Source organism: Pseudoclavibacter sp. RFBI5 (genome assembly GCF_002931395.1).
Lineage (GTDB): Bacteria > Actinomycetota > Actinomycetes > Actinomycetales > Microbacteriaceae > Pseudoclavibacter.
The window spans coordinates 222,341-279,082 of record NZ_PSYA01000002.1 but is presented as its reverse complement, the minus strand read 5'-3'; the positions used below and the strand labels follow the sequence as shown (position 1 = coordinate 279,082).

Here is a 56,742-nt window from a genome sequence, read left to right as displayed (position 1 = left end):
CCGACACGACCTGCGTCGCCACGTAGCCTTCTCGCTCGGCGAGGCCGAGCGAGCCGAGCTTGCCCGTCGGGTGCGCGCGCACGTCTCCGGCCGCATCCAGCACCTTGACGCCGAGCACGGACGACTGGATCCAGCCGTTCAGGGTCGTCGAGTAGCCGTTCTGCGCGGTCATGACGGCCGAGATGGGCACCTCAGTCGCCCTGATGAGCTCCTGCAGGGCGTGCACGTAGTCGACGGGGCGGATCTCCCAGTTCTTCGCGGCTGGCGCGCCGATCGCGGTGACCGTCGCCACCCAGCTGTCCTCCGGGAGCTCGTCGATGCCCGCGAGCACCGGCCTGTTGAGCTCGGTCGCCATGCGGCCCATGAGCTCGCCGTGGTGCTTCCACCCGCCGCCGCCGCACGCGAGCACACCGCCTCCGAGCACTCCGTGGACGGCGTCTTCCTGGGTCAGTTCACGCACGGGCGTTCCCTTCGGGGTCGGTGGGGGTGGATGCCGCCGGCGCTGCGGCCTCTTCTGCGGCCGGCCCGGCGGACGCGGGGGCACCGCGCGCGGCGAGCCCGAGGGCGGCGATGGGGGCGTCGCCCGTCTCGCCGTTCCGCGCGATGGCGGACGCGGCCTCCTCGTAGCCGGCGGCGGCGTGGCGGATGACGCCGAGCCCCGTGTCGAGGTCGAGAGCCAGGCGGAGTCGTTCGAGGGTCTCCGGCTTGCCGTCGGCGACGATGGAGACGCCGGCGGACTGCATCCACCCCGTGTAGCCGCCGCCACCCGAGTGGATCGCGACGAGGTCGGCCCCGGCGGTGGAGAGCAGCATGGCGTCGAGGAGCGGCCAGTCGGTGACGCCGTCGGAGCCGTCTCGCATGCCCTCGGTGCCGATGCGCGGATGGGTCATGCCGGCGGAGTCGAGGTGGTCGCGGCTGAAGAGCACGGGAGCCGTGAGTCGGCCGTCGGCGACGAGCTCGTTCGCGGCCTGCGCGAGGCGCGAGCGTTCGCCGTGCCCGAGCCAGCAGGACCGCGCGGGGAGGCCCTGCTGCGGCACGTGGACGCCCGCGAGCGCGAGCCACTCGGCGACCTCGGGCCGGTCCGGGAAGAGCGAGGATGCGAGCGCGTCCATGGTCAGCTGGTCTTCGACGTCGCCGGACAGGCACACCCAGCGGAAGGGGCCGATGCCGCGCGCGAAGAGCGGCCGGAGGTAGGCCTCCATGAAGCCGGGGATGCGGTTGACCCGCTCGGTTTCGCCCTCGCCGAGGTGCTCGAGCGCCTTCACCCGCAGGTTGTTGCCGTTCTCGAAGGCGATGGATCCGCGTTCCTGCAGCGTGAGCATGGCCTCCACCTGCTTGGCCATGGAGGCGCGTGCGAGGGCCTCGACGCGTTCCGGCTCGGACTCACGGGCGGCGATCCACTCGTCGAGCGTGTACTCGAGGGGCACGTAGCCGTAGCGCGCATCGTGAGCGGCGGTCTGGTCGGTGACGATGTCCGGGGTGACGCCGCGCGCGGCGAGCTCCGCGAAGACGGCCGCCGCGTTGGCGCGGAGCGCGACGGCGGCGGGGATGCCCTCGGCGCGGGCCGCCTCGAGCAGCGCCAGCGCGTCGTCGAGCGAGGGTGCGAGGACGTCGACGCCGCCTACCGCGAGCGCCCGGTCGATCTTCACCTGGTCGATCTCCACGGTCAGGGACGACAGGCCGAGGATGCGCGCCGAGATGGGCTGGGCTGAGCCCATGCCGCCGAGCCCGGCCGTGAGCATCCACCGGCCCTCTGCCCGCGCGTCGTAGTGCTGGACCAGCACCTCGCGGAGGAGCTCGTACGTGCCCTGCAGCACGCCCTGCCTGCCGATGTACTGCCAGGCGGCGGCCGTCAGCCCGCCCCAGATGGTCTGCCCGGCCCGGTACCGCTCGTAGAAGCGGTCGCTGGTCGCCCAGTTGCCGACGGTGTTGTTGACGGCGGAGAGCACCATGGGCGAGTCGCGCTTCGTCGACATGATGCCGACCGCGGCGCCCGTCTGCAGGATCAGCGTCTCGGCCTCGTCCAGCTCGAGCAGCGAGTTCACGATGCGGCAGGCCTCGTCCCAGTTGCGGGCGGCCTTGCCGAGCGACGCGTAGACGATGAGCTCCGCCGCGTTCTCGCCCACCTCGAGCACGTTCTCGAACATGCGAAGCAGGCCCTCGGCCCGCCAGTTCCTCGCGCGCAGCTTCGTGCCGCGCTGCGCGGTGATCGGCTGCGTCCCACGCGCGAGGATGGGGCTCGCGAGCGGCCCGGACACGGGCGGCGCGGACTCCTCGAACGCGGGGGACGGGGCTGCGGGGTTCGCGGCGATTTCAGGCACTCTGGTCGCTCCAGACTTCGAGGTCGACGTTCGACGGCAGTTTCGCGGCGAGCTCTGCAGCTCCCTGCTTGAGGAGCGCGACGCGCTCGTCCAGTACCCCAGTCTGCCGCTCGTCACCGACAAGAGACAGGGAGCACAGCACTCGGCCGCCCGCGAAGACGGGCACCCCGATGCCGACCATGCCAGGGGTGATCTGCCCGTAGGAGACGGCGTGCCCCTCGGCGCGCACCTGCCGCAGGTACGGCTCGATCATCTCCGGGCTCATCGTCGCGGTCGTGTACGCGCGGAGGCCGCCGGAGAGCAGCTCGCGCACGACCTTCTTCGGCGCGTACGCGAGCAGGGGCAGGGCCGTCGCCCCCGCGTACAGGCTGCGCACCTTCCCGCGGCCGAAGGGGATGCGGTGCTGCGGATGCGCATACGACACCTCCAGGCACACGGCCGTGATGTGCACGCGCACGGCGAGGATCGCCGTCATGCCGGTGAGCTCCCTGAGGCGACGCAGCACCGGTGCCGCGTAGCGCACGAGGTGCGGGGAGGCGTCGTCGTTCTCCGCGAGGCGGCTCGACGGCATGAGGTAGCCGTCGATCTCGATCGCGAAGCCCGCGTCTCGAAGCACGGTCACGTAGCGGTACACGGTCGACAGCGGCATGCCGAGCTCGCTGCTGATCTCCGAGATCTTGAGCCGCCCTCGGCCCTGGATGAGCTGCAGGATCTCGAGGCCACGGTGCAGCGACTTGTACGCGGCTCCCCCGGTCCCCCCAGCCCCGCCGGAGGCGGCCGCTCCCCCCGATATGGGCCGTCCGTTCGGGTCCGCCTTCGGTCGTAGATCGCTCATGGTCAGACCAGCACCTCTCCCCGGCCCGCGCGCGCCAGGAGCCCCGCGGTGTCGGAGTAGACGAGCTCGCCGCGCGAGAAGGTGTGCGTCACACTGCCGCCGGGCGACATGCCCTCGTATGGCGTCCAGCCGGCGTTCGAGAGCATCCGGTCGAGTTCGATGGATGCGTCCCCCGGCGTGAATACGACGATGTCGGCGTCCTTGCCGACTTCGAGCGACCCCTTCCGAGCGTCGAGACCGTACCGGCGCGCTGGGCTGATCGTGAGCGCATCCACCGCCTGCGCCAGCAGCGTGCCGGACGGATCACGACGCAGCGCGCCGCCCAGCGTCGCGGCGACGAGCGTCTGCACGCCCGGCGCGCCCGAGCTGTTGTCGAGCATGACGTCGTGCTCCTTCAGCTCCCTCGACCACGGGGCGTGGTCCGAGCTGACCACGCTTACCAGGCCCCTGCCGAGGCGATCCCACAGCCCGTCGCGCGCCTCCGCGTCCCGCAACGGCGGGTTGATCTTCAGGTGCCCCCGCTGCGTCTCGAGGTCGTCCTGGGTGAAGGTCAGGTAGTGCGGGCAGGTCTCGAGCGTGACGTCGGCGCCCTGCGTCCGGTACCAGTCGACCAGGTCGACGCTGCGGGGCAGCGACAGGTGGCAGACGTGCAGCCTGGCCCCAGTGTCGGCGGCGACCTCGAGTGCCGTCAGCACACCCAGCGTCTCCGAGACGGGCGGACGAGAGCGTGAGTGCGACTGCGGGTCGGTGCTGCCCGCCGCTCGCTCCTCGCGGAGGAGCGCCTGGATGATCTCGTTGTTCTCGGCGTGCGTGCACAGCGTGCGTCCCGCGTCCCGAACCGCGGCCATGACGCTCAGCAGCTCGCGGTCATCGATGCGAGGAAAGCGCGTCTCGTGCGTGTTGAACAGTGACACCTTAAAGCCGGCAGCCCCAGCCTCGGCGAGTTCGCCGGCCGCGCGCCAGCCGCCGCCGGGCGCGAGCGTGCCGAGGAGCGCCACGTCGATGTGCGCCTCATCGTTCGCGAGGTCCTGCTTCGCCCGGAGCCTGTCGAGGCTGTTGATGGGGCCGGTTCCGTCATAGGGCATCTCGACGATCGTCGTCACGCCACCGGCCGCGGCGGCCCTCGTCGCCGCCGCGATGCCCTCGCCGCCGTGCGAGAGGGAATGCACGTGCGCATCCACCACTCCGGGCAGCACGTAGGCGTCGCCGACGTCGACGATGCGGGCGCCAGCGGGTGCCGGGGTGCGAGAGCGGCCCGTGTGCACCGCGACGATGCGCGGCCCCGCTGCCCACACCTCGCCTTGCCCCCAGACGCCGCGCGGGTCTCGGATCTTCCCACGCACGATGAGGGTCGCGACGAGGTCGTCGTCCTGCACCTGCGCTGCTGGATCCATGCACACAGAATAAGAACGTCACGGCGGTCCCGGCTACTGCGTTCTCAGATCACGGGATGAGTTGCGGGTGCCGGAGCGGGTGCCGGAGCGGGCCGGTCAGCGCTGGTCAGGGTCGGCGTCAGGTCGGCGTTGGGTCGGCGTTGAGACGAAGGGGACCTACGGGTCGGGCGCACTCCGGCTACACAGACCTCGGCCTCGCGCAGGCTTGCGCTCCGCCGCGCCTGCACATGCCCGAAGTCTGCGCGGGGTACGGCCCCGACGCTCGCAGACCTGGGGTATCTGCAGGTCGTCACCTCCGTGAATCCGCCAAGGACCGACGTCTTGCCGTGTGGCACGCAGGACGCGGCACGCACGACGCGGCAGCTCAGCGGATGCGGTGGTGGTCGAAGACGATGCTCGTTCGAGTGGAGGCGACGGCAGGGTGCGTCGACAGGTTCGCCACCACGAACTCCCTCGCGTCGTTCGAATCGCGGACGGCGACGTGCACGATGAAGTCCTCCGAGCCGCCGAGGAAGAAGATCTGCACGACCTCGGGCAGCGCACGCATCTCCTCCGCGAAGTGCGCGAGCTCCTGGCGCTGCCCCGAGCGGATGTTGACGCTGATGAGTGCCTGCAGCGCGAGGCCCAGCTGCGGCAGGCCCACATCCGCCGTGAACCTCGTGATGATGCCGCGATCGACGAGCGAGCGCACGCGCGCGATGCACGTCGACTGGGCGATACCGACCGCGGCCGCGAGCTGCGTGTTCGACTGCCGCGAGTTGGCCTGCAGCAGCTCGACGAGACGGCGGTCGACATCGTCGAGCAGCCCGGCGTCGACGGCCCGTAGTTCCTTCGGCATCTCACCCACGCGTGTGCCTCCTCAGCGAAGTTTTGCCCCGATTCTCCCTCACATGCCGATGTTTCTTCGGCATTCAACGTATTCGAAACACGTTCTGCGCATGATTGCCGGAGAGAAGCACCGAACGAGCACGAACACAAAGGGGTAATCATGCGCATCGGGGTCCCGACGGAGATCAAGAACAACGAGAACCGCGTGGCTATCACGCCCGCCGGGGTCCACGAGCTGGAGCGCCACGGCCACCAGGTCTTCATCGAGGCGGGGGCCGGCCTCGGCTCGGCAATCCCCGACACCTCCTACGAGGCGGCGGGTGCGCGCATCCTCGCGACCGCAGACGAGGTCTGGTCGACGGCCGAGCTGCTGCTCAAGGTGAAGGAGCCCATCGCCGCCGAATACCGCCACATGCGCCCCGAGCTGGTGCTCTTCACCTACCTGCACCTCGCGGCCGACCGCGCGCAGACGGAGGCGCTCGCGAACGCCGGCACGACCGCCATCGCGTACGAGACGGTGCAGCTCCCGAACCGCTCCCTGCCGCTGCTCACGCCCATGAGCGAGGTCGCCGGCCGCCTCGCCACCCAGGTCGGCGCCTACCACCTCATGAAGGCCGCTGGCGGACGCGGCCTGCTGCTCGGCGGCGTGCCAGGCACCCCGAAGGCGAAGGTCGTCGTCATCGGCGGCGGTGTCGCCGGGGAGCACGCCGCCGCGAACGCCGTCGGCATGGGCGCGGACGTCACCATCATCGACCTGAACATCCCGCGCCTCCGTGAGCTCGAGGTGCAGTTCCAGGGCAAGATCCAGACGCGGGCATCGTCGGCGTACGAGATCGCGGCGCAGCTCGCCGAGGCCGACCTGGTCGTCGGCTCCGTCCTCATCCCGGGCGCCGCCGCCCCAAAGCTCGTCACCGACGAGATGGTGGCGGGCATGAAGAAGGGTTCGGTGCTCGTCGACATCGCGATCGACCAGGGCGGATGCTTCGAGGGCTCCCACCCCACGACGCATGACGACCCGACGTTCGCCGTGCACAACTCGATCTACTACTGCGTCGCCAACATGCCGGGTGCCGTGCCGGAGACCTCGACGCGCGCCCTCACGAACGCGACGCTCCCGTACGTGACCGCCATCGCCGACAAGGGCTGGAAGCGGGCCATGCAGGAGGACCATGCCCTCGCGCTCGGCCTCAACGTGCACGGCGGGCACGTCACCAACCGAGGTGTCGCCACGGCGCTCGGCCTCGCCTACCGCCCGGTCGACGAGGTCCTCGCCGCCGAGTAGCTCGGTCCCTGGCGCCGCGCCCGCCCGTCCGGGGGCTACGCGCTCGCCGTGGCCGCGCTCGTGGATGCGGCGGTCGCGCCCGAGGAGGCGCCGGCGCGAGAACCGGCACCGGCCTCAGCCCCGGCACCCTTCGACCCGCGCTTCGTGCGGCCAGGGACGACGAGTCGCCCGAGCAGCGCGAGCAGGCCGTCGACGACCAGAGCGAGCCCCGTGACGAGGACAGCGCCGACCAGCACGCGCCCGTAGTCCGTGACGGCGAGGCCGTCGAAGATGTAGCGTCCGAGGCCGCCGAGGTTCACGTAGGCGGCGATGGTCGCCGTGGCGATGACCTGCAGCACCGCGCTGCGGAGCCCTGCGACGATGAGCGGCATCGCGTTCGGCAGCTCGACCTGCCACACGATCTGCCACTCGGTCATGCCCATGGCGCGCGCCGCATCCACCGTCGCGCGGCTCACGTTCGCGACACCCGAGTAGACGCCGGCGAGGAGCGGGGGCACGGCGAGCACGACCAGCGCGATCACCGGCGGGAACAGTCCGAGGCCCATGAGCAGCACGAGCAGCGTCATGAGACCGAGGCTGGGGAGCGCTCGCAGCACGTTGGCGGTGGCGACGATGAACGTCGTGCCCTTGCCCGTGTGGCCGATGACGAGACCGAGCGGGAACGCGATGACGGCGGCCAGCGCGACCGCCAGCAGCGAGTACCAGAGGTGCTCGCCGACCCTGGCCGGGATGCTCGAGGAGCCCGCCCAGTTGGCCGGGTCGAGGAAGTAGGACAGCATCTCGTTGAACATCAGATGTCCCCCTTCGCGATGACGGTGTCGAGCATGGCGGTCTCGGTGCGCTCGTTCGGCGTGCGCCTCGACGCCCGCTTCGCCTTCACCCGGTCGCTGCGCAGCCATGGGGTGGTCGCGACGCCGATGATCGCGATGACGCGGTCGAAGATGAACGCGAGCACGAGGATCGTGATGATGCCCGCGAAGATCTGGTCAGGGTAGTCGCGTTGGAACCCGGCGGTGAAGAGCTGGCCGAGGCCGCCGACGCCGATGACGGCGCCCACGGAGACCAGCGAGACGTTGGTGACCGCGACGACCCTGAGCCCGGCGACGAGCACGGGGATGGCGAGGGGCAGCTCGACCGCGATGACGCGCTTGATGGGCGAGTAGCCGATGGCGCTCGACGCGTCCTTCACGTCGTCCGGAACCGCGTCGAGCGACTCCAGCACGGTGCGGATGAGCAGCGCCGTCGAGTAGAGCGTCAACGCGATGATCACGTTGAGCGGGCTGATGATGGGCGTGCCCACGATCGACGGGATCACGACGAAGAGCGCAAGCGAGGGGATCGTGAAGACGATGCTCGCGACGATGATCGCGACGCCTCGTCCGCGCGGTCGCCCGACGAGGAGCATCCCGAGCGGGAGGGCGATGACGAGGCCGAGCACCGTCGGCACCACCGACAGCACGGCGTGCTGGATGATGATCGGCCAGACCGTCTCCCAGTTCGCGATGAGCCAGTTCATGATCGCTCGCCGCTCGCGTCCGCGACGCGGGCGAAGACGGCCTCGCCGCGCACCACTCCGGTGGCCACGCCGGCCTGGTCGACGACGATCGCGAGGCCGGCTGGGGAGGCGAGCACCGCATCCAGAGAGCGCCGCAGGTTGTCGTCGAGCGTCACGACCGCGCCGACCGGGACGCGCAGCGAGCTCGCACGGTGCAGCCACGCGTCTGGGCGGCCGTCCTCGTCGACCGCGAGCGACCACTCGGCCGTGTGCCCATCGAGGCCGATGATGCCGGCCACGGCGTCGGCGAGGGGCTCCGCGGTGAGCGAGGCGTCCCGGAACGTGAGGGCGCGGTAGCCGCGGTCCTTCGAGATCATGCTCGACACGAACGTGTTGGCGGGCCTCGTCATGACCTCCTCGGCTGCCGCGTACTGGTGGAGCACGCCCCCCGGCCCGAAGACGGCGATCTTGTCGCCGAGGATGAGGGCCTCGTCGATGTCGTGCGTGACGAACACGATCGTCTTCTTCAGCTCGCGCTGCAAGCGGATCATCTCCTGCTGCAGCTCGTCGCGCACGACCGGGTCGACGGCGCTGAACGGCTCGTCCATGAGCAGGATGGGCGGATCCGCCGCGAGGGCACGGGCCACGCCGACGCGCTGCTGCTGGCCGCCGGAGAGGTCGGCCGGGTAGCGGTGGACCAGCTCGGGGCGGAGGCGGACGCGCTCGATGGCATCCATGGCCTTCGCTCTGGCCTCCTTCGCGGGGACCCCCTTCAGGCGCAGCACCGTCGCGACGTTGTCGAGCACGGTGCGGTGCGGGAAGAGGCCGGCGTTCTGGATCACGTACCCGATGCCGAGGCGCAGCTGGGTGGAGGGGACGTCCGCGACGTCCTTGCCCGCCACCGTGATGCGGCCGCTGGACGCGTCGATCATCTTGTTGATCATGCGCATCGACGTGGTCTTGCCGCATCCGCTCGGACCGACGAAGGCCGTGAACGAGCCCTCCTCGATGTTGAGGCTGAGGTCGTTCACCGCCGTGGTGCCATCCGGATACGTCTTGGTGACGTTCTCGAAGGTGATCATGCTGCTCCTTGGCTGGTGACGGGTGGTCGTTGGGCGAGCGTGGAGCTCACGCGTCCTGCACGTGCTCGCTCAGCTCGGCGATGTCGGCGCGCACGCGGTCGATTCGCTGAGAGGTCATGATCGCCGGGTCGTTGAGGGCGAGGGTCTCGCGGATGCGCTTCGAGAGCTGCACCACAAGCGGAGCGCGGTCCTTCATGCTCGGGGCTGGCGCGGCGACGCCAACGCCGACGGCGAGGAGCCCCTCGATGGCGAGGAGCCGCTCGGCCGCCTCGAGGCTGTCCTCGAGGAGCCGCACGGCCAGGTAGCCCTGCGCGTTGTGGTCTTCCACGCCGTCGCCGACGACCCCGCCGAGGTGCGAGACGGGCGCCGCGAGCTGCTGCAGGCGCGCCATGAGCGACGATGCCGTGTTGGCGAGGATGACGGGCACGAACGGATGGTCGGCGTCGTCGATCGACAGCACCTGCTCGACGAGCGACCGCTCGGAGCGGAGGCGCCTGATCATGAGCGAGCAGCGCCGCTCGCTCATGATGCCGAAGTGCGCGAGCAGCAGGCGCACGGAGTCGGCCGTGATGGCCATCTGGATGGTCGAGAAGTTGCCGTTCGAGATGATGACGTCGTTGTCGATGTCGATGTACGGGTTCTCGCTGCGCGCGTTCAGCTCGACCGTGACCGACTCGCGCAGCACATCCGCCTGCTCGATGAGGGTGCCGTGCACCTGCGGCACGGTGCGCATGGAGAGCGGGTCCTGCAGGGAGCCCGCCGTGGCCGGCCCGTAGGCGCGGCTCGAGCCGAGCAGGGAGCGGAAGCGCGCGGCCGCCCTGATCTGGCCGGGGTGGGGCCTGGCCGCGACGACCTTCTCCTGGAAGCCCTTGACGCTGCCGTTCAGGGCGTCGAAGGTGTGGGCGACGACGAGGTCAGCGGATGCGGTGAACCGGTCGAGCCGCACGGAGGTGAGGGCCGCGATGCCGACGGAGGCGGCGTTCGCCCCGACGAGCGCGAGCCCGTCCTTCGCGGCGAGCTCGAGCGGCACGAGGCCGGCCGTCGCCAGCGCCTCGCGGGCGGGGACGGTCTGCGTGCCGGTCTCGTCGAGCACGCGCCCGCGGCCGACGAGCACGTTGCCGACGGCGGCGAGCATCGACAGGTCGGCGGCGCCGACGGACCCCTCGGACGGGATGGCCGGGGTGACGCCGCATTCGAGCAGGCAGCGCAGGCCCTCGAACAGCGCCGTCGTGGCGCCGGAGTTGCCCTGCGCCATGACGGCGAGGCGCGCGAGCATCACGGCTCGCGCTTCGATGGGGGTGAGGTTCTTGCCGACCGCCGCGTCGTGGGAGGCGAGCACGAACAGCTGGAACGCGTGCTGCAGCTCCTCCGGGATCTCCTGGTCGCGCAGCGGCCCGAGGCCGCGGTTGACGCCGTACGCGGGCTCGCCGCGGGCCATGACGCTCTCGATGACGCCCCGCGCCTCTGCGAGCCGGACCCTGACGTGCGGGTCGATGTCGAGGTGGCCGACCGTGACGGCGAGCCGCTCCAGGATCCGCGGCGTCATCCGGTCGCGGCCGATGACGAAGCTCGTCAGCGGCAACGACCCCTCTGCGCTGGTGCCCGCGAGCGCGTTGACTCCGGCCGAGGAGGCGTCCGTGACCGACCGCTTGCCCTGCGCTGCCCGCTTGCTGGGGCGCATCGTGGGTCGCACGTGCGGCCGTTCGGCGTCTGCGTGCTGCTGCATCCGGAACTCGCTTCTCGTAGATCTTGGAGCTGGAGGTGAGGAAAGCGGGGAGAGTCGGTCGGGAAGTCGGTGGTTCAGGGTGTTGCTGCTGAGAGGGTGGATGCGGCCGGACTCGCCCGCATCCACCCTCGCAGCGTCACCGCATGATGGGGAAGCGGAGCCTAGGCGCCGAGCAGGCCCTTCTCGGTGAGCCAGTCGGTCGCGGCCTTGGTGGGCTCGACCTTCTCGTCACCGGAGACACGCGTGTTGAGGGCGATGAGCTCGTCGGTCGTCAGCTGCGCCGAGATGGCGTCGATGACCTCAGCGACCTCGGGGGTGAGCTTCTCGGTGTTGCCGACAGGGATGACCTGCTGGGCCGGGAAGTTGTTCTTCGGGTCTTCGAGCACGACCAGGTCGTTCTCGACGATCGCGGGCGACGTCGTGAAGATGTTCGCGACCTGCACCTGTCCGCTGACCAGCGCGTCGACCGTTGCCGGTCCGCCACCATCGGCGATGGGGGTGAACGCTGCGGGCTCGACGCCGTAGTTCGCCTTCAGGCCAGGCAGACCCTGCGGGCGCTCCTGGAACTCGGCCGGGGCACCGTAGGTGATCTCGGCGTTATGGGCGGCGAGGTCGGCGATGGTCGTCAGGTTCCACTTCTCAGCGGTCTCCTTCGTGACGACAACCGCGTCCTTGTCCTCGGCGTCGGCCGGGGTGAGGCCCGTGAGCCCCTCCGTCTCGAGTGCCGCGGTGAGGTTCGTGTTGATGGTCTCCGCGTCCGTCGTCTCTGCCTCGGGGTCGAGGAAGATGAGGAGGTTGCCCGTGTAGTCGGGGATGAGGTCGATCGATCCGTCCGACAGCGCGGGGATGTAGGCCTCGCGCGAGCCGATGTTGAACTGCGTCTCGACGGTGAAGCCGGCGTCCTTCAGCGCTTCCGCGTAGAGGTTTCCGATGATCTCGGACTCTGGGAAGTTCGCCGAGGAGACGACGATCGTGTCGCCGGATGCGGCACCACCGTCGGTGCCGCCAGCGTCGGGAGCGGTCGGGTTGGAGCAGGCCGAGAGGAGGCCGATCGCTGCGAGTGCAGCGATGCCTCCGGTAATCAGACGCTTCTTCTGCATTGGGGTTCCCCTATCTTCGGCGGTAGCCAGAACATCAGTGAGTTCGGCCATCTTAGGAATGTGCCCCATGAATTCGGAGCGCGCTTCCCGGATAGCGCGAATTAACTCTGTGTTACGTGCGCAACGTCGCGGACCGGCCCGGTGTTCCCGAACCAGATGCGGCGCATCCTCAGTACATTCGCACGAATTGGGCGAAGTCAACCCTCAGCGCGCGCGGAAGCCAAACCGGGTAGAAATGACCACGTGACGACCTCATCCTCGCTCCCGCTCATCGCCGTCATCGCGACGGGCGGCACCATCGCCAGCACGACGACGGCATCGGGCGCGACGACGCCGAGCCTCGGGGCGGATGCCCTGCTCGAGGGAACCGCAGCGCACGGCGCCCAGCTGCGCGCCGTGAACCTCATGGCCGTCGACTCGTCGAGCCTCACGCTCGCCGACATGCAGTCGATCAGCGACGAGGTGCGACGCCAGGTCGAAGACGACGAGGTCAGCGCTGTCATCGTGCTGCACGGCACCGACTCGATGGAGGAGACCTCGCTGCTCACGGACCTGCAGCTCGAAAGCGACAAGACCGTCGTCTTCACCGGCTCGCAGTTCACGGCCGAGTCGGAGTCGCCGGACGGGCCGGCGAACGTCGCGGCAGCCCTCGCCGCCGCGCTCGACCCGGAGAACCGCGGCCGAGGCGTGCTCGTCGCGTTCGGCGGCAGGCTCCTCAAGGCGTGGGGGCTGACGAAGGCCTCAGCAGACCGCGCGGACGCGTTCCGCAGCGTCACCGACAAACCCGCCCGCCGCCTGCACCTTCCCGCGCCCGTCGCCGGCATGCGCGTCGACACCGTCGCGGTCAGCCCCGGCGCTGACGCGACCCACCTGCACGCGAGCCTCGAGGCCGGCGTGCAGGGCATCGTCCTCGTCGGCCTCGGCTCGGGCAACGCGAGCCAGAGCGTCGTCTCCGCGGCCTGGGAATGCCAGGCATCGGACATCCCGCTCGTCGTGTCGAGCCGCGTGCCGTTCGGCGTGCTCAAGGCCAGCTACGGCGGAGGCGGAGGCGGACACGACCTCGCGGTTGTCGGCGCCATCCACGCGGCCGTCCTGCGGGCCGGCCAGGCGCGCATCCTGCTCGCCGCCCTCATCGCCAACGAGGCGACGCCCGAGGAGATCGCGGCGGCCTTCGCCGCCGAGTAGCGGCCCGGCACGGCGCCGCCGCGCCCGCCGAGGCACCACCGGCGCGACCAACATCCGTGAGATGCAGACACCCGCAGCCCCGAAACCGGCTCAACTCACGCGTAGCTCACGCAAGTTGGTCACGGCCCCGCGGCGCCGCCCCACGCAGGCGCTGCGCCGAGACTCGCCCCAGCCGCCCCAGCCGCCGTTCCGCCGCCCGCGCGTGACGCCCAAGTCCCGCCGGCGCGTGGCCAACATCAGTGCAATATCGGCGCCCGCAGCCCCGAAACCGCCTCAGACCGCCTCTATTGCACGCAAGTTGGTCACGTCGTGGGGGGATGGCACCGCGTGTCCGCCGCGCCCTCGCCTCTCGGCGAGACGCGACGGCTCGTGTTCTGCCCTAGCTGGCGTAGCTGCCGACGAGGCGCACCGCGCCGCCATCGACGCCCTTGGCGCCCTGCTCGAAGCCGTCGAAGTCGCGCGACTCGGTCGAGATCGTGCCGGCAACCCACGACGGCAGGCCAGCGGCTTCGAGCCACTCGACGACCGCGGATGCACGCTGGGCGTCGACGACGGCGAACATCCCGATCCCGAGGTTCCAGGTGCCTTCCGTCGACTCGAGGTCGGTGCCCGCGAAGCCCGCGAGGACGCGGAAGATGTCGTTCGGCGACCACGCGCCGCGGTCGAGCTCGATCCAGGCGCCCTGCGGGAGGACCCGCGCGAGGTTGGCGGCGATGCCGCCGCCGGTGACGTGGCTGAAGGCGTGCACGGCGCCGTCGAGGGCAGGCTCGGCGAGGAGCTTGACGAGGGGGCCGGTGTAGAGGCGGGTCGGCTCGAGGAGCACTTCGCCGACGACGCCGCCGAGCTCCGCGGAGGTGTCGGTGAAGGCGAGGCCCTGGTCGGCGACGATGCGGCGCACGAGCGAGTAGCCGTTCGAGTGGAGGCCGCTCGAGGCGATCGAGATGACGACGTCGCCGTGCTGCACGCGCTCCGGTCCGAGCATCCGGTCAGCCTCGACGACGCCGACCGCGGCGCCTGCCACGTCGTAGTCGTCGGGCCCGAGGAGGCCAGGGTGCTCTGCGGTCTCGCCGCCCGTGAGCGCGGTGCCGGTCTCGGCGCACGCCTTCGCGATGCCCTCGACGATCGAGGCGATGCGCTCCGGCACGACCCGGCCGCAGGCGATGTAGTCGGTCATGAAGAGGGGCTCGGCGCCCACGACGACGATGTCGTCGACGACCATGGCCACGAGGTCCTGGCCGATCGTGTCGTGCTTGTCGATCGCCTGCGCGATCGCGACCTTCGTGCCGACGCCGTCGGTCGACGTGGCGAGGATCGGCTTCGTGAACGAGGTCAGACGCGAGGCGTCGAAGAGCCCGGCGAAACCGCCGACGCCCCCGAGCACTTCCGGTCCGTGGGTCGCCTGGACGGCGCGCTTCATGAGCTCGACGGCGGTGTCACCCGCACGGGTGTCGACGCCAGCGGCGGCGTAGAGGTCGTTGCCTGACACAGAATGCCCTTTCCTCGGGGGGATGCGCCCAACAGCCTAGTGCGCCGCGAACGTGACGCCGGAAGCGAACCCTCTCCACGCGGGTGCGCGCGGATCCGCGAGCTGTGACAAAATCGGAAAATCGTTCAGGGCGCCTCGGTGCCTCATCACACTCGTGGCCCTCGCGGGCCTCGTCAAAACTGTGGCCCTCGCGGGCCTCATCACATCAGTGGCCCTCGCGGGTCCGGTCAAATCAGTGGCCCTCGCGGGCCCGCTTACCTGTGCTTGGAGCTCCCCCAGCGTGTGCGGCATTGTTGGTCACGTCTCGACCAGTCCCGTCAACCAACAGATCTACGATTCCCTCCTGCTCCTGCAGCATCGCGGTCAGGACTCGTCCGGCATCGCGACGGCGGACGGTGACACCTTCCACATCGCGAAGGTCAAGGGCCAGGTGCGCGAGGGCTACCGCACCCGCGACATGCGGAACCTGCTCGGCAACGTCGGCCTCGGCCACGTCCGCTACGCGACGGCCGGCAGCGCGAAGAGCGACGACGAGGTGCAGCCGTTCTACGTGAACGCGCCCTACGGCATCGTCCTCGTGCACAACGGCAACCTGACGAACACGCGAGAGCTGCGCAAGGAGCTCTTCAACGTCGACCGCAGGCACCTGAACTCGTCGAGCGACACGGAGCTGCTGCTCAACGTCCTCGCGAACGAGCTGCAGCACGGCATCAACGGGGACGAGCTCACGCCGGATGACCTGTTCGATGCGATCTCCCGCCTGCACGACCGCGTCGAGGGTTCCTACGCATCCGTGGCCCTGCTCTCCGGACACGGACTGCTCGCGTTCCGCGACCCGTTCGGCATCCGCCCCCTCGTGCTCGGTCGACGCGACGACGAGCACGGCCGCGACGAGTGGGTCGTGGCGTCCGAGTCGCTGGTGCTGGAGTCCGGCGGCTACGACCTGGTCCGCGACGTGGAGCCGGGCGAGGCCATCTTCATCACGATGGGCGGCGAGCTGTACTCGCGCCAGTGCGCCGTGAACCCGCGCCTCGTGCCGTGCTCGTTCGAGTACGTGTACCTGGCCCGCCCCGACTCCGTCATGAACGGCATCTCCATCTACGAGTCGCGCCTGCGCATGGGGAAGACCCTCGCCTCGAAGGTGGAGCGCAGCATCACCGCCGGCGACATCGACGTGGTCATGCCCATCCCCGACTCGGGCAGGCCGACCGCGATGGAGATGGCGAAGACCCTCGGCATCGACTACCGCGAGGGCTTCTACAAGAACCGCTACGTGGGCCGGACATTCATCATGCCGGGGCAAAAGGTGCGCAAGAAGTCGGTGCGCCAGAAGCTCAACGCGCTCCCGACGGAGTTCCGCGGCAAGAACGTGCTGCTCGTCGACGATTCGATCGTGCGCGGCACGACGTCGAAGGAGATCGTCGAGATGGCGCGTCAGGCTGGCGCGAACTCGGTGACGTTCGCGTCCGCTGCACCGCCGGTCCGCTACCCGCACGTCTATGGCATCAACATGCCGTCGCGCGGCGAGCTCGTGGCCTCAGGCAGGTCGATCGAGGAGATCGCGTCGGTCATCAGCGCCGACCGCCTCGTGTACCAGGAGGTCGGGGACCTGTTCACGGCCATCACCGAGGGCTCCGACGTGAAGGAGCTCGACATGAGCTGCTTCGACGGCAAGTACGTGACGGGCACCGTGACTCCCGAGTACTTGGCCTGGCTCGAGCTCAACACGAAGAGCTAGCCGAGCGGGACAGACCTCCGGGAAACGCATGTTCGTCACACGACGAGCATGCGTTTTCCATAGGTTCCCGCGGGGACGCTCGGTGCGTTTCGGCCGCCGAGCGGGGTCGGTGCGCAGCTCTGCGCGCCGGTAGAGTCCCGTGCATGACCGACGCGCACCCCGCACCCCGCAATCGCACGCGCGACCTCACGCAGGTCGCCGTGTTCGCCGGCATCGTGGCCGCGCTCGGAGTGGTGCCGGCCATCACGATCCCCGGCCCCGGAGTGCCGATCACCCTGCAGACGCTCGGCGTCATGCTCGCGGGCGCCGTGCTCGGCTCGAAGCGCGGCTTCTCGGCGCTGCTGCTCTTCGACGTCCTGGTGCTCGCCGGGCTCCCGCTTCTCGCGGGCGGCCGTGGTGGGCTCGCGGTGCTCGCGAGCCCCACGGTCGGCTACTTCATCGGCTTCCCCATCGCGGCGTTCGCGGTCGGCTGGCTCGTCGAGCGCTTCGGCAACCCGTTCCGCATTCTCCCCGGCATCGTCTCGACGGCCGTCGGGGGCGTGTTCGTGCTCTACCTGCCCGGGATCATCGGCGTCGCACTCGTGGCAAAGATCGGCTTCGGGGCCGCCGCCCTGTCGGCGCTCGCCTTCCTGCCGGGCGACCTCGCGAAGGCCGTCGTCGCGGCGCTCATCGCGCGAGGTGTACACAAGGCCTACCCGGGGCTGCTCCCCGACCGGCGGCGGCGCGACCGGCCGACCTCGCCAGACCAGGCAACGGCACCGGCAGTGGATGCGTGAGGCCGGGGCCGCCGTCGCACCTCGCGGGCGCCTCCTGAGCCGGGGCCGCGCATGATCGAGTTGCGCGACGTGAGCGTGAGCTTCGGCGACGGCGCGCAGCGTCGCTCCGTGCTCGACGGCATCTCGGTGACGCTCGGCGAGCAGCGGATCGGCGTCATCGGCGCGAACGGCTCCGGGAAGTCGAGCCTCGCGAGACTCCTCAACGGGCTGCTGCTGCCCACGAGCGGAACCGTCTCGGTCGAGGGCTTCGACACGAGGCGCGCCGGCAGGGAGGTGCGGCGTCGGGTGGGGTTCTGCTTCACCGACCCCGACTCGCAGATCATCATGCCGACCGTGGGCGAGGATGTCGCCTTCGGGCTCGGTCGGCGCGGCCTGAGCAGGGCGGAGATCTCCGCGCGCACGGCTGCGGCGCTCGAGCAGGTCGGCCTCGCCGACCGCGCCGACCATCCAGCGCACCTGCTCTCCGGAGGGCAGAAGCAGCTGCTCGCCCTCGCGGCCGTGCTCGTCACCGAGCCGAGCATCCTCGTGCTCGACGAGCCGACGACGCTCCTCGATCTGCGCAACTCGCGCGCGATCGCGGCGCGTATCGCCACGCTCCCCCAGCAGGTGGTCCTCGTGACGCACGACCTCGAGATCCTGGCGGGCTTCGACCGCGTGCTCGTGGTGCACGAGGGGCGCCTCCACTTCGACGGGCCCCCGCGGGATGCGGTCGCCGCCTATCGCGCTGCTGTCTCACTCGAGGGCGGGCTGTGACTCCCCTTCCCGTGACCGCGAGGGTGGAGGCGGAGGCGTGGGCTTCGGCGGGGGCTCGTGGCTGACCGCGGAACGGCACTTGCCGTCTACGTGCCTGGCAGCTCCATCATCCATCGCCTGCCTGCCGGGCTGAAGCTGCTCGCGCTCCTGGCTGCAGGGGCGGCCGTGCTCGCGCTCGGCTCACCGCTCTCCGCCGGCATCGCCGTCGCGGTCGCGGCGCTCGGCTTCGCTGCGGCGCGCCTTGGCCCTCGATACGCGTGGCGCGGCGTGCGCCCGACCTGGATCTTCCTGCTCGGCATCTTCGCCTTCCAGTGGTGGTCCGCCGACCTGTCTCGGGCCGTCGGCGTCGTCGGCTCGATCGTCGCTCTCGTACTCGCGGCGACGCTCGTGAGCCTCACGACCCGCACCACGGACATGATCGACGCCATCGTCTGGCTGCTGGGGCCGCTGCGTCGAGTGGGCGTGAACCCCGACCGCGTCGCCCTGCAGCTCGCCCTCGGCGTGCGCGCGGTGCCGCTCGTCGCCGAGCTCGCCGAGACCGCGAGGCAGGCACAGTACGCTCGGGGCCGTCGCGGCAGCCCGCGGGCATTCGCCGTGCCGCTCGTCGTTCGTGCGCTGCGCCGCGCCGACGCCATGTCCGACGCCTTGCACGCGCGGGGCCTCGACGACTGACGATGGCCCGCCTGCTGCCGGTGCGCTAGGAGCGGTTCTCGAGCTCGTCTGCGCGGATCAAACGCGCGTCGACCGAGCGCTTCGCCGATACGCGACCCGCGATGTACCCGGCAATGCCGCCGAGCGCGAGCGTGACGGGCACCGTGAACGCGAGGAGGAACGCGAACACCTGGATGCGGGAGAACACCTCGTTGGGCGGGAAAGCGAACGTGAGGATCGTCACGAGGACGACGCCGACGATCGCACCGAGCACGAGGAAGCTGCTCATGCGAGGAACGTGGTGGACCCTCGCCGCCATCTCCCGAACGCCGTCGTCCTCGTCTTCGTCCTGCTCCTCGAACTCGGCGAGTTCAGCGTCGTAGACCTCGAACTCGCGTCCGGCGTCGACCTCGCGGCCTGCCATGGTGTCGCCGCCCTCTTCGGGGCGCGACTGAGTGGGTTCGTTCTCGCGGAGCATGCATCCATTGTCGCGCAGTTTGCGGGGAGCGCTCGCAGACTCCGCGGGGAGCGCCGCGGCGCTTCAATGAGCAGGGCGAGCAGACCGTGCAGGGCGTGGCGCGCCTGTCAGCGGCGCACGAGCGGCAGCCAGGGCGAGACGTCGGCGCGGGTTCCGGATGCGCGCACCCGGTTCGCCTCGAACGCCTCCTGCCAGGTCACGCGGCCAGTGGCGAGCTCGAGCCAGGTGTCGACGTCGAGCTCGATGACGTTCGGCGGCGTGCCGCGGGTGTGGCCTGGGCCCTCCACGCACTGCACGGCGCCGAACGGCGGCACCCGCACCTCGACGCTCGCCCCCGGGGCGCGGTCTTCGAGAGCCTGCAGGGTGTAGCGGACGGCCGTCGCGGCGTCGGCGCGGGGCGTCGGGCTGCCCGCGGCGCGGGCTTCGCTCCAGGCGGTGATGGCTCCGAGCCCTGCGGCGTCGGCGATTCGGGGTTTCGGCACGCCCCCATTGTGCGACAGGCCCGGCGGGCGCGGTGCGAATGTGGAGCCGTGTGTGGCGGCCGGGTGTCGCCGTGCGGTCATCTGCGTTCACGCGGCGGCACGAGCCGTCGTCCCCGGTTAGGCTGGTGCGGTGAGAATTCTCGTCCTCGGATCCGGTGCCCGCGAGCACGCAATTGTTGCCGCCCTCCACAGCGAGCGCGCACACTCGATCGTCACGGCCCCGGGCAACCCCGGCATCGCCGCTGAGTCTGAGGTGATCCGGCTCGACGTGAACAACCCGTCGCTTGTCACCGACTTCGCCAAGGACGAGAGCTTCGACCTCGTCGTCATCGGCCCTGAGGCCCCGCTCGTCGCTGGTGTCGCCGACGCGCTGCGCGAGGCCGGCATCCCCGTCTTCGGCCCGTCGAAGGCCGCGGCCACGATCGAGGGATCGAAGACGTTCGCGAAGGACGTCATGTCCCGCGCCGGTGTCCCCACCGGTGGCGCGCGCCTCGCGGAGACGCTCGACGAGGTCGCCGCCGCCATCGATGAGTTCGGTGCACCGTACGTCGTGAAGGCCGACGGCCTCGCCTCGGGCAAGGGCGTCATGGTGACCGAGAGCCGCGAGGACGCGCTTGTCCACGCCGAGCACTGGCTCGCTGCCGGGCCCGTGCTGGTCGAGGAGTTCCTCGACGGCCAGGAGGTCTCACAGTTCGTCTTCTCCGACGGCGTCAACGTGCGGGCGCTCCCGCCTGCCCAGGACTTCAAGCGTCTCCTCGCCGGTGACGCGGGGCCGAACACAGGCGGCATGGGCGCGTACACGCCCGTCCCGTTCCTCAACGAGCGCTTCGGCGGCGAGCGCGCCTTCTCGAAGCTCGTCGTCGATCAGGTCGCGAAGCCGGTCGTCGACGAGATGCGCGCCGCCGGCACCCCGTTCGCCGGGCTCCTCTACTGCGGGCTCATCGTCACGAGCGCGGGCATCCGCGTCATCGAGTTCAACGCCCGCTTCGGCGACCCCGAGACACAGGCCGTGCTCGAGCGTCTCGACCAGCCGCTCTCCGAGCTCCTCTACGCCTCCGCGACCGGCACCCTCGGGCACCTGCCCGAGGAGCTCGCGATCGCCGACAACGCGGCGGTCACGATCGTGCTCGCGAGCGAGGGCTACCCGGAGGACGTGCAGTCGGGCCGCACCATCGCCGGGGTTCCGGATGCGCTGGCCGAGCCGAACGTGAAGGTCCTGCAGGCGGCGACCACGCAGCGCGACGACGACACCCTCGTGACGAGCGGCGGCCGCATCCTCAACGTGGTCGGAACCGGAGCGACGATCGCCGAGGCTCGCGCGTTCGCCTACCAGGGCCTGTCTCGCATCCACATCGACGGCGCCCAGTACCGCGCGGATATCGCGGAGCTCGCCGCCCGCGAGCAGCAGTCGTGACCGACGCCGCCAGCGCTCCGGCCCTCGAGGGCTGGTCGCATGTGTCCTCCGGCAAGGTCCGTGAGGTGTACGAGACCGCCGACGACAACCGCGTGCTGCTGGTCGTCGCGAGCGACCGCGTGAGCGCGTTCGACCACATCCTCTCCCCCGGCATCCCCGGCAAGGGCGCACGCCTGACGGCGCTGAGCCGCTGGTGGTTCGATCGCATCGACGTGCCGAACCACCTCCGCGAGCCGTCCGGGTGGGGCGCCGCGTTGCCGGCCGACACCGCGGCACGCTCCATGCGTGTCGTTCGCCTCGAGATGTTCCCCGTCGAGTGCGTCGTGCGCGGCTACCTGACCGGCTCCGGACTCCTCGAGTATCGCGAGCACGGCACCGTGTGCGGCATCCAGCTGCCGCTTGGCCTCGAGGACGGCGACCGGCTGCCGACGCCGATCTTCACCCCCGCGTACAAGGCGCCCCAGGGCGAGCACGACGAGAACATCAGCTTCGAGAAGATGATCGAGCTCGTCGGCCTCGACGACGCCGTCGCGCTGCGCGACCTCTCGCTGCGCATCTTCCGCGAGGCATCGGCCATCGCCGAGGAGCGCGGAGTGATTCTGGCCGACACGAAGTTCGAGTTCGGGCGCAACCCAGCCAACGGCGAGATCACGATCGGCGATGAGGTGCTCACAAGCGACTCGTCCCGGTATTGGGATGCGACGCTCTACGCCGACGAGAGCCTGCCGCTGAAGCAGCGCCTGTCGTCGTTCGACAAGCAGATCGTTCGCGACTGGCTCTCCGCGAATTGGGACAAGCAAGGCCAGCCGCCCGAGCTTCCCGCCGAGGTCATCGAGCGCACGCAGGCCCGCTACGCGGAGCTCTTCGACCGTCTGGGCGTCCGCGCCTAGGTCCGCCTAGGTCCGTCCGACGCCCCTGGAGCGCAGCTCCGCCTTGGGTGCCTGCTCATCTCGTCGTAGAATCGCCGTCGGCGGCGCACACACTGTCGCCCTCCGCTGGGCTTGACGACCCGGACTCCCTCCTGGAATCCCGCACGCGCATCCGCGTGTGCCCTCACCGGCCGTTCCCTTCGCGCTCCTCCCTTCGAGACTGGAACTTTGCCGTGACCTCCTCCCACGCCTCCGCGCCCGCTGCAGCTTCGGCGGCCCCAGCCGCGCTCTCCCCCGAGCAGCGCCAGTCGGTGCTCCGCACCCTGCGGTCGCCGCGCCTCCTCAAGGTCGAGGTGCTCGGTGGACTGGTCGTGGCGCTCGCGCTCATCCCCGAGGCGATCGCCTTCTCGGTCATCGCGGGGGTCGACCCTCGGGTCGGCCTCTTCGCCTCCTTCACGATGGCGGTCTCCATCGCGATCCTCGGCGGCAGGCCCGCCATGATCTCCGCGGCGACGGGCGCCGTCGCCCTCGTGATCGCGCCCCTCATGGCCTCGCACGGCCTCGACTACCTCATCGCCGCCGTCCTCCTCGCGGGGGTCCTGCAGGTGCTCCTCGCAGTGCTCGGTGTGGCGAAGCTCATGCGCTACATCCCGCGCCAGGTGATGGTCGGCTTCGTCAACGCGCTCGCGATCCTCGTGTTCCTTGCGCAGGTGCCGGAGCTGCTCGGGGTGCCGTGGCTCGTGTATCCGCTCACCGCGCTCGCGCTCGTCATCGTGTTCGGTCTGCCGCGGCTGACGACCGCCGTACCGGCCCCGCTTGTCGCGATCGTCGTGCTCACGCTCATCACGGTGCTCGCGTCGGTCACCGTGCCGACCGTTGGCGACAAGGGCGAGCTGCCGAGCACGCTGCCCGGGTTCTTCATCCCGGATGTGCCCCTCACCTTCGAGACGCTCCAGCTGCTGTTCCCCTTCGCGCTCGCGATGGCGTTCGTCGGGCTGCTCGAGTCGCTCATGACGGCGAAGCTCGTCGACGACATCACCGACACCCGCTCCAGCAAGACCCGGGAGGCGTGGGGGCAGGGCGCCGCGAACATCATCACCGCCTTCTTCGGCGGGATGGGCGGCTGCGCGATGATCGGGCAGACGATGATCAACGTGAAGGCGTCCGGCGCTCGCACGCGCATCTCGACGTTCCTCGCCGGCGTCTTCCTCCTCCTGCTGGTCGTGCTGCTCGGCGACCTGGTGGCGCTCATCCCGATGGCCGCGCTCGTGGCCGTGATGATCTTCGTCTGCTGGGCGACGTTCGACTGGCACTCGATCCGCCCGTCGACGCTGCGCGGCATGCCCCTGAGCGAGACCGCCGTCATGCTCGTGACGGTCGTCGCGACCGTCACGACCCACAACCTCGCGATCGGCGTCGGCGCCGGCGTGCTGTGCGCGGTGCTGCTCTTCGCGCGCCGCGTCGCGCACGTCGTGCAGGTGCGCCGCACGCTCTCGGAAGACGGCGCCGTGGCTTCGTACGCGGTGACGGGACAGCTGTTCTTCGCCTCCTCGAACGACCTCTACGCGCAGTTCGACTACGCCGCCGACCCGGCACGCGTGGTCATCGACCTGAGCGCGGCGCACGTCTGGGACGCGTCGACGGTCGCCGCCCTCGACGCGGTGATCGAGAAGTACGAGAAGCACGGCGCCTCCGTGGAGGTCGTCGGCCTCAACGACGAGAGCGAGACCCGCCTGCAGCGGATGCGCGATGTGCTGCCGGGCGGCGGACACTAGAGCCGCTCAGGGTTCGCCGCTCGCCGCCCCCGTGCGCGATCATGGACGCATGGAGTTCTCGTTCTCGAATCCGCTGTGGCGCTGGGAGAAGCGGCGCGAGCTGTGGACGTTCGTGAGCCTCAGCGAGGACGCCTCCGACAGGATCGCCGCGGCCACGGAGCGCTTCACGCACGGCTTCGGCTCGGTGCGGGTCGAGGCGACCGTCGGCGGATCGACGTGGCGCACCTCGATCTTCCCGAGCGACGCCACCTACATCCTGCCCATCAAGAAGGCCGTGCGGGAGGCCGAGGGACTCGAACTGGATGCGCCCGTCGTCGGCAAGGTGCGGCTCGTCGACGTGGAGGACCCGCAGCGGTAGGGGGCCGCATCCAGCCACACTCTCAGTGCGCGAGTACGGGAGCTGCCCCTGCCTCCGCCGGTTCCTGGCTGAGGGATGCGCCCTGACCGCGGCGGCGGAACAGCAGCGCGGAGACCACTGCCCCGACCGCGAAGAAGCCTGCACCCCACCAGTAGGCGGCCGCGTAGCTCGCGATCATCGAGTCGCCGACCGCTGCGGGCCCGTGCTCGACGAGGTAGTCGGCGGCGGCGGTCGCGGCGAGCGTGTTCAGCAGGGCCGTGCCGATCGACCCGCCCACCTGCTGGCTCGTGTTGACCATGGCCGACGCGACGCCTGCGAACTGGCGGTCGACACCGAGCGTCGCCGTCTGCATCGACGCCGGCATGATCGTGCCCATCGCGAACCCGATGAGCATGAGCGGCGGCATGACGTGCCCCGCGTACGTGCTCGACGCATCCAGGAACGTGAGCCACACCATGCCGCTCGCGCCGAGCGTCATGCCGATCGGGACGAGCACCTTCGGACCGAAGCGCGGCACCAGCAGGTTCGTGCCGAGCTGAGCCGCGAGCACGAGCATCCCGATCATGGGCAGGAACGCGAGACCGGTCTGGATCGGCGAGTACCCGAGCGTGAGCTGCAGGTAGTACGTGACGAAGAGGAAGATCCCGAACATGCCGGCACCGGCGATCATGACCGACAGGTAGGCGGCACCGCGGTTGCGGTCGCGGACGATGAAGAGCGGCAGCAGCGGATGCCCGGCACGCGCCTGCCAGAGCACGAACGCAACGAGGAGCACCGCGGCACCCGCGAGCATGCCCCACGTGAGCGGGGAGTCCCAGCCGTCGGTCTCGGCGTTCGAGAAGCCGTAGACGAGGCCGAACAGGCCGCCGGAGACGAGGAGGGTGCCCGGGATGTCGAGCTTCGGGCGCGGGCCGGAGCGCGAGATGGAGGGAACGTAGATGACGGCGCCGACCAGGGCGACGGCCGCGATGGCGACGTTGATGTAGAGATTCCAGCGCCAGTCGAACGCCTCGGTGAGCACGCCGCCGAGGAGCAGGCCGACAGCTCCGCCTGCGCCGGCGATCGCGCCGAACACGCCGAAGGCGCGGGCGCGCTCCTTCGGGATCGTGAAGGTCGTGGTGAGCACGGCGAGGGCGGTGGGGGCGAGCATCGCGCCGAAGACTCCCTGGAGTGCTCGGGCTGCGACGAGCAGCTCGAACGAGGGCGCGGCACCGCCCAGTGCTGAGGCGATCGCGAAGCCGATGAGGCCGATGACAAACGTGCGCTTGCGGCCCATGAGGTCGGAGAGGCGACCTCCGAGCAGCAGCAGGCTTCCGAAGGCGAGCGAGTACGCGGTGACGATCCACTGACGCTGGCCGTCGGAGAAGTCGAGGTCGGCCTGCGCAGACGGCAGGGCGATGTTGACGACCGTCGCGTCGAGGACCACCATCAGCTGGGCGAGGCCGACGACGATCAGCGTGAGCCAGCGGCGACCGTCGGTCGCAGGGGTTGAGGTTTCGGACATGCGGCTCACCATATACGAGACTGAGTCGTTTCGGATACCTTGAGTTTCGTAATGTCGCGAGCTAGGCTGTGACCACAACGAGAGGTGGTTTCGATGACGCAGACTGACCTCGCCGACAGCTCCCCCGCAGCACCGGCGACCGAGGCGACTGGAGCGGCGACCGCACCCGCGGCACCGACCTCGCAGTCCCCGGCAGGCGCCGAGAAGAAGCCAAGGCTCGGCCGCAAGCGTGACCACACGCGAGACACCGACATCCTCGAAGCGGCACTGGATGTGCTCGCCGAGACGGGCTACGACGGCATGACGATCGACATGGTCGCGACCCGCGCAAAGGCCGGCAAGGCCACGCTCTACCGACGCTGGGCCTCGAAGTCAGACCTCGTGCTCGACGCCGTCGCCTGCATGAAGTCGAAGGACCTGGACCTCGCCGCACTCCCGGACACGGGCTCCCTGCGGGGCGACCTGGTCGCGCTGGTGCGCTCACCGAGCATCCGCGACGCCGAGCGCAAGCTCAACGTCATGACGGGGGTCGTCTCGATGATCGCCCGCGATCCAGAGATGGCCGCGGCGGCCCAGGAGGCGATCGTCGCGCCGAGGGCAGCCGCCAACCGCGCCATCTTCGAGCGGGCGATCGAGCGGGGGGAGATCTCCGCCGACGTCGACCTCGACACCCTGAGCACGATCGCACCGGCCATGGCGGCCTTTCGCACACTCATCCTGCGCCGCTCCCCCGACCGCGACTTCCTGATCGGCATCATCGACAACGTCGTGCTGCCTGCAGCCAAGCGCGGCGCGCCCACGAGCTGAGCATCCGCCAGAAGCAAGCGTCAGCCAGAAGCACCCGCCCGAGGCGAGAAGCCTGCATCTCCCTCACTCTTGTGGCGGTTCTGGGGAGGAGAAGGGGCGGGAGAGGGCCCGAGAGGGCGGACGGGGCCGGGGCACTCCAAAAGCAGTGGCCCTCATGCGCGAGGCGCGCAGAAGGGGAGGCGCCTGGGCTTTCCTCGCGAGAAAACGACGGCCCCTCCCCTGCGCCGCCCCACTGATCGAGCAGCAGGCGGGATGAGCTCGGCACGCTCCGGGTGTCGCGACGCGGCGCGGCCGAACTCAGTTCAGGAAGCGGATACGGCAGACCTGCGCACGCTACGCGGCGGGCACCAGGATGTCGCGCACGAGCGCGTCGAGCTGCGCATCCGCGTCGAGGAACTGGCGGAGCGTGTTGCGTGCCGCGCCGAAGTCCTGGAACTCCTCAGCGGTCATGCCCTCGACCTCGTAGGCCCGGCGGAACTCGCTGAGGGTGTTCAGCTCCTCGAGGATCCCGGCCTCCACGGGAACGCCGATGCGATCCGCGACGGGGATGTCGTTCTCGTTGATGCGCGCCTGCCAGTCGAACGGCGGCGAGACGACGAGGTCTCCGCCCACGAGCTCCGACCACTGGAGCTGATTGCGGAATGCCGCCGAGAGCACACGGCTGCGGTAGCCGCGCTCCTGGAACACGGCGTGCGCGCGCTTGAGCGCCGCGACACCCGCCCACTCGAGGATGCCGGGAGTGACGAGGATGCGGTTGGCGGTCGTCCATTTCTTGAGCCAGTCGTCGAGGCGCCCACCCATGATGGTGACGACGTGCCCGAACTCCTGGTCGGGGAGACCGTCGGCGGCCCGGCGCTCGAGGGCGCGCTCGAGGGCTGCGCCGACCGCGACAGCCTGCGGCACGGTGAAGCTGAGGGTCGCGTTGATGCTGACGCCACGGTAGGCGGCTTCCTCCATGGCCTCGATACCCGTCTTCGTGGCGGGGATCTTCACGATGATGTTCTTCGCCAGCTTCGAGAACTCCTCGGCCTGGTCGGCGAGGGCAGCTGCGTCGCGGTGCAGGCGCGGGTCGGTCTGGATGGAGAGGCGGCCGTTGCGGCCTCCGCTGCGCTCGAACGCCGGCTCGAGGAGGAGGGCCGCGTTGATCGAGAGGTCGCGCACGGCCTGCCAGCCGATCTCCGACTCGCCCCACGTGGGGTTCTGCGCCGCGATCTCCTTGATGCGCGGGCCCCAGACGTCAGGGCGCTTCTTGATGGCCGCGAAGGCGATGACGGGGTTGCAGGTGGCGCCGACCGCGCCGAACTCGATGGACCTCGTGAGCTCCTCGGGGTCTGCGGAGTCGTTCCAGAGGGCGGTCTTCGTGTTCTGCGCCGCCCAGGCGAGGGGTGCGAGCTTCGTGGCTGGAGTGCCGTTGTCACTGGACGGCGCTGTGTCGAGCAGGGTCATGCTGTTCTCCTCATCGGTGGCGGATGGCCGGGTTCGCCGGTGCCGCGGCGGCCGCACACCCCGAGGTCCGAGGCGCCAGGCCTCGCGAACCATCACCGACGTGGATGCTCGCCTTCGAGTCCGTGTCGGCCGATACCCGCCTGCCGCATATGTCCTGACATTATCACAACAGGTTTTGGGTGCGCGAGAGGTCCGCGCGTCACGACGGCGAGAAACGAGCGGCGAGCGGCGTGCGGCGAGCGGCGAGCCCGCCTACATCCAGGCGCCCGAGGACCGCTACTCGCCACCGCGGTCGGCGGCGCGCCCCCTCGGCGACTCGCCCTTCTGCGGCTTCCGCATGACCACGACCGCGACGACGGACGCAACGAGCAGGAGGGCGCTGAGCATCCCGAGCACCCAGAGCACGTCCCACAGGTAGCGGTCCCACCAGGACGGTTCGAAGTCGACGATCGCGAGCCAGGTGTTCTGGAACGCCTCGACGGCGTTCCGCCCGCGAGCGTTGCTCTCGCCGGACACCCACAGCGACGGGGCGAGGAAGATGAGCATGAGCATGCCCGCGAAGGTCATCCGCTCGAGCCGGGCCCTGGCGAGGCTCCCCTTCGGCGCTGGCTCGGCGTTGATCGACGCCGCCCGCGCGGGATCACGCCAGGACAGGACCGGAAGTACCACGAAGACGAGGCCGACAAGCGCCCCGCAGAGCACGGCGGCGAACCCGACCAGCCAGGTGAGGAAGGCGTTGAGCAGGAGCTCGGCGACCGGCGATTCCGTCTCGTTGAGCTCCGGCACGATGCCGCCAGTCAGCGTCAGCACGAGCAGGAGCAGCGAACCGATCAGCCAGGCGGCCGTGAACAGCACCGGCCCGACCACCATCGTGCGAACCATGAAGCGCCCGAGCAGCGGGCGATCCGGGGTGTCAGGAAGACTGAGGAGCTCGACGATCAGCCAGATGCCGAGGAGCGCGGGAGCGCCCATGCCCGCGTAGGACCATGTGGAGGCGTCGTACGGGAACTGCGTGACGTCGGCGATCGTGTACAGCGTCCAGACGCCGACGAGGACCGCCACCGCGATGCCTGCCGAGCTGAGCTCGGCGAGCATCCCCTTGCTCCGGATCCCCCGGGTGAGCTGGCTCCACATCAGGCGTCGGCGTTCGAGCCCTTGGCGTCGGAGGCAGCGCCGATAGCAGCATCTTCCTCGCCGAGGTCCTTGCGCCAAGGCAACCGCGTGCGCATGTCGTCGGGAACCGCCTCGTCTTCCTGCAGCTTCTCGAGCGGCTCGTACCAGGCGCGGATGAGCGCCCAGCTGACTGCCGCAACGGGCACTGCGAGCAGCGTGCCGACAATGCCACCGAGGATCGTGCCGACGGTCAGCGCGATGAGGACGACGAGCTCGTGCAGCTTGAGCGACTTGCCGAGCACGACCGGCTGGAGGAAGTTGCCCTCGAGCTGGTTGACGAGCACGACGATTCCGACGACGACGACGGCCGGGACGAGCCCGTTCGTGACGAGCGCCACCAGCGCGGCCAGGACACCCGCGAGTGTCGCTCCCACGATCGGGATGAACGCGAGGATGAACACGAGGACCGCGAGCGGGAAGGCCAGGGGCACACCGACGATGGCGAGTCCGATGCCGATGAACACCGCATCCACGAGCGCGACGATGACCGTGCCGCGCACGTACCCGCCCATGACCTCCACCGCACGGGACCCCATGAGGCGCGCGCGGCGCTGGTTGGCGCCCTTGAGTGGCTTCGTGAGGAAGCCCCAGATGAGCGGGCCGTCCTTCATGAAGAAGAAGAGGATGACGACGAAGAGCACGCCGCTCGTGATGAACGTGGTCACGCCGGAGATGCCGGCGGTGAGGCCGCTCGCGGCGGCGTTGCCGAACTGGCTCGTGAAGATGAAGTCCTGAGCCTGCCCGAGCCACTCGTTGATCTGGTCCTGATTGATCGTGATGGGGAAGGTCGCGTTCACCCACTCGATGGCCTGGTTGAACCCCTGGACGGCCTGCTCGGAGAGCTCGGACCACTGGTTCCGCACAAGCAGAACGACCATCGTGAGGGCGCCGCCGAGGAAGACGATGATCGCGAGCAGCACCGTGACGGTCGCCAGCGCCGGCGGCCATTTCTTGGACGTGAGGAACTTGATGATGGGCCACGCGGCGGCGGACACGATGAGCGCGAGGAGCACCGGGATGACGACGATCGTGACCTGCAGCCCCGCGAAGATGAGCAGTGTCGCGGCCGCGACGATGACCAGCCCCTGCAGCGCGCGGGTGGCGACTCGTCCGAGCTGGTCGGTCCACATGACGCCGACGCTCGTCGGGCGACGCCCGCGGCCCTCGCCGTCGTCGGGCGCGTACGCCTGCACGGCGCTGCCGCCGACCATGACCTCGTCTCGGGCCGGGGCCTCGAGGTGCTCCACCGGCCCTGCGGACTGCGCCGCCAGCTGGGCGGCCACGGAAGATGCGGAGGGGGCCGGCAGCGCAGGGCGAGCCGCTGGCTTGTCGCGGCCGAAGAGGCGCTTGAGCTTGTCGCTCATGGATGCTCCCAGAAGGTCGGTGAGGCGAGCGGCGGAGGTGCCCGCCGTCGCGAAGATGTGACAAGGCTATGCGTGTGCACCGACATTGTGGACGAGCCTCGCGCATCCGCGCCTGACGGTAAGCTGGGGGCGTCTCTTTCCTCCATCGAATCGGAGCCGCTCCCGATGCCCAAGATCGTCGTCATCGTCATGCCGAAGCAGGAACTTCTCGACCCGCAGGGCAAGGCCGTCGCGGGCGCACTCTCGCGCCTCGGCAAAGACCACCTGCACGACGTGCGCGTCGGCAAGCGCTTCGAGATCACCACCGACCGCGAGGTCACGGCCGAGCTCATGGAGGAGATCTCGCAGGTCGCCGATGAGCTCCTCGCCAACGGGGTCATCGAGGACGTCATCTCCATCGACGTGCTGCCCGACGGCACCGAGACCCCGGACGACGCCGACGAGCTCGACGACGCCGCGGTCGAGACCGAGGACTCTCTCGCGTCGGTCATCGCCGCCGAGGTGCAGTCGAAGGGCTCCGCTTCATGAGCCCCCGCATCGGCGTCATCACCTTCCCCGGCTCGCTCGACGACCGGGACGCCCAGCGCGCCGTTCGCCTTGCGGGCGGCGAGGCCGTCGCGCTCTGGCACGGCGAGCACGACCTGCACGGCGTCGACGCCATCATCCTCCCCGGCGGGTTCAGCTACGGCGACTACCTCCGCGCCGGCGCGATCGCGAGCCACTCGCCGATCATGGCCGAGGTCATCACGGCCGCCAACGCGGGTCTGCCCGTGCTCGGCATCTGCAACGGCTTCCAGATGCTCACCGAGGCGCACCTCCTGCCGGGCGGGCTCATCCGCAACGACCACGGCAAGTTCGTCTGCCGTGACCAGGTGCTGCGCGTCGAGAACAACGACACCGTCTGGACCAACGCGTACGAGAAGAGCGCGGAGATCACGATCCCGCTGAAGAACGGCGAGGGCGGCTTCATCGCCGACGACGAGACCCTCGCGCGCATCGAGGGCGAGGGCCAGGTCGCGTTCCGCTACGTCGACGTCAACCCGAACGGCTCCCGCAACGACATCGCAGGTCTCACGAACGAGCGCGGAAACGTGGTCGGCCTCATGCCGCACCCCGAGCACGCGGTCGAGCTCGGCTTCGGTCCGGACACGGCAACCCACATGGCATCGGGCCTCGATGGGCTCCCGATCTTCCGCAGCGCCGTCGAGGCGCTGCTCGCGCGCGTCTAGACCTTGTCGCAGACGCAGAGCGCAGCGCAGCCGATGACGCAGACCCAGGCGACCTCGCCCGAGGCCCCGGCCGACGACCGGCGGCTCACCCCGCGGATCCTCCTGCGGGCCGTGTCGATCGGCGAGGCCATCACGTGGGCCCTGCTGCTCACTGGCATGTTCCTGAAGTACGTGACGCAGACCACCGATGTCCTCGTGTCGGTCGGCGGCTCGCTGCACGGCGCCATGTTCATGGTCTACCTCGTCGTCACGGCGTTCGTCGGCATCAACCAGCGCTGGCCGTGGTGGATGTTCGGGCTCGGCTGGTTCGCCGCCATCCCGCCGTTCGCGACGCTCGTCTACGACTGGTGGGCAGAACGGCGCGGTGCGCTCGAGGGCGGCTGGCGCGAGGCCCCGTCGAAGGGCCTATCGCTGCAGCGCATCGTGCGCTGGTTCGTCGACCGCCCCATCACCATGAGCGCGGCCGTCATCGTCCTGGCCGTGGTCATCCTCACGGGCTCCCTCAGCGGTGCCCTCGTCGGCCCCACCGGCGCCCACTAGAACCACTACTCGCCCGTCGGGAGCAGCCGACCGTCAACGCCAAGCGACACGAAGAGGGCGGATGCACGCGCATCCGCCCTCTTCGCTCGTCTCGGCCCGGGGGCCTCTGGCCTAGCGGCCGAAGAAGATCTTCGCCTGGTCCCAGCGATCCTGCGGCACGGTCTTGAGGCCGTCGAGCGCCTCCTCGAAGGCGACCGTCTGCATCTCGGTACCGCGGAGGGCGACCATGTTGCCCCACTGCTTCGTGTTGACCATGTCGACGGCGTACTGACCGAAGCGGGTCGCGAGCACGCGGTCGAACCCGGTCGGGGCGCCGCCGCGCTGGATGTGGCCGAGCGTCGTGTTGCGGGTCTCGATGCCCGTGAGCTTCTCGAGCTCAGCGGTGACGTAGTCGCCGACGCCGCCGAGCAGCGGACGCCCGGAGACCTCGGTGCCCTGCGACAGCACCTCGTCCATACCCTCGGGGATGAAGCCCTCGGCGACGACGACGAGCGGCGAACGCCCACGCTGGTGGACCTCGGAGACCCACTCGGCGACCTGCGTCATGGGCACCTTCTGCTCCGGGATGAGCACGGCGTGAGCGCCAGCGGCCATACCCGAGTGCAGGGCGATCCACCCGACGTTGCGACCCATGACCTCGGCGACCATGACGCGGTGGTGCGACTCGCCGGTCGTGCGGAGGCGGTCCATGGCGTCGGTCGCGATCTGCACGGCCGTGTCGAAGCCGAACGTGTAGTCGGTGGCCTGGAGGTCGTTGTCGATCGTCTTCGGCACGCCGACGACGGGGATGCCGGCGTCAGCGAGGCGCTTGGCTCCCGCGAGCGTGCCCTCTCCGCCGATCGCGATGAGCGCATCCACCGAGTGACGCTCCAGCATCACGGCGATGTTCTCCGGGCCGCCGTTCGGCCCGTCGAAGGGGTTGGTGCGGGACGTGCCGAGGATCGTGCCACCCTGCTTCGCGAGGCCGCGGACCTTGGTGCGAGGGAGGTCCATGATGTCGCCCTCGGTGACACCGCGCCAGCCGTCGCGGAAGCCCACGAACTCGTTGTCGTAGGTCTTGATGCCGTGGAGCACGCTGCCGCGAATGACAGCGTTGAGTCCGGGGCAGTCGCCGCCGCTGGTCAGCAGTCCGATCTTCATGCGTTCGCTCTCCTCTGGGTGTGGCAAATCTCGCAAACAGCCATCACGGTCGAGTAGCCCACCCCACGGAAACGAGTTCAGTGCAGAAGCGGATTCCTGCGTTGGAAGACGGCTCGACAGCGACAGTACCGGGTCCGGGTGGCTTGCGCGATTTCGGAGACCGGTCGAAGGCGGCGCAGCGCGCGCCGTCGGCTAGGCCGTGGCCTTGCCGACCATGCGCAGCGCGAGGATGATCGCGCCCACCATGAGCACGGCTCCGACGGCCGACGTGACGGTGCTGCCGGCGTCGAACGCGTGGAACGCCGAGTCGAGGAGCGTCTGCGCCTGAGCGGTCATGCCGCCGGCCTCGAGCTCGTTCGAGACGTTCACGGCGCCGGCGAGGGTCTCGCGAGCGGCATGCGCCTGCTCGGCCGTCGCCCCCTCCGGGACGACCATCCCGGAGCGGTAGCTCGCGGTGAGCACGCCGCCGAGGACGCTCGTGCCGAGCACCGCGCCCACCTCGTAGGCCGTCTCGGAGACGGCGGATGCTGCCCCGGCCTTGGCGGGCGGGACACTCGCGATGATGACGTCGTTGGAGAGGGTCTCGGCGATCGCGATGCCGGCCGCGAGGAGCGTGAATGCTGCGACGAGCATCCACAGCGGGGCGGAGCCGCCCGTGATCGCCAGCGAGAGGTAGGCGAGGAACGCGAGCCCCAGGCCGAACGCCATGGCGATGTGCACCTTCACGCGGCGCACGACACGCACGATGAGGAGCCCGGCGACGATCATCGTGACGGTTCCGGGGAGCAGCATGAGGCCAGCCTGCAGGGGCGTGAGGCCGAGGATGAGCTGCAGGTGCTGCGACAGGAAGAAGAGGAGCCCGACCAGCGCGACGACGCTCACGAGGTTCACGAGCACGGAGCCCGTGAAGGCGGGCACCGCGAAGAGGCGCATGTCGAGGATCGGGTTCTCCTGCTTCAGCAGGCGACGCACGAACAGCCAGCCGGAGAGGACGCCGATGAGGAGCGCGCCGACCGAGATGAGGTCGATGCCGTCGGTCGCCGTGTGCTTGATCGCGAAGACGATGGGCGCGAGGGCCGCCATGGAGAGGAGGATCGCGGGAACGTCGATGGGGCCCGGGTTCGGGTCGCGCGACTCGGTGACGAGCAGCGGAGCGAAGATCAGGAGCGGCAGGAGGAACGGGACGGCGATGAGGAAGACGGAGCCCCAGTGGAAGTGCTCGAGGAGCACGCCGCCGACGATCGGGCCGATGGCCGTGCCCGCCGAGAAACCGGTCGCCCAGACGGCGATGGCGAGGCGGCGCTGGGCGCGGTCGTGGAACATGCCGCGCAGCAGCGAGAGCGTGCAGGGCATGATCATCGCGCCGAAGAAGCCGAGGAGGAGCCGCGAGATGAGCAGCATCTCGGCGGAGACGGAGAAGGCTGCGAGCACGGAGACGAGCGCGAAGCCCGTCGAGCCGATGAGGAGCAGCTTCCGGCGTCCGATGCGGTCGCCGAAGGAGCCCATCGTGACGAGCAGACCCGCGAGGACAAGCGGGTAGATGTCGATGATCCAGAGCTGCATCGCGGCGCTCGGCTGGAGGTCGAGGGCGATGTACGGGAGGGCGAAGCTCAGGACCGTGTTGTCGATCGACACGAGGAGGACGGGGAGCATCAGCACCGCGAGGCCGAGCCATTCCTTCCGGCCCGCGCGCTGTTCGATCATTGTGGTCATGAAAGAGGACTATACCGACCAGACGGTACAGTTGGCAACTGTAGGATGGCGGCCATGAGTTCAGCTAGAGACCGGATCCTGGACGCCTACGAGGAGTCGCTGACCACCGTGGGTGTCGCCGCGACCACCCTCGACGTGGTCGCCCGCATCGCTGGAGTCTCCAAGGGCGGGCTCATCTACCACTTCCCCTCCAAGGAGGCACTGGCGGACGCCCTCATCGAGCGCTTCACGGGCATGGCGCGCGCCAGCGCAGAACAGCTCCAGGGCGACGCGGCGTCGACCGTCCGGCACTTCATCGAGATGAGCAGCTCCGTCGGCGACGAGCTCGACACGGCCTGGCTCGCCGCGATGAACCTCTCCCGCAACGGCAACCAGAGCGCGACGCGCGCCATCCTCGAACTCGAGCGTTCCTGGCACGACGCGATCCTCGAGTCGACCGGCAGCCCCCTCGTCGCCCACATGACCAAGCTCCTCGGCGACGGCCTCTACCACTCGAGCTCGTTCGTCACCGAGTCGCGCGAGAGCCTGCCGGAGGCCGCGAAGCTCCTGCCGAGCGACGAGGAACGCGAGGAGATCATCCGCACCCTCCTCGACCTGCTCGACGACTAGCCGCCATCCGACTGGCCAGCTTGCGGGACCACGCGCGCCAACACGGCACGGCCAGCGCCGCGCACCCGCATCCATCCCGGAAGTTGGTCACCGGTCACGCAGGGCACGAGCGGGCAGCGGGCGCCCTGAGCGCAGGACGTGACCAGCATCCGTGCACTATCGGGCCGACGCGGGCATCACGCCTCAGATCTGCCGCATATCGCACTCATGTTGGTCAGGGCTGCCGCGAGCGCCCGGCGTCCTGCCAGCCGCCGCGACTCAGCGCGGGGGCGGGCAACTGGAGGTGCGCGGAATGAGCGTCGGCATCGCGCGCCGGATGACGGACCCGATCCCTGGCGTCAGCAGCAGCTCGAGCGCCGTCGTGGCGATCTGGTCGAACGATGTGCGCACGGAGGTCAGCGGCACGGGCAGAGCCTCGGCGAGGGGGACGTCGTTGTAGCCGACGAGCGCGAGGTCGGTGCCGATCTGCAGACCGTGTCGGTGCGAGGCCGCCATGACCCCGAGTGCGAGGTTGTCGTTGGCGGCGAAGATCGCGGTCGGGGGCGTCTCGGTCGCGGCGAGGATGCGCTCGGCCGCGGCCGCACCGTGCTCGATGCGGAAGCCGTCGCCCGCGATGCGATGCGGCGGGATCTCGATGCCGGCCTCGCGCGCCGCCCGCAGGGCGCCCGCCAGGCGGTCACGCGCACTCGAGGTGAAGTCGGGACCCGTCACGAGCGCGATGTCGCGGTGGCCGAGGTCGACGAGGTGGCGCACGGCGAGATACCCGCCGACCTCGTCGTCCCCCAGCGACGAGGGGCTGACGCCGTCGGTGCGCAGCACGAGGGCGAGCGGGATGCCGGACTCCTGCAACGACTGGGGAAAGCTGTCGACGCGGCGAGACGAGGCGATGATGAGCGCGTCCACGTTGCGGTCGAGCAGCACCTGGGCCGCGCGCTGCTCACCCTCGGCGTCGTCCCCCGTGGTGGCCACGACGGCGACGTAGCCCCTCGCGGCAGCGGCACGCTCGATAGCCTCGTACATGAGCGCCATGACGGTGTCGCTGAGGCGCGGCACCAGCACGCCGATCGTGCTCGTCGAGCCGCGGCGGAGCTGGGATGCGAAGACGTTGCGCCGGTAGCCGAGCTCGTTCGCGATCTCGCGGACCCGCACGGCGGTCGCCGACTGCGACTGCGCGGTGCGCTCGTCCAGGATGCGACTCACGGTGGAGATGCTGACGCCGGCCTCGGCCGCGACTTCCTTGAGGGTCACGACTCGTCGCTCGCCCGCTCCGGGGGCAACGGCACTGTCGTTTCGCCTCATGCGGAGGAGTGTATCCCGGCCCTCGACGCCTGCCCGGCAGGAATCTCCAGACTCGACCCTTGACATCGGGAACGTTTGCATGAAGACTTGCAATCGTTCCTGCAAACGTTTGCATCAGCCCGAGAGGGCAGCGGCGAGCAGGACCCACCACCTCAACGATGAGCAAAGGAAGACAAGATGTCGATCGACCTCCGCGGCCTCTCCCCCGCCCCCGTCACCCCCTTCACCGAGGACGGAGCCGTCGACTACGACGCCATCCAGCGCCTCGGCTCCTGGCTCGGCTCCGTCGACGGCGTCAAGAGCCTCGTCGTCCTCGGCCACGCCGGCGAAGGCACCTTCCTCACCCAGTCCGAGCAGGCGAAGGTCATCGCCGCCTTCCGCGAATCGGTCGACTCGCGCATCCCGATCGTCGCCGGCATCACCCAGGAGGGCAACGCCGTCGCCGCCGAGGAAGCGAAGCGCGCAGTGGATGCGGGTGCATCCGCCGGCCTCGTCTACCCGTCCCACGGGTGGCTGCGCTTCGGCTACCAGGACGGCGCACCGCAGACGCGCTACCGCGACATCTACGAGGAGAGCGGACTGCCGCTGATCCTCTTCCAGTACCCCGACAACACCAAGGCCAGCTACAACCTCGACACCCAGCTCGAGATCGCCGGCCAGGAGGGCGTGTTCGCGACGAAGAACGGCGTGCGCAACATGCGCCGGTGGTACACGGAGATCCCTGCGCTGCGCGCCGCATACCCGGAGCTGCAGATCCTCTCCTGCCACGACGAGTACCTGCTCCCGACCATGTTCGACGTCGACGGCCTGCTCGTCGGCTACGGCAACATCGCCCCTGAGGCGCTCGTCGAGCTCATCGAGGCAGGCAAGGCGCACGACTACGACCGGGCGCACGAGATCCACGAGCGCCTCCTGCCCGTCACGAAGAACGTCTACCACCGCGGCTCCCACATGGAGGGAACCGTCGCGCTGAAGTGGGGCCTCGTGCACCGCGGCATCCTCGACCACGCCACGGTCCGCACCCCGCTGCTGCCCCTCGCCGACGGCGCGGACCGCGAGATCGCCGAGGCATTCGCCATCGCCGGACTCGACCGCGTGACGGTCGCCTCCTAGCAGGGAGGGGCAGCGACAACAGGGTCGCTGCCCCTACGCTTGGCGTCGACTGCTGCAAGCTCGACGACACACGCCGCCCAGACGCGGCACCGGAAGCACGGGTTCGCGAACCCGTGCGACCCCCAAGTCAATGACGACTTCGCGGCCGGATGCACCCCATCCATCGGCCGCACTCCACGAAGGAGACCCCCATGGGCGACACCCGCCTCCACTCGACGCCGGGCACCGGCCACGCGCGAGTCTCGACCGAAGCAGTCCGCACCATCGTCGAATCCCGCCGAACTCGGCGCCGCTTCTGGCAGCAGCTGGCCCTCATCGGCCCCGCCTTCGTCGCGGGCGCCTGGCAGTTCGGCCCAGGCAACCTCACCACGGCAGTGCAGGCCGGAAGCTCCTACCAGTACACGCTCATCTGGGTCATCGCCGTCTCGACGGTGCTCATGATCTTCCTCACCGACATGAGCGTGCGACTCGGCATCAAGTCGCCGGTCTCCCTCATCGCCTCCATCAAGGACCACCTCGGGAAGCCCCTCGGAGTCGTCGCGGGCGTCGGCGTGTTCCTCATCACACTGTGCTTCTCGGTCGGCAACGCCGTCGGCTCCGGGCTCGGCCTCTCCATGCTCGTCGACGGCTCGTCGCCCGTCATGTGGACCCTCATCTGCACCCTCGGCGTCGCGGCGGTGCTGTTCATCCGCAGCATCTACAACGTCATCGAGAAGGTGCTCATCGCCATCGTCGCGCTCATGGCGATCTGCTTCGTCGTGAGCGCGTTCGTCGTGAACCCCGACTGGTCGGCGGCTGGCCGCGGGCTCATCCCCACGGCGCCAGAAGGCTCATGGCTGCTCATCGTCGCGCTCGTCGGCACGAACTTCTCCATCAACGCCGCCTTCTACACCTCCTACGGCACGAAGGAACGCGGCCGGAAGGAAGAGGACTACCGCGACGTGACGATCGTCGACACCATTCCGGGCATCATCGCCCCTGGCATCATGACGGGGCTCGTCATCATCGTCGCGGCCGGCGCCCTGGGGAAGACCTCCGAGACGGCGACCTCCATCACCAGCCTTGCCGCCATCTTCGAACCCCTAGCCGGCCCCATCGGCGGCTTCATCTTCGCGCTCGGATTCGCGGGGGCGGCGTTCTCCTCCATGATCCCGAACGCGATCGCCGGCGGCACGATGCTCTCCGACGCGTTCGGCCGCGGCGCATCCGCCAACACCCTCACGGCACGACTCACGAGCGGCTTCATCCTCGCGTTCGGGCTCGGCGTCACGCTCATCTTCCAGACCTCGCCGGTCGAGCTCATCGTGCTCGCGCAGGCCCTCACGATCCTGGTCGCTCCCATCCTGGCCGCGCTCATCATCATCATGGCGAACCGCCGATCGCTCATGGGCGAGATGCGCAACAGGTGGTGGCAGAACGCGTTCGGCATCATCGGCCTCGCCGCCGTGCTCGCCCTCTCCGTTCGGCTCCTCCTGAGCTTCCTCGCCGGGTAGCTCTTCCGGTGGCCGTTGGCCAGGGTCCGTGCGCGGCGGCAAGCTGCGCGAGGGCCCTGGCCAACTTCCGTGACCAGACCGATCGGTGCTCGCCGGGGCCCGGCATCGTCCTGGGCGAGCAGGCGCATCCATCACGGAAGTCGGACAGCACCGGTCGTCCCGGGCGCCCTCCTAGGATGACGGCATGGTGAGCTTCGCCGACAAACCCATCCACGACTTCACGATCGAGCAGTGGGAGGCGTTCCTCGCGGCCGGCCCCGACGACGGCGGCGTCCGATTGAAGCTGCGCAAGAAGCTCTCGAATGCGCCGGGCATCACCTGGCAGGAAGCCCTCGACGTGGCCCTCTGCTACGGGTGGATCGACGGCCAGTCGGCGCGATTCGACGACGACTACATGCTGCAGGCGTTCACGCCGCGGCGGAAGAACAGCCCGTGGTCGCAGATCAACGTCGGGCACGTGGCCCGCCTCATCGACGAGGGACGGATGCAGCCTGCCGGCCACGCGGAGATCGCTCGCGCGAAGGCGGACGGCCGCTGGGACGCCGCCTATCGGGTCAAGGATGCGGTCGTCCCCGCCGACTTGCAGGCGGCGCTCGACGCGAACCCAGAGGCGCTGGCCTTCTTCGAAGCGATGAAGAAACAGGCCCGCTTCCAGGTGATCTTCCGCATCACGGCCATCAAGACACCCGCGATCCGCGCCGCCCGCATCCAGGATGTCGTCGAGAAGGCCGCACGCGGCGAGCACCACTACAAGTAGGCGCCCCACCTGCGCGTCTTCCGCCTGCGTGCACGTCTCCCTGGCGCAGACATGCGAAAAATGCATGCTCCCGACGTCGAGAGCATGCATTTTTCGCATGTTTGCCGCGCGTACAGGGCAGGCAAGAGGCGGGTGGATGCGCCCGGCGAGCGGGCGCATCCACTTGGCTTAGCGGAGCACGCGCTCCGAGATGAACGCGCGCAGCGCCTGCTCGTCGTCGTCGAGCTCGACGACCCGCTGCGGGGCGTCGAGGAGGGCCTGCGTCTCCGCATCCACATCGACGGCCGAGCCGAGGGCCTCCGAGATGGTGTCGGCGAACTTCTGCGGCTTCGCGGTCTCGAGCACCAGCATGGGCACGCCGTCCTCGAGGTGCTCGCGCGCGACCTTCACGCCGTCGGCCGTGTGCGGGTCGATGGTGACACCGGATGCGTCGTGCACGCTGCGGATCGTCGCGAGACGGTCGGCATGCGTGCTCGTTCCGCTGACGATGCCGAAGAGCGGCTCGAACGTGTGCTGCGCGACGGAGAGGTCGATCTCGCCGGTCTCGGCGAGCTCGCTCCAGGCGGCAGCTGTGCGGCCGCCGTCGCGACCGAGGAGCTCGAACACGAACCGCTCGAGGTTCGACGCGCGCGACACATCCATCGACGGGCTCGACGTGGCGAGGGTGTTCTCGGCGTTGCGCGGGCGGTAGAAGCCCGTGCGGAAGAACTCGTCGAGCACGTTGTTCTCGTTGACGGCGAGCACGAGCTTGCGGACCGGCAGGCCCATGAGCTTCGCGTACAGACCCGAGAGGATGTTGCCGAAGTTGCCGGACGGCACCGCGAACGAGACCTCGAAGCCGTCGCGCTCATCCGCCGACAGCTCGTCGGTCGCACGCAGCCACGCCCACACGTAGTACGCGATCTGGGCGGAGATGCGGCCGAAGTTGATGGAGTTGACGGCGCCGATGTTGTTGCCGCGCTTGAAGTCGATGTCCTCGGCGAGGCGCTTCACGAGGTTCTGGCAGTCGTCGAAGACGCCCTTCACGGCGATGTTGTGCACGTTCTCGTCCTGCAGCGAGTACATCTGCGCGCGCTGGAACGCGCTCATGCGGCCCTGCGGCGAGAGCATGAAGACCGAGACGCGCTCGCGGCCGCGCAGCGCGTGCTCCGCGGCGGACCCGGTGTCGCCAGAGGTGGCACCGAGCACGTTGAGCACCCGGTCGCGCTTGCCGAGCACGTAGTCGAGCGTCTGCCCGAGGTACTGCATCGCCATGTCCTTGAACGCGAGGGTCGGCCCCTCGGACAGGCCGACGAGCGTGAGCTGCGCATCCAGCTTCTGCAGCGGAACGACGTCCTCTGATGCGAAGCGGCCCTCCCCGTAGGCGTGCGCGGTGAGCTGCTCGAGGTCCTCGCGCGGGATGTCGGTCGCGAAGAGGCCGAGCACCGCCGTCGCCAGCCCGGCGTAGTCGAGCGAGCGCCAGCCCTCGAGGTCCTCGTTCGTGAAGTGCGGCAGCAGCTCCGGCACGGCGAGTCCGCCATTCGGGGCGAGGCCCTCGAGAAGAACGTCGGAGTAGGAACCGAGCGTGCCGCCACGGGTAGAGATGTATTGCAAGTTCACTCGCCTCAGTCGTCGTGTTTCACCGGGAATGTGCGCCCCCATCGTATCGGGGCGGCTCAGTCGCGGGAGGTGCCCTTGACTTCCGGCGTCTGCCGACCAGCCTGAACCTCGAGCGCCGTGGTCTCGTCGACCAGCTCAGCGCGGCGCTTGCCGGCGGAGCCCACCGCGAACCGGTACGCGAGCAGCAGCAGGGCCAGCCACACCGCGCCGACGATGAGCGCGACGCGGGTGCTCTCGAACCAGCCGAGCACGCCGAGCACGAACACGAGGAAGCCGAGGGTCGCCCACGACGCGAACGGCCACAGCGGCACAGGGAACTCGGATGCGCTGCGCCCTCCGCGCGCGATGTCGCGCTTCATGGCGATGTGCGAGCAGACGATCATGATCCACACCCACACCGTCGCGAAGGTCGCGATGGAGGCGATCACGAGGAAGACGTCCTCGGGGATGACGGCGTTCATCCACGCGCCGACCGCGAGCGCCGCGACCATGAGCGCCACCGTCGCCCATGGCACGCCGTTTCCGGAGACGCGGAGGAACACGCGCGGCGCCTGCCCCTGCTCGGCGAGACCGAAGATCATGCGGCCAGCGCCGAACACGTCTGAGTTGATGGCCGAGAGGGCCGCCGTGATGACGACGAAGTTCAGGATGTGCGGGGCCGCGGGGATCCCGAGGCCATCGAAGATCGACACGAACGGGCTCGCGTCACCCGTGATCGTGTTCCACGGCGCGAGCATCATGATGACGGCGAGCGCGCCCACGTAGAAGAGGAGGATGCGCAGCGGCACGCTGTTGATGGCCTTCGGGATGACGCGCTTCGGGTCCTGCGCCTCGCCGGCCGTGATGCCGATGATCTCGATGCCGCCGAACGCGAAGACCACGATCGCGAACGACGCGATGACGCCCTCGATGCCCATGGGGAAGAAGCCGCCCGTCGCCGGGTTGAAGAGCGCCCCGATGCCAGACGCATCCGGTGACTGGTTGCCGAAGCCGAAGATGATGATCGCGATGCCGCCGGCGATCATGGCGATGATGGCCGTGACCTTCACGAGCGCGAGCCAGAACTCGAGCTCGCCGAACGCGCGCACCCCGAGCAGGTTGATGGCGGCGATGAAGAGGATGACGGCGACGATCCACACCCAGCGGGCGACATCCGGGTACCAGAAACCCATGTACACGCCGAACGCGGTGACGTCGGCGATCGCGACGACGATCATCTCGAACGCGTACGTCCAGCCCGTGATGAACCCCCAGCGTGCGCCGAGGTAGCGGTTCGCGAACTGCCCGAACGAGCCCGTCACGGGGTGGCGCACCGTCATCTCGCCGAGCGCCCGCATCACCATGAAGACGGCGGCGCCCGCGATCATGTAGGCGAGCAGGACCGCCGGACCCGCGGCCTGGATCGCGGCGGAGGACCCGTAGAAGAGGCCGGTTCCGATGGCCGAGCCGAGCGCCATGAAGCGGATGTGCCGCGCCGTGAGCGCCCGCGCGAGCGGCCGCTTCGGGGTCGCCCCTGATTCGATGCCGTCGTTCTCGACCGTGTTCATGCGCAGCTCGTGTCTCTCGTCGCTCGGTGGCGCATCCACCCGACCGTCTTCTGCGCCGGCGCGCCACCTGCGGAATCGTAGCCCCTCGGCGCCCCATCGTCGGCGCTGGGCCCACGCTGGAGCGATACCAGGAACCCGCCGAGAATCCGGGGAGGTCACCCGCGAATGACGTCCAGCGCACGGCCCGTTGCCCTAGGTTGGCGTCAAGCATCTGCCCCGCTCGAGTGGGGCGTCGAGGAGGACACCATGCCAGAGACACTTCCGCTGCCCGATTCGCCCCGCCAGGGCGTGGAGCGCTTCGAGCTGAGCGCCGTTCCACTTGCCGTCGCGCGCTACGACAACGTCAGCATGCGCGAGCTACGGACGCTCTTCGACACGACCTTCCAGGCGATGGCTGCAGCGATCGGCGCCGACAAGGTGCATCCCTCCGGCCCCGCCCTCGCGGTCTACCACGGCGACCCATCGCAGACGTTCGACGTCGAGATCGGCTTCCCGGTCGTCGAGCCGATCCGCGAGAAGACGCTCGTCGGCGACGTGACGATCCAGAACTCCACCCTCCCGGCGGGAGCCGCGGCCGGTGCGTCGCACCTCGGATCATTCGACGGCCTTGGCGAATCGTGGGGTCGACTCATCCAGGATCTCCGCGACTCAGGCGACGAGCCCGGCTCCATGGTGGAGATCTACGTCACCGAGCCGAGCCCCGACATGAACCCGGACGACCTGCGCACCGACCTCATCGTGTCGCTCGCCCCGCGCGGGTAGGCACGCAGCCGGGCCGCGCGCGCACAGACCCCACAGACCCCACAGACCTGAGCCTCCCGCACCCACCCGGCGGCAAGCAGGGTGCGCAAGCCCAATGTCTGCGCCAACAGGGCAAAGCACGCCCACACACCTGGGCCTCCCGCACCCACCCGGCGGCAAGCAGGTGCGCAACCCCAACGTCTGCGCCGAGAAAACGAAGCACACCCACAGACCTCACAGACCTCACAGACCTGGGCCTCCCGCACCCACCCCGCGGCAAGCGGATGCGCAACCCCAACATCTGCGCCAACAAGGCAAAGCACGCGCCCAGACCTGAGCCTCCCGCACCCACCCGGCGGTACGCAGGTGCGCAACCCCGACGTCTGCGCCGAGAAGACGAAGCACGCGCCCAGGCCTGGGCCTCCCGCACTCACCCGGCGGCAAGCAGGTGCGCAACCCCAACATCTGCGCCGACAACACGAAGCACGCCCACAGACCCCACAGACCTGGGCCTCCCGCACCCACCCCGCGGCAAGCAGATGCGCAACCCCAACATCTGCGCCAACAAGGCGAGGCCCGCCCACAAACCCCACAGACCTCACAGACCTCACAGACCTCATAGACCTGAGCCTCCCGCACCCACCCGGCGCCAAGCAGGTGCGCAACCCCAACATCTGCGCCAAGAAGGCAAAGCACGCGCCCAGACCTGCGCCTCCCGCACCCACCCGGCGGTAATCAGGTGCGCAACCCCAACATCTGCGCCAAGAAGGCGAAGCACGCGCCCAGACCTGGGCCTCCCGCACCCACCCGGCCGCAAGCAGGTGCGCAACCCCAACGTCTGCGCTGAGAAGACGAAGCACACCGACAGGGCAAAGCACGCCCACAGACCTCACAGACCTGGGACCCGCGCACCCACCAGACGGCAACTAGATGCGCAGCCCCGACGTCTGCGCCTTAGACGCGACCTGCGCCCTGCGACGGGAGCACCTCGAAGGTCGCGGGCTCAGCGAACCCGGCCGCGGCGAAGGCCTCGTGGATGCTGCGCGAGACCTCGGCGAGATCGCCGCGTTCCACGAGCGCGATCGCCGCTCCCCCGAAGCCGCCGCCCGTCATGCGCGAGCCGATGGCTCCCGCAGCGACGGCCGTCGATACAGCGAGGTCGAGCTCGGGCACGGAGATCTCGAAATCGTCGCGCATCGATGCGTGCGACTCGGCGAGCAGCAGGCCGATGCTGCGCGGGCCGCTGTCGCCGAGCGCAGCGACGACAGCAAGCACCCTCGCGTTCTCGGTCACGATGTGCCGCACCCGACGGAACGTCTCGTCGTCCAGCACCCGCTCGGCGCGCTCGAGGTCGCCGACCGTCACGTCGCGCAGCGAGGCGACGCCGAGCCCCGCCGCACCCTTCTCGCACGACGCGCGCCGCTCCGTGTAGCCGCCGCTCGCGTGGGAGTGCTCGACACGGGTGTCGATGACCAGCAGCGCGAGGCCCTGCGCCTCGAACGCCAGCGGCACGATCCTCGACTCGAGCGAACGGCAGTCGAGCAGCACGCCGGAGTCGCGCTGGCCGAGGAGCACCGCCGACTGGTCCATGATGCCCGTCGGCGCACCGACGGCCTCGTTCTCCGCGAGGCGTCCCACTCGAGCGAGCGTCCGCCGGTCGAGCCCGAGGCCCCACAGCTCATCGATCGCGACCGCCACAGCCCCCTCGAGGGCAGCGGATGAGGACAGACCAGCCCCAAGGGGTACATCCGACTCGATGTGCAGGTCGAGGCCGCGCACCTCGCTGAGGTCGGCGCCCAGCTCGCCAGCCGCCCAGATGACGCCGAGCGCGTACGCGGACCAGCCGCCGAGCGCATCCGGTGCCAGCTCGTCGATGGCGATCTCCTCGACGCCCTCGCGCAGGCCGCTCGAGACGCGGACGAGTCGGTCGTCGCGCAGCCTCGCCGCGACCACCGTGTGCCGGTCGATCGCGAATGGGAAGACGAAGCCCTCGTTGTAGTCGGTGTGCTCCCCGATGAGGTTCACGCGGCCGGGCGACGACCAGAGGCCGTCCGGCGCCCCATCGTGGATGCGCGCGAACGCCTCGGCGGCCGTCCTCGCGAGCTCCGGCCGGGTCACGCTGCGTCCACCTTCCCGAGCGCCGCGCGCAGGAGGCCTGCCGTGGCTTCGGGTGGGACGTCGCCGATGAAGGCGCCCATCGCCGACTCCGAGCCGGCGAGGAACTTGAGCTTGTCCTCCGCGCGTCGCGGCGAGGTGATCTGCAGCATGAGCCGGATGTCGTCCCGATGCGAGTTGACTGGCGCCTGATGCCAGGCGGCGATGTAGGGGGTCGGGGTGTCGTAGATCGCGTCGATGGCGCGGAGCACGCGGCGATACTCGCGGGCGATCTCATCACGCTCCTCCGCCGTCGTCTCGGCGAGGTCGGCGACGTGGCGATGCGGAAGCATGTGCACCTCGAGCGGCCAGCGCGCGGCGAACGGCACGAAGAACGTGACGTGCTCGCCGCGCAGCAGGACCCGGTCGGAGGCCTGCTCGAAGTCGAGGATGTCCTGGAACAGCGTCGGTCCGTACGTCTCGATCGAGCGGATGAGGGCGCTCGTGCGCGGCGTGATGTACGGGTAGGAGTAGATCTGGCCGTGCGGGTGGTGCAGCGTCACCCCGATGTCCTTGCCGCGGTTCTCGAAGGGGAACACCTGCTGCACGCCGGGCAGCTGCGAGAGCGCCGTCGTGCGGTCGGCCCAGGCCTCGACGACCGTGCGGGCGCGCGAGAGGGAGAGCGATGCGAAGGATCCCTCCGACTCCGGGCTGAAGCAGACGACCTCGCAGCGACCGATGGATGGCTTCCTGCGGCCGAGGCCCACGGAGGCGAGCTCCTCGAGCTGCACCTCGGCGTCGGCGTCGTCTCCGCCCAGCGCCGGTCCGAACGAGGGCGACTTGTTCTCGAAGACGGCGACGTCGTAGTTGCTCGGCACCTCGGTGAGGTTGGCGGGCGTGGACGGCGCGAGGGGGTCGAGGTGCTTGGGGGGCAGCATGACGCGGTTCTGCCTGGCCGCAGCGATCGAGATCCACTCACCGGTGAGCGGGTCCTGACGCATTTCGGCGACCGGTGGGCGGTCCGCGGGCACCCGGCTGTCGAGGGCGCGCTCGGGGTCGAGCGTCGTGTCGGCGTCGTCGAAGTAGATGAGCTCGCGACCGTCGGAGAGCAGCGTCGGACGCTTGACGATGTTGTTGGTGAGGGAAGGCACGCTCCGATTACGCCACTTTCGTTTTCGAAAGTCAAGTGCCTTTCGCTTGCGAAGGCGTAAGCTGGATCCCGTGGTGAACATCGAGACGACCCCAGAGGGCCCCGCGCACACACGCAGAGCCGAGCTCGTCGAACTTGTGAAGCGTACCGGCTTCGCCAGGGTCGCCGACCTGAGCCGAGAACTCGGAGTCTCCGAGGTGACCGTGCGCTCGGACCTCACCGCGCTCGAGCGCGACGGAGTGCTGGGCCGCGTGCACGGCGGCGCGATCTACGGGCACGGGCCGGCCGGCCTCGAGACCTCGTTCGAGACGGCGCAGCAGAGCGCCGCCGACGAGAAGCGCCGCATCGGCATCGCCGCGGCCGCGCTCGTGACCAGCGGCTCGAGCGTGCTCCTCGACGTCGGCACCACCACGACGGCCGTGGCGGAGGCGCTCCTCGCCCGGGAAGACCTCGACGACGTCGTCATCATCACGAACGGCCTCTCCATCGCGCTCGCCCTCGAGTCGGCCATCCCCCGCTTCACGGTGGTCGTGACCGGAGGCACCCTCCGCCCACTGCAGCACTCGCTCGTCGCGCCGTACGCATCCGCCATGTTGGAGCGCATCCACACCGACCTCGCGATCATCGGCTGCACTGGCGTGCAGGTCGCGGCCGGCGTCACCAACGTGAACCTGCCGGAGTCGGAGCTCAAACGGGCCATGCTCCACGCCGCGGACCGCTCGGTCGTCGTCGCCGACGCCAGCAAGCTCGGCCGCGCCCACGTCGGCGTCATCGGCGGGCTCGCCGAGTTCGCGAGCATCATCACCGGCACCGAGGCCGCCGCCGCCGACGTCGCGGCGCTTCGAGCGGCCGGCAGCGACGTGCAGCAGGTCTAGCAGCCGCGCTCAGCCGGCCGAGCGCCTCGGCGAGTGTCCAACACCAGTGCGATTTCGGCGGTGTCCGACGCTCAAACGCCAGAACGCAGCGAAATCGCACTCATGTTGGTCAGCAGAGCTACTGCCCGGCGGGCACCGCGAGCGCAGGGGCCGGATGCACGTCGACGGCGACGACGCTGCCCGGCTCGAGCGCACCCGTGTCGCGGCTCCGCATGTGCGCCCGCAGGAGCGTGCCGTCCGCGAGCCGCGCCTGGACGACGACGTGGGCCCCGAGGAATCCGGTCGAGACGACCCGCGCGAGCGCCTCACCGGCTGGCAACGCGTCGTCGGCATCGACGCCTGTCGATGCGCTCGGACCGCCCACGGACACCTCGGCGCTCACGGTACCCGAGGCTCCCGACTCGTCCGCCGCGAGCCGGGAATCGGCCACCGCGAACGACACGTGCTCCGGCCGGAGCAGCACTTCGACGGCGCCCTCGGCGCTGCCCGCGAGCAGCGGCACCCGCTGCCCGAGCACCGTCGCGACTCCGCCCTCCGCGCTGGCCCGCACGCGCGAGTGGTGGCCGATGAAGTCGGCGACGAACGCGTTCTCGGGCGTCGAGTAGATGGCCTCGGGCTCGCCGAGCTGCTCGATGATGCCGCCGCGCATGACGGCGACCCGGTCGGCGACGGCGAGCGCCTCCTCCTGGTCGTGCGTGACGAAGACGGTCGTGATGCCCACCTCGAGCTGGATGCGGCGGATCTCGTCACGCAGCTGCACGCGCACCTTCGCATCCAGCGCGGAGAGGGGCTCGTCGAGGAGCAGCACCTTCGGCTGCACGGCGAGCGCGCGTGCGAGCGCGACTCGCTGCTGCTGACCCCCGGAGAGCTCGTTGGGGTACCGCTCGCCGAAGCCGCCGAGCCCGACGAGCTCGAGGTACTCGGGCACACGCGTGTTGCGCTCCTTCGCGGAGATTCCGCGGCGGAGGCTGAGGGGGAACGCGACGTTCTGCGCCACGGTCAGGTGCGGGAACAGCGAGTACGACTGGAACACCATGGCCATGTCGCGCTTCGAGGCTGGCACGTTCGCGACGTCGCGGCCGCCGACGAGGATCTCGCCCTCGTCGATGTCCTCGAGTCCCGCGAGCGCGCGCAGAGCGGTGGTCTTCCCGCATCCGCTGGGCCCGAGGAGGGCGACCATCTCGCCGGGCTTGATGCTCAGGTCGAGTCCGCGCAGTGCCACGGTCTGGCCGAAGCGTCGCGTGACGCCGCGCAGCTCGACGCCGACGGCCGCCTGGGAGTGCGTGGTGGAGGTGGATGCGTCGGTGCCGCCAGGGGAGGCGACTTCAGGGAGGGTGCTGGTCATGGGCGTGCCTTTCGGGTCGTGCGCTCCCTGCGCCCCGCGAGCAGGTCGAGGGCGATGAGCAGGATCGTGGTGACGCCGAGCGCGAGGAGCGACATGACGGCGGCGATCTGCCCGTCGGAGAGGTTGATCTGGAAGAGGGCGGTCTGCAGGTTGTCGCGGGCGAGGAAGCGGGCGACGGTGAACTCGCCGAGCACGACCGCGATGGTGACGAAGCTCGCCGAGATGAGCGCGGTGCGGATGTTCGGCAGGATCACGCGCACGATGATGACGGGCCACGACGCCCCGAACGAGCGGGCGGCCTCGGTGAGGGTCTTCAGGTCGATCGACCGGAGGCCGGCGTCGATCGAGCGGTAGGCGAACGGCAGCACCAGCACGACGTAGGCGAACGCGAGCCACACGGTGTTCGACCCGAGGGGCGTGGAGGCGAGGAAGCGGTAGATCGGTGCGAGTCCGACGACGAGCACGACGGCGGGGATGGTGAGCGGCAGCAGGCAGATGAACTCGACCGCCCGGTCCATGGCGGGCACCTTGAGCCGCACCCACACCATGGTGGGCACGAGCAGCACGAGCATGATGGCGACGGTGAGGGCGCACATGATGAGCGAGTTCGTGAGCCCGGACCAGAGCACGTCGAGGGTCGAGTACTCGCCCGTGTTGCCCGCGAAGACGCGCTTCCAGGCGTCGAAGCTGACCTCCCCCGTGAGCGGGAAGCGGATGGAGAACTCGAAGAGGCTCACGAGCGGCACGAGCAGCGCGACGGTCGTGAGGGTGAGCACCGCGATGCGGAAGGCCTGCTGGCGGCGGCGGGCCCGCTCGACGAGGCCACGGCGGCGCGGACGCGCAGGGGCGGATGTTGCGAGCTGCGTCATCGGGACAACCACCTTGCGCTGCGCTTCTGCAGGAGCGCGTAGAGCGACATGACGATGGCGACGACCACGATCATCCCGAGCGCGAGGGCCTGCGCGTAGGACTCGAGCCCCGCCGTGTTCTCGTTGCGCAGCGCCGCCTCGATCTCCATGGGCACGATGATCGTCTGCTGCGAGATGAGGGCGGCCGCCGTCGCGAAGGCGGAGAAGGAGTTCGCGAACAGCAGGAGCACGGAGCCGAGGAAGCTCGGCGCGAGCAGCGGGCCGGCGACGCGGAACCAGTACACGAGCGAGCTGCCGCCGAGCATGACGGTCGCGTCGCGCCATTCCCGGCGGATGCCGTCCACTGCCGGCAGGAAAACGATGACCATGAGCGGCACCTGGAAGTAGAGGTAGACGGCGACGAGGCCTGGGACGCTCGACAGGAAGCCGGAGTCGACCTGGAAGCCGGCCGCTCCCTGCAGGAAGCGCGTGAGCATCCCGTTCGTGCCGATCGTCGCGACGAACGCGAACGCGAGCATGACGCCGCCGAACTGCGCGAGCACCGAGTTGAACGCCGTGAAGACGCGGCGACCGAGGCTGTTCGGCGGGCTCGTGGAGAGGGCGTACGCGACGACGGCGCCGATGACGGCGCCCAGCACCGCGGTGACGACCGACAGCCACGTCGATGTCCAGAAGATCGTGATGGAGGCGGGAGAGAGGAGCCGCTCGAATCCGCTCGTCGTGAAGACGCCCTGTCTGGTGAAGAACGCGCCGATGGCGACGAGTACCGTCGGCAGCAGCAGGAAGATGCCCGTGTAGAGGAGGAAGGGGGCGACACCGAAGAGCGACGTCCGCGACGCCGCCTTGGATGCGCCCGACGGGCGGCGCCCGGGCGCGTCAGGCGTGGCTGCGAGTGCAGCGCCTGACGGCTCGGTCGCCGCCGCGAGGGGTGCGGTTGCGGTCATCAGGAGATCGTCGAGTCCCAGTTCTCGGCGAGGAACGCGTTCGCGGTCTCGGCCTCTTCCGAGGTGGGCGTCACGGGCGCGCCCTCGACCTCGGGGAGGCTCTCGAGCGCGGTCTGGTCGACCGTGCCCTCGGCTTCCATCCAGTCGAACAGGACCGGCATGGCGCCGCCGGCGAGCCAGATGTTCTGCACCTCCGGCGAGTACAGGTACTCCATCCAGAGGCGAGCGGCGGCGGGGTTCGGGGCGTCGACGTTGATGGCCTGGTTGTAGTACGCGGCGATCTCGCCGCCCTTCGGCACGAAGGTCGCCCACTCGACGCCCTTCGCCTCGAGGCGCTCGACGGTCGAGAGCTGGTTGTAGCTCCAGTCGAAGACGACACCGTGCTCGCCGGCGTCGACGGTGCCGGCTGTGACGTCCTTCAGGTTGAGGGTGCCAGCCTCCTTGAGCTTCGCGAAGTAGTCGAGGCCCGGCTGCAGGTCGGCGAAGTCTCCGCCGACCGCGTTGTTCGCCGAGAGGAAGCCGTTGAACGCCGCGCCGGCCTCTGCGGGCTTGCCGTTGAGGGCGACGGAGTTCGCGAACTTCGCGTCGGTGAGCTGGTCGATCGAGGTGATCTCGCCGTACTTGGTGGCGTTGTAGCCGACCGACATGATGCCCGTGTAGTCGTTCACCCAGAGGCCGGTGGCCTCCTTGTTGGCGTCGGGGATGTGCTCCCAGTTCTCGACCTGGTACGGCGCGAAGTAGTCGGTGGATGCGAGGGCGACGTTCGCTCCGAGGTCGAAGACGTCCGGCGCCTGGTCGGTTCCCTTGTTGGCGTCGGCCGCCGCGATCTCCTCCTGCGAGGAGGCGTCGGGCAGGATCGAGTTGACGGTGATGCCGTACTTCTCGGTGAAGCCGGCCTTGATCTCGCCGTAGTTCGCCCAGTCGTCGGGCAGCGCGATGACGTTGATGGTGCCTTCGGCCTTCGCGGCTTCGACGAGCGCATCCATGCTGCCGAAGTCGTCGAGGCTCGTCGCGGTCGCCGCAGCGGCGGTGTCGCCGGTCTCACCCGTCGCGGGGCTCTGCGAGCACGCGGTCAGGGCAAGTGCCGCGAGGGCGAGGGTCGCCACAATTGAAAGTCGCTTGTTCATGCGAAGTCGATGTCCTTCTCGGAATCCTGGTGGGGCCGGAAGCCGAGAGGCCAGCCGGCGCAACCCTGCCGACTGGCTGGGCGGACACAGGCCACCACGCCAGCGTGAACACCAGCGGTCACCGGATGAACGCCGACGGACGCGCATCTGAACAGCCCATTCGCGCGCATCCGCCGCCCATCGCGCGGCCGCCCGCGAACGCCGTAGACTCGTCCGGTGCGGACACGCCCCGACTTCTCCGCATCGCGCCGCCAGAAGGAGCCTCGCCAGTGAGCAGCCAGACCACAACCCCGTCTTCCGAAGCAGTTGGCCCGGACACCGTCGACAACGCGAAGGCGACTCCCGAGAAGGAGCAGCCGTACGGCGCCCTCGGGCTGAAGCCGGACGAGTACGACAAGATCCGCGAGATCCTCGGCCGCCGCCCCACCTCGGGCGAGCTGGCCATGTACTCGGTCATGTGGTCGGAGCACTGCTCCTACAAGTCCTCGAAGAACTACCTGCGCCAGTTCGGCCAGAAGGTCTCCGAGGAGATGAAGAAGAACCTCATGGTCGGCATGGGCGAGAACGCCGGCGTCATCGACGCTGGCGAGGGCTGGGCGGTGACCTTCAAGGTCGAGTCGCACAACCACCCCTCCTACATCGAGCCGTTCCAGGGCGCCGCGACCGGCGTCGGCGGCATCGTCCGCGACATCATCTCCATGGGTGCCCGCCCCGTCGCGGTCATGGATGCGCTCCGCTTCGGCGCGATCGACGAGGCCGACACGGCACGGGTCGTGCACGGCGTCACGAGCGGCATCTCCTTCTACGGCAACTGCCTCGGCCTGCCGAACATCGGCGGCGAGACCTGGTTCGACAGCGTGTACCAGGCGAACCCGCTCGTCAACGCGCTCGCGGTCGGAGTGCTCCGCCACGAGGACCTCCACCTCGCGAACGCCCGCGGCGCCGGCAACAAGGTCGTGCTCTTCGGCGCGCGTACGGGCGGCGACGGCATCGGCGGCGCATCCATCCTCGCGTCCGACTCGTTCGACGAGAAGGGCCCCACGAAGCGCCCGGCCGTCCAGGTCGGTGACCCCTTCGCCGAGAAGGTGCTCATCGAGTGCTGCCTCGAGCTGTTCCGCGAGAAGGTCGTCGAGGGCATCCAGGACCTCGGAGCCGCAGGCATCTCCTGCGCGACGAGCGAGCTCGCGGCGGCAGGCGACGGCGGCATGTACATCGAGCTCGACAAGGTGCTGCTGCGCGACCCGAACCTGACGGCCGAGGAGATCCTCATGTCGGAGAGCCAGGAGCGCATGATGGCGGTCGTCGCTCCCGACAAGCTCGACGCGTTCATGGCGATCGTCGACAAGTGGGACGTCGAGACGAGCGTGCTCGGCGAGGTCACCGACACCGGCCGCCTCGTCATCAACTGGCGCGGCGTGGAGATCGTGAACGTCGACCCGCGCACCGTCGCGATCGACGGGCCCGTCTACGACCGTCCCGTCGCCTACCCGAGCTGGATCGACGCGCTCCAGGCCGACTCCGCATCCGCGCTCCCCCGCCCCCAGTCGGGTGAGGAGCTCCGCGAGCAGGTGCTCGCCCTCATCTCGTCGGCGAACCTCGCCAACCCCGAGTGGATCACGCAGCAGTACGACAGCTACGTGCTCGGCAACACCGCCTTCGGCACCCCGGAGGACGCCGGCATGGTGCGCATCGACGAGGAGTCGGGGCTCGGCTTCGCCATCAGCCTCGACGCCAACGGCCGCTACGCGCAGCTCGACCCCTCTGCCGGGGCCAAGCTGGCGCTCGCCGAGGCGTACCGCAACGTCGCCGCCACGGGCGCACGCCCCGCCGCCGTCTCCGACTGCCTCAACTTCGGCAGCCCTGAGAACCCAGAGGTCATGTGGCAGTTCGCGCAGGCCGTCGAGGGACTCGCGGATGGCTGCCTCGAACTCGGCATCCCGGTCACGGGCGGCAACGTGTCGTTCTACAACCAGACGGGCGACGTGCCCATCCACCCGACCCCCGTCGTCGCCGTGCTCGGCCTCATCGATGACGTCGCACGCCGCGTTCCGTCGGGCTGGCAGGAGGAGGGCGACAACCTCTACCTCCTCGGCACGACCCTCGAGGAGCTCTCCGGCTCCAGCTGGGCCGACGTCGTGCACGGCCACCTCGGTGGCCTCCCCCCGCAGGTCGACCTCGAGCGCGAGAAGGCGCTCGCCGACCTCGTCATCGGCGCGGGCCAGCAGGGCCTCCTCACCTCGGCGCACGACCTCTCCGAGGGTGGCCTCGCGGCAGCGATCGTCGAGGCGTCGACACGCTTCGGCGTCGGCGCGCGCATCGTGCTCGACGGCCTCATGCGCAAGGAGGGCGTGGATGCCGCTACCGCGCTGTTCAGCGAGTCGGCCGGGCGCATCCTCGTCTCCGTCCCGCACGACGACGACGTGCGCTTCCAGGCCATGTGCGAGGCGCGTGACTTCCCCGTCACCCGCGTCGGCGTGAGCGACGGCATGGGTGCCGACGCGAAGCTCGAAGTCCAGGGCCTCTTCGAGTTCACGCTCGCCGAGCTCTCCGAGGCGCGCGGCGCGACGCTGCCGAAGCGCTTCGGCGACGTCGTCGGACCGAACTCCGCGCCGATCTCCGCAGCCATCACGGCGGCGGCTTCGTCGGCGGCCGTCTCGTCGGCGCCAGCCTCGTCGGCGAACTAAGCGCCGCACCTCTTGAGTCTCGGGATGGGTTCCACGCTTCGGGATGGGTTGCTTCCCATCTCGAAGCGGGGAACCCATCCCGAAACTGCTGGTGCGAGCGCCGGCGAGGTCTTCGCTGCGATCGCGGCGTCAGCGACCGCGGCCGGCTTCACTCTCGATGATGGCCAGCGGATGGTCGCCCGGCGTCTCGCAGGGCTCGGCGCGCAGATCGTCGAGCACGAAGCTCTCGCCGTTGAGAACGCCGCTCCGAGCCCAGCCGCCGACGCCGCCCCCGACATCGTCGAGGTGCGCGCCCCCGACATCGCCGGGGAGAGCGACTCCGAGGTCGCCGACGCTGATCGCCCCGACGCATCCGACGCGTCCGCCGCCGCAGATTCGACGGTCCCGCGCGGCCTCTACCTGTGGGGGCCTGCCGGCCGCGGCAAGTCCTGGCTGCTCGACGCCTTCTACGGCGCGGTGCCCGTGGACCGGAAGCTGCGCGTCCACTTCCACTCGTTCTTCAACGAGCTGCACTCGCGAATCTTCGCGAACCGAGGCTCCGAGACCGTCTTCGCGAATGCCGTCCGAGAGCTCATCGGCGACGCGAAGCTGCTGCTCTTCGACGAGTTCCACGTGCACGACCCGGGCCACGCGACGCTGCTCACAGCCTTGCTGCGGTATGCCCTCGACCACGGCATCACGGTCGTCGCGACCTCGAACTACCGGCCGCAGGGCCTCCTCCCGAGCCCCGTCTACCACCACATCTTCGAGCCGGGCATCGAGCTCATCGAGCGCGAGCTCGACGTCGTGGAGCTGCCGGGCGAAGTCGACTACCGCCGTTCTCGTGCAGACGCCGTCGAGCGCCGGGGCTTCGCGACCGGTTCGTGGGTGCACGTGCCGAGCTTCCCGTCGACGCAGGTCGACGGCGCAGACGACGCAGACGGCGCAGACGAGCAGTCCAGTGCTGCTGCGGGCCGTGCACCCGACGCCACGCGCCCGGCTCCCGCCGAGGCGACGAGCCTCGAGCTCGGCGGCCGAACGTTCGAGGTGACGGCGGTGCGCGGCCGCGAGCTGTGGGCGACGTTCGCGGAGCTCTTCATCGTGCAGACCTCGTCGCTCGAGTTCCTGCAGTGGGCGCGCGATTTCGACACGTGGCACATCCTCGACGTTCCCCTCCTCGCCTCCGTCGGCCGCGACCCGCAGCAGCGCTTCGTGAACGCCGTCGACGTGCTCGTCGACTACGACATCGAGGCGCACTTCCACGCCGACGCGTCGTTCGACGAGTTCGTCGCCGCTGCCGCCGGCCGCGCCGACGCGTTCCGCATGGTCAGCCGCCTGCACCTCCTGCAGCGCTGACCAGCTTCCGTGACGAACGAGGCCGCAAGCTCCGTTCAGATTGCGGATGCGGGCATCCGTCACGGAAGTTGGACAGGGGCGGCTAGACCCCGCGGTGCCAATAGCGCCGATCGTGCCGATGGCGCCGATGTTGGCTAGGCGAGCGCCACCGGCGAGCGGCCGGCGTCAGCCCTGCGGCTTGCGCTGCCAGACACCGAAGCGGTTGCCGAGCGGGTCG

The 56,742-nt window shown here is 69.7% G+C and carries 51 protein-coding genes (2 of these 51 only partly in view); 22 read left to right on the top strand and 29 right to left on the bottom strand.

What is annotated here, in order from left to right; genetic code table 11:
- The 5 genes from C5E06_RS01950 to C5E06_RS01930 form a co-directional block, all read right to left on the bottom strand.
- On the bottom strand, positions 1-460 hold the beginning of the coding sequence (locus C5E06_RS01950; RefSeq protein WP_104305824.1) for a DUF917 family protein. 659 nt of this gene lie to the left of the window's left edge; only the first 460 of its 1,119 coding nucleotides appear in the window; its start codon is at positions 458-460; its stop codon lies off the left edge, out of view.
- Entirely contained in the window at positions 453-2,321 is a 1,869-nt protein-coding gene (locus tag C5E06_RS01945; RefSeq protein WP_219820169.1) for a urocanate hydratase, read from the bottom strand. Before C5E06_RS01945 ends, C5E06_RS01950 begins: the two co-directional genes overlap by 8 nt.
- Positions 2,314-3,156, bottom strand: a complete 843-nt coding sequence (locus C5E06_RS01940; RefSeq protein ID WP_104240169.1) for an IclR family transcriptional regulator — start codon at positions 3,154-3,156, stop codon at positions 2,314-2,316. Before C5E06_RS01940 ends, C5E06_RS01945 begins: the two co-directional genes overlap by 8 nt.
- A 2-nt stretch (positions 3,157-3,158) precedes the next feature.
- Positions 3,159-4,550, bottom strand: coding sequence for a dihydroorotase family protein (locus C5E06_RS01935; protein WP_104305823.1), 1,392 nt, complete (start codon positions 4,548-4,550; stop codon positions 3,159-3,161).
- A 364-nt stretch (positions 4,551-4,914) separates the two neighbouring features.
- The gene (locus C5E06_RS01930) at positions 4,915-5,388 is read right to left on the bottom strand and encodes an Lrp/AsnC family transcriptional regulator (protein ID WP_104240243.1); all 474 of its coding nucleotides are present in this window, start codon (positions 5,386-5,388) and stop codon (positions 4,915-4,917) included.
- Positions 5,389-5,538: 150 nt separating this feature from the next.
- Between C5E06_RS01930 and ald the strand changes: the two genes are divergently transcribed.
- Positions 5,539-6,660 carry an alanine dehydrogenase gene (gene ald, locus C5E06_RS01925; protein ID WP_104305822.1) on the top strand — a complete coding sequence of 374 codons (1,122 nt, stop codon included), beginning with the start codon at positions 5,539-5,541 and terminating at the stop codon, positions 6,658-6,660.
- Between the two features lie 35 nt (positions 6,661-6,695).
- Here the strand turns inward: ald and C5E06_RS01920 are convergent, their stop codons facing one another.
- The 5 genes from C5E06_RS01920 to C5E06_RS01900 form a co-directional block, all read right to left on the bottom strand.
- Positions 6,696-7,451, bottom strand: coding sequence for an ABC transporter permease (locus tag C5E06_RS01920; RefSeq protein WP_104305821.1), 756 nt, complete (start codon positions 7,449-7,451; stop codon positions 6,696-6,698).
- Positions 7,451-8,176 carry an ABC transporter permease gene (locus C5E06_RS01915; RefSeq protein ID WP_104305820.1) on the bottom strand — a complete coding sequence of 242 codons (726 nt, stop codon included), beginning with the start codon at positions 8,174-8,176 and terminating at the stop codon, positions 7,451-7,453. Before C5E06_RS01915 ends, C5E06_RS01920 begins: the two co-directional genes overlap by 1 nt.
- Entirely contained in the window at positions 8,173-9,237 is a 1,065-nt protein-coding gene (locus tag C5E06_RS01910) for an ABC transporter ATP-binding protein (protein WP_104305819.1), read from the bottom strand. The genes C5E06_RS01915 and C5E06_RS01910 overlap by 4 nt, the downstream gene beginning before the upstream one ends.
- 46 nt (positions 9,238-9,283) lie before the next feature.
- Positions 9,284-10,963 (bottom strand): aromatic amino acid ammonia-lyase, encoded by a 1,680-nt coding sequence (locus tag C5E06_RS01905; RefSeq protein ID WP_104305818.1) that lies wholly within the window; start codon positions 10,961-10,963, stop codon positions 9,284-9,286.
- Between the two features lie 161 nt (positions 10,964-11,124).
- Complete coding sequence (locus C5E06_RS01900; protein ID WP_104240162.1) at positions 11,125-12,063, bottom strand: ABC transporter substrate-binding protein; 939 nt, start codon at positions 12,061-12,063, stop codon at positions 11,125-11,127.
- Positions 12,064-12,306: 243 nt separating this feature from the next.
- Here C5E06_RS01900 and C5E06_RS01895 point away from each other — a divergent pair, with 243 nt between their 5' ends.
- Positions 12,307-13,248 (top strand): asparaginase, encoded by a 942-nt coding sequence (locus C5E06_RS01895; protein WP_258063006.1) that lies wholly within the window; start codon positions 12,307-12,309, stop codon positions 13,246-13,248.
- A gap of 379 nt (positions 13,249-13,627) precedes the next feature.
- Here the strand turns inward: C5E06_RS01895 and purM are convergent, their stop codons facing one another.
- A complete protein-coding gene (purM, locus tag C5E06_RS01890) occupies positions 13,628-14,734 on the bottom strand; it encodes a phosphoribosylformylglycinamidine cyclo-ligase (protein WP_104240161.1) in 1,107 nt (368 codons plus the stop codon).
- A 280-nt stretch (positions 14,735-15,014) separates the two neighbouring features.
- On the opposite strand from purM, the gene purF reads away from it, so the two are divergent.
- The 4 genes from purF (at position 15,015) to C5E06_RS01870 (ending at position 18,673) form a co-directional block, all read left to right on the top strand.
- Positions 15,015-16,472 (top strand): amidophosphoribosyltransferase, encoded by a 1,458-nt coding sequence (gene purF, locus C5E06_RS01885; protein ID WP_104240160.1) that lies wholly within the window; start codon positions 15,015-15,017, stop codon positions 16,470-16,472.
- A gap of 143 nt (positions 16,473-16,615) precedes the next feature.
- Positions 16,616-17,248: a biotin transporter BioY gene (locus tag C5E06_RS01880; protein ID WP_104240159.1), complete on the top strand. Its 633-nt coding sequence runs from the start codon at positions 16,616-16,618 to the stop codon at positions 17,246-17,248.
- A 51-nt stretch (positions 17,249-17,299) separates the two neighbouring features.
- Positions 17,300-18,001: an energy-coupling factor ABC transporter ATP-binding protein gene (locus C5E06_RS01875; RefSeq protein ID WP_104305817.1), complete on the top strand. Its 702-nt coding sequence runs from the start codon at positions 17,300-17,302 to the stop codon at positions 17,999-18,001.
- A gap of 57 nt (positions 18,002-18,058) precedes the next feature.
- Entirely contained in the window at positions 18,059-18,673 is a 615-nt protein-coding gene (locus tag C5E06_RS01870) for an energy-coupling factor transporter transmembrane protein EcfT (RefSeq protein WP_104240157.1), read from the top strand.
- 25 nt (positions 18,674-18,698) lie between these two features.
- On the opposite strand, the gene C5E06_RS01865 is transcribed toward C5E06_RS01870, so the two are convergent.
- A complete protein-coding gene (locus C5E06_RS01865; RefSeq protein WP_104240156.1) occupies positions 18,699-19,130 on the bottom strand; it encodes a hypothetical protein in 432 nt (143 codons plus the stop codon).
- Between the two features lie 107 nt (positions 19,131-19,237).
- Entirely contained in the window at positions 19,238-19,612 is a 375-nt protein-coding gene (locus C5E06_RS01860) for a sterol carrier family protein (RefSeq protein WP_104240155.1), read from the bottom strand.
- A gap of 130 nt (positions 19,613-19,742) precedes the next feature.
- Here C5E06_RS01860 and purD point away from each other — a divergent pair, with 130 nt between their 5' ends.
- The 4 genes from purD (at position 19,743) to C5E06_RS01840 (ending at position 24,028) form a co-directional block, all read left to right on the top strand.
- Positions 19,743-21,026 (top strand): phosphoribosylamine--glycine ligase, encoded by a 1,284-nt coding sequence (gene purD / locus C5E06_RS01855; protein WP_104298106.1) that lies wholly within the window; start codon positions 19,743-19,745, stop codon positions 21,024-21,026.
- Positions 21,023-21,916 carry a phosphoribosylaminoimidazolesuccinocarboxamide synthase gene (locus C5E06_RS01850; protein WP_104298105.1) on the top strand — a complete coding sequence of 298 codons (894 nt, stop codon included), beginning with the start codon at positions 21,023-21,025 and terminating at the stop codon, positions 21,914-21,916. The genes purD and C5E06_RS01850 overlap by 4 nt, the downstream gene beginning before the upstream one ends.
- A gap of 212 nt (positions 21,917-22,128) precedes the next feature.
- The gene (locus C5E06_RS01845) at positions 22,129-23,670 is read left to right on the top strand and encodes a SulP family inorganic anion transporter (RefSeq protein WP_181062858.1); all 1,542 of its coding nucleotides are present in this window, start codon (positions 22,129-22,131) and stop codon (positions 23,668-23,670) included.
- Between the two features lie 49 nt (positions 23,671-23,719).
- The gene (locus C5E06_RS01840) at positions 23,720-24,028 is read left to right on the top strand and encodes a DUF1905 domain-containing protein (RefSeq protein ID WP_104240152.1); all 309 of its coding nucleotides are present in this window, start codon (positions 23,720-23,722) and stop codon (positions 24,026-24,028) included.
- A gap of 22 nt (positions 24,029-24,050) precedes the next feature.
- Here C5E06_RS01840 and C5E06_RS01835 read toward each other — a convergent pair whose 3' ends face one another.
- Complete coding sequence (locus C5E06_RS01835) at positions 24,051-25,532, bottom strand: MFS transporter (RefSeq protein ID WP_181062857.1); 1,482 nt, start codon at positions 25,530-25,532, stop codon at positions 24,051-24,053.
- Positions 25,533-25,625: 93 nt separating this feature from the next.
- On the opposite strand from C5E06_RS01835, the gene C5E06_RS01830 reads away from it, so the two are divergent.
- The gene (locus C5E06_RS01830; RefSeq protein ID WP_104305815.1) at positions 25,626-26,339 is read left to right on the top strand and encodes a TetR/AcrR family transcriptional regulator; all 714 of its coding nucleotides are present in this window, start codon (positions 25,626-25,628) and stop codon (positions 26,337-26,339) included.
- Between the two features lie 333 nt (positions 26,340-26,672).
- Here C5E06_RS01830 and C5E06_RS01825 read toward each other — a convergent pair whose 3' ends face one another.
- The 3 genes from C5E06_RS01825 to C5E06_RS01815 form a co-directional block, all read right to left on the bottom strand.
- A complete protein-coding gene (locus C5E06_RS01825; protein ID WP_104305814.1) occupies positions 26,673-27,785 on the bottom strand; it encodes a transaldolase family protein in 1,113 nt (370 codons plus the stop codon).
- Positions 27,786-28,061: 276 nt separating this feature from the next.
- Positions 28,062-28,880 carry a hypothetical protein gene (locus C5E06_RS19125; RefSeq protein WP_181062856.1) on the bottom strand — a complete coding sequence of 273 codons (819 nt, stop codon included), beginning with the start codon at positions 28,878-28,880 and terminating at the stop codon, positions 28,062-28,064.
- Between the two features lie 38 nt (positions 28,881-28,918).
- Positions 28,919-30,322: an AI-2E family transporter gene (locus C5E06_RS01815; protein ID WP_104305812.1), complete on the bottom strand. Its 1,404-nt coding sequence runs from the start codon at positions 30,320-30,322 to the stop codon at positions 28,919-28,921.
- A 165-nt stretch (positions 30,323-30,487) separates the two neighbouring features.
- Between C5E06_RS01815 and purS the strand changes: the two genes are divergently transcribed.
- From purS to C5E06_RS01800, 3 genes are read left to right on the top strand one after another with little or no spacing between them, the layout of a single operon-like run.
- Positions 30,488-30,850 (top strand): phosphoribosylformylglycinamidine synthase subunit PurS, encoded by a 363-nt coding sequence (purS, locus tag C5E06_RS01810; protein WP_104240146.1) that lies wholly within the window; start codon positions 30,488-30,490, stop codon positions 30,848-30,850.
- Positions 30,847-31,551: a phosphoribosylformylglycinamidine synthase subunit PurQ gene (gene purQ, locus C5E06_RS01805; RefSeq protein ID WP_104240145.1), complete on the top strand. Its 705-nt coding sequence runs from the start codon at positions 30,847-30,849 to the stop codon at positions 31,549-31,551. The genes purS and purQ overlap by 4 nt, the downstream gene beginning before the upstream one ends.
- A 33-nt stretch (positions 31,552-31,584) precedes the next feature.
- Positions 31,585-32,091 (top strand): DUF3817 domain-containing protein, encoded by a 507-nt coding sequence (locus C5E06_RS01800; RefSeq protein ID WP_146081272.1) that lies wholly within the window; start codon positions 31,585-31,587, stop codon positions 32,089-32,091.
- Between the two features lie 111 nt (positions 32,092-32,202).
- Here C5E06_RS01800 and C5E06_RS01795 read toward each other — a convergent pair whose 3' ends face one another.
- Together C5E06_RS01795 and C5E06_RS01790 are read right to left on the bottom strand one after the other, a co-directional pair.
- A complete protein-coding gene (locus C5E06_RS01795) occupies positions 32,203-33,231 on the bottom strand; it encodes an ATP-dependent 6-phosphofructokinase (RefSeq protein ID WP_104305810.1) in 1,029 nt (342 codons plus the stop codon).
- Between the two features lie 192 nt (positions 33,232-33,423).
- The gene (locus C5E06_RS01790) at positions 33,424-34,944 is read right to left on the bottom strand and encodes an MFS transporter (protein ID WP_181062855.1); all 1,521 of its coding nucleotides are present in this window, start codon (positions 34,942-34,944) and stop codon (positions 33,424-33,426) included.
- 54 nt (positions 34,945-34,998) lie between these two features.
- Between C5E06_RS01790 and C5E06_RS19120 the strand changes: the two genes are divergently transcribed.
- The gene (locus C5E06_RS19120) at positions 34,999-35,553 is read left to right on the top strand and encodes a TetR/AcrR family transcriptional regulator (protein WP_104305809.1); all 555 of its coding nucleotides are present in this window, start codon (positions 34,999-35,001) and stop codon (positions 35,551-35,553) included.
- A gap of 258 nt (positions 35,554-35,811) precedes the next feature.
- On the opposite strand, the gene C5E06_RS01780 is transcribed toward C5E06_RS19120, so the two are convergent.
- The gene (locus C5E06_RS01780; protein ID WP_104305808.1) at positions 35,812-36,852 is read right to left on the bottom strand and encodes a LacI family DNA-binding transcriptional regulator; all 1,041 of its coding nucleotides are present in this window, start codon (positions 36,850-36,852) and stop codon (positions 35,812-35,814) included.
- Positions 36,853-37,029: 177 nt separating this feature from the next.
- Here C5E06_RS01780 and C5E06_RS01775 point away from each other — a divergent pair, with 177 nt between their 5' ends.
- From C5E06_RS01775 to C5E06_RS01765, 3 genes are all read left to right on the top strand, one after another.
- Positions 37,030-37,965 carry a dihydrodipicolinate synthase family protein gene (locus C5E06_RS01775; RefSeq protein ID WP_104305807.1) on the top strand — a complete coding sequence of 312 codons (936 nt, stop codon included), beginning with the start codon at positions 37,030-37,032 and terminating at the stop codon, positions 37,963-37,965.
- A gap of 191 nt (positions 37,966-38,156) precedes the next feature.
- Positions 38,157-39,458, top strand: a complete 1,302-nt coding sequence (locus C5E06_RS01770) for an Nramp family divalent metal transporter (protein WP_104305806.1) — start codon at positions 38,157-38,159, stop codon at positions 39,456-39,458.
- A gap of 184 nt (positions 39,459-39,642) precedes the next feature.
- Positions 39,643-40,215, top strand: coding sequence for a YdeI family protein (locus tag C5E06_RS01765; RefSeq protein WP_104305805.1), 573 nt, complete (start codon positions 39,643-39,645; stop codon positions 40,213-40,215).
- Positions 40,216-40,383: 168 nt separating this feature from the next.
- Here C5E06_RS01765 and thrC read toward each other — a convergent pair whose 3' ends face one another.
- Both thrC and C5E06_RS01755 read right to left on the bottom strand, forming a co-directional pair.
- The gene (gene thrC / locus C5E06_RS01760; RefSeq protein ID WP_104240239.1) at positions 40,384-41,808 is read right to left on the bottom strand and encodes a threonine synthase; all 1,425 of its coding nucleotides are present in this window, start codon (positions 41,806-41,808) and stop codon (positions 40,384-40,386) included.
- Between the two features lie 62 nt (positions 41,809-41,870).
- Complete coding sequence (locus C5E06_RS01755; RefSeq protein ID WP_104305804.1) at positions 41,871-43,361, bottom strand: amino acid permease; 1,491 nt, start codon at positions 43,359-43,361, stop codon at positions 41,871-41,873.
- A 246-nt stretch (positions 43,362-43,607) separates the two neighbouring features.
- Between C5E06_RS01755 and C5E06_RS01750 the strand changes: the two genes are divergently transcribed.
- Positions 43,608-44,123 carry a GyrI-like domain-containing protein gene (locus C5E06_RS01750; protein WP_181059575.1) on the top strand — a complete coding sequence of 172 codons (516 nt, stop codon included), beginning with the start codon at positions 43,608-43,610 and terminating at the stop codon, positions 44,121-44,123.
- A 933-nt stretch (positions 44,124-45,056) separates the two neighbouring features.
- Here the strand turns inward: C5E06_RS01750 and galK are convergent.
- Positions 45,057-46,220 (bottom strand): galactokinase, encoded by a 1,164-nt coding sequence (galK, locus tag C5E06_RS01745; protein WP_104305802.1) that lies wholly within the window; start codon positions 46,218-46,220, stop codon positions 45,057-45,059.
- The gene (galT, locus tag C5E06_RS01740) at positions 46,217-47,347 is read right to left on the bottom strand and encodes a galactose-1-phosphate uridylyltransferase (RefSeq protein WP_258067460.1); all 1,131 of its coding nucleotides are present in this window, start codon (positions 47,345-47,347) and stop codon (positions 46,217-46,219) included. Before galT ends, galK begins: the two co-directional genes overlap by 4 nt.
- Before the next feature lie 70 nt (positions 47,348-47,417).
- On the opposite strand from galT, the gene C5E06_RS01735 reads away from it, so the two are divergent.
- On the top strand, positions 47,418-48,221 hold the full coding sequence (locus C5E06_RS01735; protein WP_258067459.1) for a DeoR/GlpR family DNA-binding transcription regulator: 804 nt from the start codon (positions 47,418-47,420) through the stop codon (positions 48,219-48,221).
- Positions 48,222-48,339: 118 nt separating this feature from the next.
- Here the strand turns inward: C5E06_RS01735 and C5E06_RS01730 are convergent, their stop codons facing one another.
- Genes C5E06_RS01730 through C5E06_RS01715 form a run of 4 tightly spaced genes read right to left on the bottom strand, consistent with a single transcriptional unit; the run spans position 48,340 to position 52,506 of the window.
- Positions 48,340-49,566, bottom strand: coding sequence for an ABC transporter ATP-binding protein (locus tag C5E06_RS01730; RefSeq protein ID WP_104305801.1), 1,227 nt, complete (start codon positions 49,564-49,566; stop codon positions 48,340-48,342).
- Entirely contained in the window at positions 49,563-50,435 is an 873-nt protein-coding gene (locus tag C5E06_RS01725; RefSeq protein ID WP_104240134.1) for an ABC transporter permease, read from the bottom strand. Before C5E06_RS01725 ends, C5E06_RS01730 begins: the two co-directional genes overlap by 4 nt.
- Positions 50,432-51,379, bottom strand: coding sequence for an ABC transporter permease subunit (locus C5E06_RS01720; RefSeq protein WP_104305800.1), 948 nt, complete (start codon positions 51,377-51,379; stop codon positions 50,432-50,434). The genes C5E06_RS01725 and C5E06_RS01720 overlap by 4 nt, the downstream gene beginning before the upstream one ends.
- On the bottom strand, positions 51,379-52,506 hold the full coding sequence (locus tag C5E06_RS01715) for an ABC transporter substrate-binding protein (RefSeq protein WP_104305799.1): 1,128 nt from the start codon (positions 52,504-52,506) through the stop codon (positions 51,379-51,381). Before C5E06_RS01715 ends, C5E06_RS01720 begins: the two co-directional genes overlap by 1 nt.
- Before the next feature lie 269 nt (positions 52,507-52,775).
- Here C5E06_RS01715 and purL point away from each other — a divergent pair, with 269 nt between their 5' ends.
- Positions 52,776-55,190 carry a phosphoribosylformylglycinamidine synthase subunit PurL gene (gene purL, locus C5E06_RS01710; RefSeq protein ID WP_258067458.1) on the top strand — a complete coding sequence of 805 codons (2,415 nt, stop codon included), beginning with the start codon at positions 52,776-52,778 and terminating at the stop codon, positions 55,188-55,190.
- Between the two features lie 24 nt (positions 55,191-55,214).
- A complete protein-coding gene (gene zapE, locus C5E06_RS01705; protein ID WP_104305797.1) occupies positions 55,215-56,525 on the top strand; it encodes a cell division protein ZapE in 1,311 nt (436 codons plus the stop codon).
- Positions 56,526-56,690: 165 nt separating this feature from the next.
- On the opposite strand, the gene C5E06_RS01700 is transcribed toward zapE, so the two are convergent.
- Positions 56,691-56,742, bottom strand: partial view of a VOC family protein gene (locus C5E06_RS01700; RefSeq protein WP_104305796.1) — the 3' end only. Its footprint extends 302 nt past the window's final position; only the last 52 of its 354 coding nucleotides appear in the window; the start codon falls outside the window, past its right edge; the stop codon is at positions 56,691-56,693.

Excerpts from the sequence above, each read along its gene's own strand:
- C5E06_RS01940 (WP_104240169.1), bottom strand. The coding sequence starts at position 3,156 with ATGAGCGATCTACGACCGAAGGCGGACCCGAACGGACGGCCCATATCG.
- C5E06_RS01935 (WP_104305823.1), bottom strand. The coding sequence starts at position 4,550 with ATGGATCCAGCAGCGCAGGTGCAGGACGACGACCTCGTCGCGACCCTC.
- C5E06_RS01930 (WP_104240243.1), bottom strand. The coding sequence starts at position 5,388 with ATGCCGAAGGAACTACGGGCCGTCGACGCCGGGCTGCTCGACGATGTC.
- ald (WP_104305822.1), top strand. The coding sequence starts at position 5,539 with ATGCGCATCGGGGTCCCGACGGAGATCAAGAACAACGAGAACCGCGTG.
- C5E06_RS01920 (WP_104305821.1), bottom strand. The coding sequence starts at position 7,451 with ATGTTCAACGAGATGCTGTCCTACTTCCTCGACCCGGCCAACTGGGCG.
- C5E06_RS01915 (WP_104305820.1), bottom strand. The coding sequence starts at position 8,176 with ATGAACTGGCTCATCGCGAACTGGGAGACGGTCTGGCCGATCATCATC.
- C5E06_RS01910 (WP_104305819.1), bottom strand. The coding sequence starts at position 9,237 with ATGATCACCTTCGAGAACGTCACCAAGACGTATCCGGATGGCACCACG.
- C5E06_RS01905 (WP_104305818.1), bottom strand. The coding sequence starts at position 10,963 with ATGCAGCAGCACGCAGACGCCGAACGGCCGCACGTGCGACCCACGATG.
- C5E06_RS01900 (WP_104240162.1), bottom strand. The coding sequence starts at position 12,063 with ATGCAGAAGAAGCGTCTGATTACCGGAGGCATCGCTGCACTCGCAGCG.
- C5E06_RS01880 (WP_104240159.1), top strand. The coding sequence starts at position 16,616 with ATGACCGACGCGCACCCCGCACCCCGCAATCGCACGCGCGACCTCACG.
- C5E06_RS01875 (WP_104305817.1), top strand. The coding sequence starts at position 17,300 with ATGATCGAGTTGCGCGACGTGAGCGTGAGCTTCGGCGACGGCGCGCAG.
- C5E06_RS01865 (WP_104240156.1), bottom strand. The coding sequence starts at position 19,130 with ATGCTCCGCGAGAACGAACCCACTCAGTCGCGCCCCGAAGAGGGCGGC.
- C5E06_RS01840 (WP_104240152.1), top strand. The coding sequence starts at position 23,720 with ATGGAGTTCTCGTTCTCGAATCCGCTGTGGCGCTGGGAGAAGCGGCGC.
- C5E06_RS01835 (WP_181062857.1), bottom strand. The coding sequence starts at position 25,532 with ATGTCCGAAACCTCAACCCCTGCGACCGACGGTCGCCGCTGGCTCACG.
- C5E06_RS01830 (WP_104305815.1), top strand. The coding sequence starts at position 25,626 with ATGACGCAGACTGACCTCGCCGACAGCTCCCCCGCAGCACCGGCGACC.
- C5E06_RS01825 (WP_104305814.1), bottom strand. The coding sequence starts at position 27,785 with ATGACCCTGCTCGACACAGCGCCGTCCAGTGACAACGGCACTCCAGCC.
- C5E06_RS19125 (WP_181062856.1), bottom strand. The coding sequence starts at position 28,880 with ATGCTCGCCGAGCTCAGCTCGGCAGGCATCGCGGTGGCGGTCCTCGTC.
- C5E06_RS01815 (WP_104305812.1), bottom strand. The coding sequence starts at position 30,322 with ATGAGCGACAAGCTCAAGCGCCTCTTCGGCCGCGACAAGCCAGCGGCT.
- purS (WP_104240146.1), top strand. The coding sequence starts at position 30,488 with ATGCCCAAGATCGTCGTCATCGTCATGCCGAAGCAGGAACTTCTCGAC.
- purQ (WP_104240145.1), top strand. The coding sequence starts at position 30,847 with ATGAGCCCCCGCATCGGCGTCATCACCTTCCCCGGCTCGCTCGACGAC.
- C5E06_RS01800 (WP_146081272.1), top strand. The coding sequence starts at position 31,585 with ATGACGCAGACCCAGGCGACCTCGCCCGAGGCCCCGGCCGACGACCGG.
- C5E06_RS01795 (WP_104305810.1), bottom strand. The coding sequence starts at position 33,231 with ATGAAGATCGGACTGCTGACCAGCGGCGGCGACTGCCCCGGACTCAAC.
- C5E06_RS01790 (WP_181062855.1), bottom strand. The coding sequence starts at position 34,944 with ATGACCACAATGATCGAACAGCGCGCGGGCCGGAAGGAATGGCTCGGC.
- C5E06_RS19120 (WP_104305809.1), top strand. The coding sequence starts at position 34,999 with ATGAGTTCAGCTAGAGACCGGATCCTGGACGCCTACGAGGAGTCGCTG.
- C5E06_RS01780 (WP_104305808.1), bottom strand. The coding sequence starts at position 36,852 with ATGAGGCGAAACGACAGTGCCGTTGCCCCCGGAGCGGGCGAGCGACGA.
- C5E06_RS01775 (WP_104305807.1), top strand. The coding sequence starts at position 37,030 with ATGTCGATCGACCTCCGCGGCCTCTCCCCCGCCCCCGTCACCCCCTTC.
- C5E06_RS01770 (WP_104305806.1), top strand. The coding sequence starts at position 38,157 with ATGGGCGACACCCGCCTCCACTCGACGCCGGGCACCGGCCACGCGCGA.
- C5E06_RS01765 (WP_104305805.1), top strand. The coding sequence starts at position 39,643 with ATGGTGAGCTTCGCCGACAAACCCATCCACGACTTCACGATCGAGCAG.
- C5E06_RS01755 (WP_104305804.1), bottom strand. The coding sequence starts at position 43,361 with ATGAACACGGTCGAGAACGACGGCATCGAATCAGGGGCGACCCCGAAG.
- C5E06_RS01750 (WP_181059575.1), top strand. The coding sequence starts at position 43,608 with ATGCCAGAGACACTTCCGCTGCCCGATTCGCCCCGCCAGGGCGTGGAG.
- C5E06_RS01730 (WP_104305801.1), bottom strand. The coding sequence starts at position 49,566 with ATGACCAGCACCCTCCCTGAAGTCGCCTCCCCTGGCGGCACCGACGCA.
- C5E06_RS01725 (WP_104240134.1), bottom strand. The coding sequence starts at position 50,435 with ATGACGCAGCTCGCAACATCCGCCCCTGCGCGTCCGCGCCGCCGTGGC.
- C5E06_RS01720 (WP_104305800.1), bottom strand. The coding sequence starts at position 51,379 with ATGACCGCAACCGCACCCCTCGCGGCGGCGACCGAGCCGTCAGGCGCT.
- C5E06_RS01715 (WP_104305799.1), bottom strand. The coding sequence starts at position 52,506 with ATGAACAAGCGACTTTCAATTGTGGCGACCCTCGCCCTCGCGGCACTT.
- zapE (WP_104305797.1), top strand. The coding sequence starts at position 55,215 with ATGGGTTCCACGCTTCGGGATGGGTTGCTTCCCATCTCGAAGCGGGGA.